The organism is Kocuria sp. HSID17590, from assembly GCF_003989485.1.
In the GTDB taxonomy this organism is placed as follows: domain Bacteria; phylum Actinomycetota; class Actinomycetes; order Actinomycetales; family Micrococcaceae; genus Kocuria; species Kocuria salsicia.
In genome coordinates, this window is record NZ_RBMB01000019.1 from 1 (window position 1) to 57,034 (window position 57,034).

Genomic DNA, 57,034 nt, shown 5'->3' on the forward strand with positions numbered 1-57,034 from the left:
CCCCGGTGGGCGCACCGGCGGTCGTACCGGCGGGTCGACGCCCGCTCGGCCGGACGTGGTGGTCATGGACCCGCCGCGGGCCGGTGCCGCCAAGGACGTGCTCGCCGCGGTGGACCACGCCGCCCCGCGGCGCATCGTCTACGTGGCGTGCGACCCCGCCGCGCTGGGTCGGGACCTCGGCAGGCTGCGCCGCCGGGGCTGGCGCGTGGACGGGGTCGAGGCCTTCGACCTCTATCCCAACACGCACCACGTGGAGGCCGTGGCGCTGCTGCGCCGCGACGGCTGAACTCCGCCCGCGGTGTGAACCCGCGTACATCCAGCATCCGCGGCACGCGCCGCGCTGGCGGTGTCGGCGGTGCCGCACGGGCTACACTGGCAGGGACCGTTCCTCGCGTGCGGTGCACCGTGGTGTGCCGTGGGCCTCGAACGAAACCAACGGTGGCGAGAGGAGTTCCACACCATGACTGTGGACAGCTTTGGAGCCAAGGGCGTACTGAACGTCAAGGGCACCGACTACGAAATTTTCCGACTGAACGCCGTGGAGGGAGCACAGAAGCTCCCCTACAGCCTGAAGGTCCTGCTCGAGAACCTGCTGCGCACCGAGGACGGTGCGAACGTCACGAGCAAGCACATCGAGGCGCTCGGCAACTGGGACCCCAACGCCCAGCCTGACACGGAGATCCAGTTCACCCCTGGTCGCGTGATCATGCAGGACTTCACCGGTGTGCCCTGCATCGTCGACCTCGCCACCATGCGCGAGGCCGTCGCGGACCTCGGCGGCGACGCCTCCCGCGTGAACCCGCTGGCACCTGCCGAGCTGGTCATCGACCACTCCGTGCAGATCGACGCGTTCGGCTCCGCAGATGCGATCGAGCGCAACATGGACATCGAGTACGAGCGCAACGGTGAGCGCTACCAGTTCCTTCGCTGGGGCCAGACCGCGTTCAACGACTTCAAGGTGGTGCCGCCCGGAATGGGCATCGTGCACCAGGTCAACATCGAGAACCTGGCGCGCGTGGTGATGACCCGTGAGGTGGACGGTACCGTGCGCGCGTACCCGGACACCTGCGTGGGCACCGACTCCCACACCACCATGGAGAACGGCATCGGTGTGCTCGGCTGGGGGGTGGGCGGCATCGAGGCCGAGGCGGCCATGCTGGGCCAGCCCATCTCCATGCTGATCCCGCGCGTGGTGGGCTTCAAGCTGACCGGCGAGATTCCCGCGGGGGCCACCGCCACAGACGTGGTGCTGACGATCACCGAGATGCTGCGCGAGCACGGTGTGGTGGGCAAGTTCGTGGAGTTCTACGGCGAGGGCGTCGCGGCCGTGCCGCTGGCCAACCGCGCCACGATCGGCAACATGTCCCCGGAGTTCGGCTCCACGGCCGCGATCTTCCCGATCGATCAGGTCACCCTTGACTACCTCGAGCTCACGGGCCGCTCCGAGGAGCAGATCGCCTTGATCGAGGCGTACACCAAGGAGCAGGGCATGTGGTACGACCCCGCCAAGGAGGTCAGCTACTCCGAGTACCTGGAGCTGGACCTCTCCACCGTGGTGCCCTCCATCTCCGGCCCGAAGCGCCCCCAGGACCGCATTGAGTTGACCCGCTCCAAGGAGCAGTTCCGCGAAGACCTCGTGAACTACGTGGTGCGGGACGAGAACGTGGAGGTGGACGCCAACGTGGTGGAGTCCTTCCCGGCCTCGGACGCCCCCTCGCACGACGCCTCGGAGGAGCAGGATCCGGAGCACGAGCCTCGTTCCACCACCGCCGAGCAGCTGCGCGAGCGCGTGGAGAACCCGGTGCCCGTGTCCATGCCGGACGGCCGCGAGTTCGAGCTGGACCACGGTGCCGTGTCGATCGCCTCGATCACCTCGTGCACCAACACCTCCAACCCCTCCGTGATGATGGCGGCGGCCGTGCTGGCGCGCAACGCCACGGAGAAGGGTCTGAAGGCCAAGCCGTGGGTCAAGACCTCGATCGCCCCCGGCTCCCGCGTGGTCACCGAGTACTACGAGAAGTCCGGTCTGGTTCCCGCTCTGGAGGAGCTGGGCTTCTACATCGTGGGCTACGGCTGCACCACGTGCATCGGCAACTCGGGTCCGCTCGAGTCCGAGATTTCCCAGGCCATCCAGGACAACGACCTCTCGGTCACGTCGGTGCTCTCCGGCAACCGCAACTTCGAGGGCCGCATCAACCCGGACGTGAAGATGAACTACCTGGCGTCCCCGCCGCTGGTCATCGCCTACGCCCTGGCCGGGACCATGGACTTCGACTTCGAGAAGGAGCCCCTGGGACAGGACGCGGATGGCAAGGACGTGTTCCTCAAGGACATCTGGCCGGACCCCACCGAGGTCCAGAAGATCATCGACGCCTCGATCGACACGGAGATGTTCGACCGCGAGTACAGCACGATCTTCGACGGCGACGAACGCTGGCGGAACCTCGACACCCCCACGGGTGACGTGTTCCAGTGGGATCCCGAGTCCACCTACGTGCGCAAGCCACCGTACTTCGAGGGCATGAGCATGGAGCCCACCCCGGTGAAGGACATCGAGGGTGCGCGCGTGCTGCTCAAGCTGGGCGACTCCGTGACCACGGACCACATCTCCCCGGCCGGTTCGTTCAAGAGCGACACCCCCGCGGGCCGCTACCTGATCGAGCACGGCGTGGCGCGCAAGGACTTCAACTCCTACGGCTCCCGCCGTGGCAACCACGAGGTCATGATCCGCGGCACGTTTGCGAACATCCGCATCAAGAACCAGCTCCTGGACGGCGTGGAGGGCGGCTTCACCCGCGACTTCACCCAGGACGGCGGCCCCCAGGCCGCAGTGTACGACGCCGCGATGAACTACCAGGAGGCCGGCGTGCCCCTGGTGGTGCTCGGCGGCAAGGAGTACGGTTCCGGCTCCTCGCGCGACTGGGCGGCAAAGGGCACCTCGCTGCTCGGCGTCCGCGCGGTGATCGCGCAGTCCTACGAGCGCATCCACCGCTCCAACCTGATCGGCATGGGCGTGCTGCCCCTGCAGTTCCCCGAGGGCGAGTCCGCCGACTCGCTGGGCCTGGACGGCACAGAAACCTTCTCGATCGAAGGGGTGACCGCCCTCAACGACGGCACCACCCCCAAGACCCTGAAGGTCACCGCCGCAAAGGAGGACGGCTCCACCGTGGAGTTCGACGCCGTGCTGCGCATCGACACCCCGGGTGAGGCCGACTACTACCGCAACGGCGGCATCCTGCAGTACGTGCTGCGTCAGATCGCCAAGTAGGCGCTGCCAGCACGAGAACGCCGCCGGCCGGTGACCTTCAGGTCACCGGCCGGCGGCGTCTGCCCGTTCACGCACCCGCGGGGCGGGCGAGTAGGATCGGACGGAGCATTTCGGGCCCATGGGTGAGCCCCGGCGGGCCGCTCGCCCGTTCTCCGGGCCCGAGCACCACGAGACACCCACGGAGAGCAGGCCATGACGCTTCTGGAGAGCATCGAGGGACCCGAGGACCTGAAGGGCCTGGACGCCGCGGCCATGGCGCAGCTGGCCGAGGAAATCCGGGCGTTCCTGATCACCCACGTCTCCGCGACGGGCGGGCACCTGGGACCCAACCTGGGCGTTGTCGAGCTCACCCTGGCCGTGCACCGGGTGTTCTCCTCCCCGAAGGACTCGATCGTCTTCGACACCGGGCACCAGTCCTACGTGCACAAGCTGCTCACGGGCCGCCAGGACTTTTCCACGCTGCGCCAGCAGGGCGGGCTGGCGGGCTATCCATCCCGGGTCGAGTCGCAGCACGACATCGTGGAGTCCTCCCACGCGTCGTCGTCCCTGTCCTGGGCGGACGGAATCTCCCGCGGGTACGCGCTCACGGGACAGCAGGACAGACACGCCGTGGCGGTAATCGGCGACGGTGCCCTGACCGGTGGCATGGCGTGGGAGGCGGTCAACAACATCGCCTCCGACCGCCACCGCAAGGTGGTGATCGTAGTCAACGACAACGGCCGCTCCTACGCCCCGACCGTGGGCGGTTTTGCGAACCACCTCAAGGAGCTGCAGGCCAGCGTGCAGCAGGGCGTGGACGCGATGCGAACGGACCGCCGCTACGAGCAGACCCTCGAGAAGGCCCGGCAGCTGCTCTCGGGGTCGGGGCACCTGGGCCAGGCCGTCTACCGCGGGCTGCACGGCATGAAGCAGGGCATCAAGGACGTAGTGGTCCAGCAGGGGATCTTCGAGGACCTCGGCATGAAGTACGTGGGTCCTGTGGACGGCCACGACCAGCAGGCCATGGAGCAGGCGTTGACCAACGCCCGCAACTACGGCGGCCCGGTGATCGTCCACGCCATCACGGAGAAGGGTCACGGCTACCTGCCCGCGCGCCTGGACGAGAACGACCAGTTCCACTCCGTGCCCATCATCGACCCCGCCACGGGCAAGCCCGAGGGCACGTCCACCGCCCGCACCTGGACACATGTCTTCCGGGACGAGATCGCGAGGATCGCGGACGAGCGCGAGGACGTCGTGGGCGTCACCGGTGCCATGCTCATTCCCATGGGCCTGCAGAAGATGCAGGCCGCGCACCCCGAGCGCGTGGTGGACGTGGGGATTGCTGAGCAGCACGCCCTGACGATGGCCGCGGGCATGGCCTTCAGCGGTCTGCACCCGGTGGTGGGCCTCTACGCCACGTTCCTCAACCGCGGCTTCGACCAGCTGCTCATGGACGTCGCGCTGCACCGCGCCGGCGTGACCGTGGTCCTGGACCGCGCGGGCGTCACGGGCCCGGACGGCCCCAGCCACCACGGCATGTGGGATCTCGCGCTGCTGCAGATCGTTCCCGGCCTGCACCTGGCCGCACCCCGGGACGAGGCCACGATGGTTGAGGAGCTGCGAGAGGCGGTGGCTGTCGACGATGCCCCCACTGTCGTGCGCTACCCGAAGGGCGCGGTGGGCCAGCCCCTGCCCGCCCTCGAACGCTTCGACGACGGCGTGGACGTCCTGGCGCGCAACGGGGAGGGCACCGGGGCGGACGGCCGCGACCGGGACGTGCTTCTGGTGGGTGTGGGCGCCATGTGCACCACGGCGCTGGAGGTCTCCGAGCGGCTCGCGGCGCACGGCGTGTCCTCCACGGTGCTCGATCCCCGCTGGGTGCTCCCCGTGGCCGAGTCCGTGGTGGACACCGCGGCGGCACACAGGATCGTGGTGGTCATCGAGGACGGTGTGCGCTCCGGGGGCATTGGTTCCCTGATCCGTCAGAAGATGCGCGCCCGCGGTGTCGACACGGCCCTGAACGAGGTGGGCCTGCCCACGGAGTTCCTCGATCACGCGAGCAGGGACCAGATCCTGCAGCGCACGGGCGTCACCGCCCAGCGGATTGCCCAGGACACTCTCGCGTCCGTGCTGGGCACCAAGGTGCCCTACGCCCGCCCCGTGGCCGACGACGCCGCTGCCGCACCCCGCGGCGCGGCCGCCGAGACGCGCCGCCAGGACTAGGTGCACCGGCCGGGGAGGTCGGTCAAGCGCGGGAAGGGCGGCTGATTGCCGCACGCGGTGTGGGGCCGGTGCCGGTTGAAGTAGTGCAACCATCCGTCGAGCTCGCCTCGAGGCTCGGCTTCGGCAACTTTGAGACGATGGCGTGGAGTCAGCGCGGCGTTCGCGTGTGGCAGCAGACCCCTCTGCTGGAAGTGCGAGTAGGCCATGGAAGACGTTCTCGGGGGCGTGGGACGACGCCTGCGCAGCGTCCGGTCCGCTCGCGGCGTGACTCTGGATCAGCTGTCACGAATGATGGGAATCTCCGTCTCGACCCTGTCCCGGTTGGAATCTGGCGGTCGCAAACCGACTCTGGAACTGCTGCTGCCGCTGGCTCGGACGTTCGGGCTGTCGCTCGACGACCTCGTCGGAGCGCCCCCGCTGGGGGACCCGCGGGTCCACCCCCGGCCGGTCCGCCGCAACGGAATGACGGTGATCCCGTTGACGCACATTCCCGGCCCCCAACAGGCACTCAAAATGATCATCCCCGCCGCGAAGGACACGCCGAAGCCGACGCGGCACGAGGGGCACGAATGGATGCACGTCTTGACTGGCGAACTGCGGCTGATCGTGGGTGACCACGACTCGGTTCTGCTGCCCGGCCAGGCGGCAGAGTTCGACAAGCGCACCGCTCACTGGTTTGGCAGCACCGGACGCGGACCGGTCGAGATCCTCAGCCTGTTGGGCCTTCAAGGGCAGCGCGTCCACGTCGCCTACCCCTCAGCGGGCGATGGCACGCCGTGATGCGCTGCCGGATCTGCTTGAGTGCCTCGCCCGAGAGCCACGGGCCGACCCCGTAGGCGCCGTGGGCCCGCAGACTGCCGAGCCACGCCTGCGACGGGCTGGGAGTCTTCGATGCCGCCACGCCGAAACCGAACGCCGGCTGCACCAGGAACCACGGGGCCGCCACCGTCGCCAGCCCCATTGAGACAGCCAGCACGAACCGCGGATCATCGAGCCATTCCGAGTCGGCGAACGCCAAGGCCAGCGCGAAGCCAGAACCCATTGCGTAGTGGGCACCCCAGCCCAGGGCCCTCTCACCTGGAACAGGTTCGGCGGTCATGATCGACTCATGTCGAAATCGACCAGCGGCCATGTGCCCGAGTCAGCGGCCCACCAAAGCGTAATCCAGCGAGCGAGTGCCACGAGTCCTCCGCAGCACCTCCGCCGTCAGGTCCATCACTGCCGTCGCGCCGACCCCCACGACAACACCCTGAACGACCCGACTCGCTGAACCCTTCATCTTGCACCCCTCCCGACCGACGATGAGCCTCCAGGGAACCAGGACACGTGTGGAACCAGCAAGTGAACTTGCCCCAACGGCAAATCACTCGACGTCTCTGGCCAGGAGAACGAGGGCACCACGTCAGGACAAGAACACCGGCCGGGACTCGAACGCCGCGCTAGGACGGGGGGCCCGCGAGGACTAAGGCACACCGCCAGGACTGGCGCGCACCGCCAGGGTTGACGCCCGGCACCAGGGCTGGCGTGCGGCGCTCAGCCGACGACCACCCGGCCGTTGCGGACCGACACCGGGTAGGACGTCAGCCCGGTGGTGGCCGGTCCGGCGGTGACGTCACCGCTGCTCATGTCGAACACGGAGCTGTGGCACGGGCACACGTAGGTGTCCCCGGAGGGGTTGACCTGGCACCCCTGGTGCGGGCACACGGGGGAGAAAGCCGTGAAGGTCCCCTTGCTGGGCTGGCCGACCACGGCCTGGACGCCGTCCTTGTCCACCTTCACACCCGTGCCGACCGGGATGTCCTCGGTGGCGGCCACGTCCGTGGGGGTGGCCGGAGCCGCGGGAGCGTCCGCGGCGTTCGAGCCGCCGCCGGATCCGGAACCGCACGCACTCAGGGCCGCGGCGCCCACGGCGGCGAGCCCCACCGCGCCGACCACGCGGCGTCGGGAGGCCACGGGAGGAGCCTCCTCCTCGAACTCCTGCTGGTCGCTGCTGTCGTGGTGGTGGTGGGATGCCGTCATGGTGGTGCTCCTCCTGGTGCGCGGACGCGTCCATCCTAGATCTGCACGGCCCGGTGGATTTGCAGCGGCGCGGGGGCCCTTGCGGGGGGAACTGTCAGTACCATGGTGATCAGGATCGGGCCGAGTCCCCTCGACCCGCGTGAACGGAAGGAACGCCCCATGATCAAGCGTCTTGCATTTGTGGCCGGTTTCGGGATCGGCTTCGTGGTCGGCTCCGCGTCCGGGCGGAAGAGCTACGAGTCCCTGCGCGAGAGCGCCCTGAACACCTGGAACGACCCGAAGGTCCAGTCCAAGGTCTCCGAGGGCACGGACTGGGTCAAGTCCGAGGTGCCCGTGGTGGGCGAGAAGCTCGCGGAGAGCGCCCAGAAGGCCGCCGAGACCGTGGGCGCGAAGGCCTCGGACGGTGCCGCCGCGGTCAAGGACAAGGCCCAGGAGGGTGCGGCCACCGTCAAGGACAAGGCCGCCCAGGGTTCTCAGACCGCGCAGCAGAAGGCGCAGGAGGTCAAGGACAAGGCGCAGGAGAAGTCCTCGAAGGACTCCGGCGCCGAGCTGCCCGAGCCCGCGACCACCGAGGACGAGGTGGACATGGAGCCGGCGCACCCCGCTCCGGATGCCAAGGACATGAAGAACTGACCCACCCACCGTGCCGTCCGCGGGCGGCACGGTGAAGGTTCCCGTGCGAGTTCCCGTGAGGGCTCTGGCGGGAGCACAGTGGCCGCGCACCCCTCGGGGTGCGCGGCCACTGCCGTGCCGGGTGCCGTGCCGGGTGCCGTGCCGGGTGCCGTGCCGGGTGCCGTGCCGGGTGCCGTGCCGGGTGCCGTGCCGGTGGTAGCCGTCACCGCGGGACCGGTGTCCGAGGAACCCAGCGTCGGCACTCCGGTTCCGTTCCCCGGTACGGCAGTACGGGCCCCGGTCCGGTCTCGATGACGCGGTACCGACCATGCGGCGCCGACGACGCCGTCGCGTCGGGCTGCGCGCAGCGGGGTCAGTCCTGCGCGTCCACCGACTTCTCGGAGCGCCGCTGTGAGCGCAGGGCCCGCCACTCGGCGCCGATCACGGGTGCCACGTGCCGGATCTGCCACTCGCGGGCGCCGAGCTCGCGCAGCCGCTCCGCCACGGCGTCGTCGGACGTGGAGCGCGGCGGCTGCCAGCAGAAGCGGCGCAGGTGCTCCGGCGTCAGCAGGTTCTCCGTGGGCAGCTCCAGCTCCTCCGCGAGGTGCGCGACGGCCGGCTTGACCACCGCGAGCCGCGCGGCGGCCTCCGGGCGCTTGGTCTCCCACGCCTTGACCGGCGGCAGGGTGTTGGAGGGGACGGTGGCGGGCACGGGCTCCTCGGCCAGCCGCGCCTCCTGGACGGCCGTGAGCCACCGGGTGGCCTCCCGCTCCGCCTGGCGCCCGTGGAAGCCGGGGGTCCCCAGCAGCTGGGGCACCGTGCGGGGCATGGCGTTGGCGGCGGCCACGAGCGCGGAGTCGGGCAGCAGCCGCGTGGGGGCGAGGTCCTTGTGGCGGGCCAGGTTCTCGCGGGCCTGCCACAGATTGCGCAGGGCGGTCAGCTTCCGCCGTCCGCGCACGTTGCCCATGCCGTGCGTGCGGCGCCACGGGTCCTGGCGCGGGGGTGGCGGGGGAGCGGTGCGGACGTGCTCGAACTCCTCAAGCGCCCAGTCCAGCTTCCCGGCCTGGGCCAGCCGCTCCTCGGTGGCCCAGCGCAGCTGCACCAGGACCTCCACGTCCAGGGCCGCGTAGTTCAGCCAGTCCACGGGCAGGGGCCGGCGCGACCAGTCCACCGCGGAGTGCTCCTTGGACAGCGTGAACCCGAGCAGCTCCTCGGTCATCGAGGCCAGGCCCACCTTCCGCAGCCCGAGCAGACGCCCGCCGAGCTCGGTGTCGAAGAGCCGGTCGGGTCGCATGTCCAGCTCGGCGAGGCACGGCATGTCCTGGGTGGCCGCGTGCAGCACCCACTCGACGCCGCGCAGCGACTCGTCCACGCTGGCGAGGGACCCCACGGCCTCGGGGTCGATGAGGATGGTGCCCGCGCCCTCCCGGCGCAGCTGCACGAGGAACGCGCGCTGGCCGTAGCGGAAGCCGGAGGCGCGCTCGGTGTCCACGGCCACGGGCCCGGTGGCCGCCGCGAGCTGCTCGGCGGCGCGGGCGAGGCCACGGGCGGTGTCCACGACGCGCGGCAGGCCCTCCGCGGGTCCGTTGAGGTGCACGGTCGCTGGGATGTCGAAGTCCTCGAACCCGGGCACGATGACGTCGGGCGGGCCCGGCTGGCGGGCGGGTGAGGGATCGTTGGCGTTGCTGCTGATGGGTGTTCCTCGAACGGCGGATCGGGGGACGCGGAGGTTCTCCGCGACCGGGTCGGATGGGGTGCGGGGCGGACCTACAGGTAGGCGACGCCCTCGTGGTGCGGCGGCAGCCCCGCGGCGGTGCACAGCACCTGGGCCCACGCGTTGAGGTGCGTGTGCGCCCAGTGCTGGGGTCCGCCGTGCGGCACGGGTGTCCAGGAGGCCCTGACCTCCACCTGGGCCACGTCCGCCTGGTCGGTCAGGCTGCCGTAGTGGCGTTCGACGGTGCGTGCGGCGGTGCCGCCCTCGGCGGTGAACCGTGCGCCGTGCTCTCCTAGGGTGTCCGTGAGCCAGGACCAGCTCACGTCCGGGAGCAGCTCGTCGCGGCCCATCTCCGCGTCCAGGCGGGAGCGGAACCAGCTCACGATCCGGAACGGTCCCTGCCACGGCTGGGGGCAGGACTCGTCGTAGAGCACCACGAACCGTCCCGAGGCCGGTGCCTCGCGGGCGGTGCGGGGTTCCTCCGGGTGGGTGAGGCGCCGGTGCAGGCCGTGGCCCACCTCGGCGGCGAAGGAGATGGCGTGGGGCGCGAGACCGCGCGGGGGAGCAATCCGGCTGAGCGCGACCTCCGGGCGGAAGCGGGCGCTCTCGAGGGCCTGCACGACCGCGCGGAACACGTCCGGAGTGCTGTTCAACTCGGTTACCGCTCCCACAACGTCACAGTAACCACAGCGTTACGAAACGCGGCGCCTTTGGCGTCGTGTCGCGCCCGCATGTCGGCCGCGCACCGGGCAGCTCCGCTCACGACGGCGTGCTCACACCGTCGCGTCCGAGCCTGCGGCTCCCTCGGCGGGAACCAGGCGCAGCGACACGGAGTTCATGCAGTACCGCAGGTCCGTGGGCGTGCCGTAGCCCTCGCCCTCGAAGACGTGGCCCAGGTGGGAGTCGCACGTGGCGCAGCGGACCTCCACGCGCTTCATGCCCATGGTGGTGTCCTCGATGTAGCGCACCCGGTCCTCGGCCAGCGGGGCGAAGAACGAGGGCCAGCCGCAGTGGGCGGCGAACTTGGTCTCGGAGCGGAACAGCTCCGCGCCGCACGCCCGGCACTCGTACACCCCCTCCGTGGTGGTATCCACGTACTCTCCGGTGTGAGGGCGTTCGGTGCCGGCCTGGCGCAGCACCTGGTACTCCAGGGGGTTGAGCACCTGACGCCACTGCGCGTCGGTGCGCGCGGCGGCGGCCTCGGGGCTCAGGGCCCGGTCCTCGCCTCGGCCGTCGGTGTCCTGCTGCTGGGTCCGGGGATCCACGGTGGTGCCTCCTGCTGCTCGGTCTCGGTTCTTCCCGTGGTGTCCAACGACGACGACGTCGCCGTTATGCCCGCGTGTCACAATGACGCCATGGCTTCCGAGACCTCCCCCCGCCCCGGCACGGACGCGCGCGCGTGGCGCCACGGCGCCCTGGTGGGTGCCGCCGCGAGCGTGGGCGCGGCGTCGGCCACCTTCGCGCTGTCCGGCGGCGTGGCCGCACTCGTCGCCCGCCACGTGGTGACCCCCTCCACCCGTCCCGGCAACGTCACGGTGCTCAAGCTCGAGAAGGACCCGAACTCGGGCCAGGACCTCGTGACCCTGCCGGCCACGCCGGACACCCGCGTCGCGGGGACCTACGCGCTGCGCTTCGACGAGGGCCGGGGCCTGGCCAGGATCGGCTTCGTCGTGCGCCAGACCGGCGGCACCGTGACCCGCCTGGTGGAGCGCGTGTACAGCGGCGAGCTCAGCGTGGGCGCGCGGGGCTGGTGGACCGGCACGGTCTACGCCCGTCCGTCGGACGCGGGTCTGCCGTACGAGGACGTGCAGATCCCCACCCCGCTGGGCGCGGCGCCGGCGTGGTTCGTGCCCGCGGAGGTGGACGACGCCGCCCGCGCCGGCACGTGGGCCGTGATGGTCCACGGCCGCGGGGCCCAGCGCGCGGAGTGCATCCGTGGCGCCCGGGTGGCCCGCCGGCTCGGGCTGCACAGCCTGCTGCTGTCCTACCGCAACGACGGCGAGGCGCCGGCCACCCCGGACCACCGCTACGGGCTCGGGTTCACCGAGTGGGAGGACGTCCAGGCGGGCATCCGCTACGCGCTGGAGCACGGGGCCATGGACGTCGTGCTGTTCGGCTGGTCCATGGGCGGGGCCATCGTGCTGCGCACCGCCGAGCTCACCGAGCACCGCGACCGGCTGCGCGCTCTGGTGCTCACCGGCCCGGTGGTGGACTGGTACGAGCTGCTGGCCCACCAGACGAAGGTGCACCGGGTGCCCCGGCGCGTGGGGCGGATGGCCGCGGATATGATCTCCCACCGGCTGGGCCCGCGCATCACCGGGCTGGCCGCACCCCTGGACCTGCACGCCCTCGACTGGCTCTCCCGCTGGGAGGACATCGCCACGCCCACCCTGATCCTGCACTCCACGGACGACGAGGTGGTGCCCGTGGCCGGGTCCGTGAAGCTTGCGGACAGGAGCTCGCTCGTGGACTTCGTGGGGTTCACCGGCGCGCGGCACACCAAGGAGTGGAACATCGACCGCAAGCGCTACGAGCGGGCCATCGAGAAGTGGCTGCCCCAGCATCTCGGTTCACAGCGCTCCGGCCCGCAGTACCCCGGCCCGCAGTAACCCCGGCGCCCAGCACTCTGGCACCCAGCGCCCCGGCCCGTAGCAACGGGGTTCGAAGGGGCGCAGTTCGACGTGGCTCGACTCACATCCCTGAACCGCCTACATCACTGATCCGCTCACATCGCTGAGCCGCCCCCGGCATGCGAAACGCGCGGTGCTCGGGACCGGAGTCCCGCGCACCGCGCGTGCCGTGTGGTCAGCGCCGCCCGGCTCAGACCGCCTGGCGGGCGGTGATCTGGCGCTTGATGCGCCCGAGCATCGCGGACATCCCGCGCATCCGCAGGGGGGACACGAGCCGGGTCAGCCCGAAGCGCTCCGGGAGGTCGTCCGGGACCTCGAGCACCTGGGCCGCGGGCAGCCCGTTGAGGCCCTCGTGCAGGATCGAGGCGAAGCCCCGGGTGGTGGGGGCCTCGGCCGGTGCCGAGAAGAACAGGCTGACCGGGGCGTCGTCGCCGTCGCCCACCTCGACCGCGAGGAACAGGGGCGACTGGCACTCCGTGACCTGTTCCAGCTCCTCGGGGTGCTCGCCCAGGCGGGCGGGCAGCTCCGGGAGGGAGCGGGAGAACTCGAGCAGCAGCTGCAGCTTGTCCGGCTCGGGGACCTCGTTGAACTCGCTCACGAGCTCCTGGAGCTGCTCCGGAAGGTCCTGCGCGCTCACCGGGCAGACCCCGGGGCTTCGCCGCGCTCCTCGCCCTGGGCCACGGGCACGCGCACGGCATTGCCCCACTCGGTCCAGGAACCGTCGTAGTTGCGGACGTTCTCGTAGCCCAGCAGGTGGGTGAGCACGAACCAGGTGTGGGAGGAGCGCTCGCCGATGCGGCAGTACGCGATCACGTCGTCACCCGGCTGCAGGCCGACCTCGTCGCGGTAGATGGCCTCGAGCTCCTCGCGGGACTTGAACGTGCCGTCCTCGGCGGCGGCGCGGGCCCAGGGGACGGAGGCCGCGGTGGGGATGTGCCCGCCGCGCAGCGTGCCCTCCTGGGGGTAGTCCGGCATGTGGGTGCGCTCGCCCGTGTACTCCTGGGGGGAGCGGACGTCGATCAGGGGAGTCGTGCCGAGCGCGGCCAGGACGTCCTCGCGGTAGGCGCGGATGGGGGCGTCGTCCCGCTCGACCACGGGGTACTCGGCAGGGGTGACCTCGGTGGCGTCCGTGGTCAGCTCGCGGCCCTCGGCGATCCACTTGTCGCGGCCACCGTCCATGAGGCGGACGTCCGGGTGGCCGAAGAGGGTGAAGACCCACAGGGCGTAGGCGGCCCACCAGTTGGACTTGTCCCCGTAGATCACCACGGTGTCGTCGCGGCCGATGCCCTTGCGGGACATCAGCTCGGCGAACTGCTCTCCGTCCACGTAGTCGCGCGTGTCCGGCTCGTTGAGGTCTGTGTGCCAGTCGATCTTCACGGCACCGGGGACGTGCCCGGTCTCGTACAGCAGGACGTCCTCGTCCGACTCGACGACGACGACGCCCGGGGCCCCGACGTTCTCGGCCACCCACTCGGTGGACACCAGCCGCTCGGGGTGCGCGTACTGCGCGAACACCTCGTTCTGCTCTGCTCTTACAGCCATTGAGACCTCTCCTTGTCCTGGTGCTGTCACGGTTGCGGCGCACGGCGGGCCGCGCGTCCTCTCTGCCTCCAGCGTAGTGGTGAGCCCGCGGGCCGTGCATACCGGGCGGTGACTGCCCCGTCACAGCCCGGGCCGTGTTCACCACGGGCTGACCGGTAGCATCGGGGGCAGAAGGGGGTGCGTGCCCGTGCTCCCGCCAGCCGTCTACGCACAGGACCAGCTGCCCGCAGGACCCCGAGCCCGGGGTGCGCGGGGGAGCAGGTCGGGAGGTCCCGGAACGTGAGCACTCAGATCGAACACCTGGTCGACCGCAACCCGCGGGTCTCGGCCGAAGAACTGCTCGACGGCTTCCGGCCCTCTGAGCGCTTCGGTGAAGTCTCCTTCGACACCTACCGCCCGGACCCCTCCCAGCCCACCCAGGCGGAGGCGGTGCAGAAGCTCAAGGCCTTCGCCGCGGGCGTCTCGGGGCGCGGCGGCCAGGGCGGCGGCGGGTTCTTCTCGAAGCTCTTCGGCGGGTCGAAGGCGGCGACGTCCGCACAGGGCATCTACCTGGACGGCGGGTTCGGCGTGGGCAAGACCCACCTGCTCGCGTCCCTGTGGCACGCGGTGCCCGGGCCCAAGGCGTTCGGCACGTTCGTGGAGTACACCAACCTCGTGGGTGCGCTGACGTTCCGCCGCACGGTGGACGCCCTGAAGGAGTACTCGCTCGTGTGCATCGACGAGTTCGAGCTGGACGACCCCGGGGACACCGTGCTGATGTCCCGGCTGATGCGCGAGCTCGCGGATGCCGGTGTGAAGCTCGCCGCGACGTCAAACACGCTGCCGGGATCGCTGGGGGAGGGGCGCTTCGCGGCGCAGGACTTCCAGCGCGAGATCCAGGTGCTCTCCTCGCAGTTCGAGGTGGTCCGGGTGGACGGCGAGGACTACCGCCACCGCGGGCTGCCCCAGGCGCCGTCGCCCCTGGCCGACGACGCCGCGCTCGACGCCGCGATCGAGGAGCACTTCCCGGGCAGGCGGGTGGCGCTGGACGACTTCGACGCGCTGGTGGACCAGCTCTCCCGCGTGCACCCCTCCCGCTACCGGGCGCTGATCCAGGACCTGGACGCCATCGCGTGGCGCGGGGTGCGCACGATCGACCAGCAGGCCGTGGCGCTGCGCTTCGTGGTGCTCGCCGACCGCCTCTACGACCGGGACCTGCCCATCCTCTCCACAGGCGTCCCGTTCGACCAGGTCTTCACCGAGGAGATGATGGCCGGCGGGTACCAGAAGAAGTACTACCGCGCCGTGTCCCGCCTCACCGCCCTGGCCCGCGAGGCGGACGAGGCCTGAGACCCCGGAACTGCCGGTGACCACGACGAACGGCGCCCCGCAGTGGACGGGGCGCCGTCGTGGTCTGTGGGGGGAACGACTACTCGTTGCCGCCCAGGCGGTCGCGCACGGCGTCCTGGCCCTGGTCGACCTGGCCCTCGAACTTGCCGCCGGTCTTGTCGTCGACGGCGTCTCCGGCCTTGTCGATGCCCTCGTTGACCTTGTCCTGGTGGTCTCCGGCCATGTCCTTGGCCTTGTCCGCGAGTCCTCCGAGATCAGGCATGATCTGATTCCTTTCGCTTGAGTCACCAGCCCGGTACCGGGTCGGCATGTGACTCATCCTGCACGGTGGGGGGGGCGCCACGAGGGAAGACGTGCGAGGGGCCGTTCGCCGTCAGAAAACAGCCCTGGCACCGTCGGCGGAAACGCAGCAGGGGCCCGCGCGCGGGTGGAGTACGCTGGGAGATCCCCTGGCACGGCCCCCGCCAACCCCTTGTGGTACGAGACTGCGGGGCGGTCTTCCCACGTGCGCACCGGGGCACAGTCAGCTACGAAGGAGTCTGCGCCGCCATGACCACCGAACAGGTCGAACTGCTCCGCCACCCGGCAGAGGCCATCAACTGGAATCGGGTTCAGGACGAGAAGGACACCGAGGTCTGGGACCGCCTGACCAGCAACTTCTGGCTCCCCGAGAAGGTGCCGCTGTCCAACGACGTCCAGTCCTGGAAGACCCTCACCGCCGAGGAGCAGGACCTGACCATGAAGGTGTTCACGGGCCTGACACTGCTGGACACCATCCAGGGCACCGTGGGCGCCGTCTCGCTCATCCCCGACGCCAAGACGCTGCACGAGGAGGCGGTGTACACCAACATCGCGTTCATGGAGTCGGTGCACGCAAAGTCCTACTCGTCCATCTTCTCCACGCTGTCCTCCATGAAGCAGATCGACGAGGCGTTCCGCTGGTCCCGTGAGAACGAGTACCTGCAGCGCAAGGCCGAGATCGTGCTGAGCTACTACAAGGGGGAGGACCCCCTGAAGAAGAAGGTTGCCTCCACGCTGCTGGAGTCGTTCCTCTTCTACTCGGGCTTCTACCTGCCCATGTACTTCTCCTCGCACGCCAAGCTGACGAACACCGCGGACCTGATCCGCCTGATCATCCGCGACGAGGCCGTGCACGGCTACTACATCGGCTACAAGTACCAGAAGGGCCTGCTGCAGGAGACCCCGGAGCGCCAGCAGGAGCTGAAGGACTACACGTACGACCTGCTGGACGAGCTCTACGACAACGAGGTCGCCTACGCGGAGGCGCTCTACGACTCCGTGGGCTGGACCGAGGACGTCAAGAAGTTCCTGCACTACAACGCCAACAAGGCGCTGAACAACCTGGGCTACGAGGCGCTGTTCCCGCGCGAGATGACGGACGTCTCCCCGGCGATCCTCTCCTCGCTGTCCCCGAACGCGGACGAGAACCACGACTTCTTCTCCGGCTCGGGCTCCTCCTACGTGATCGGCAAGGCCGTGAACACCGAGGACGAGGACTGGGACTTCTGAGCCGTCCCTGAGCCTCTGAGCTGACGCGCGGGCGCCACCGGGCCCGGGATCCGCACAACGCGCGGGTCCCGGGCCTGCCGCGTACCTGAGGTGGCGTGCGGTCCTGGGTGCGGCGCGTCGCCGACGTCGCGCCGCCGTCGCGGTCCGCGCGGCCACGCCACTCCAGACCGGGGGACAGGTGCATCCCCCGTCCCCCAATGTGCGACTGTAACCGCCACGCGCGCAGTCCTAGACTGGCAGCACAAGGGGAGGTTCCCCGTGAACTCGCAGCCGATCCGGGGGGATCGTGAGGTTCATGGGGGCACGATCGACAACCGGGGAGGCGGCGCGCGCCGCCACCGTGGAAGAGATCTTCACAGGGGGCTTGAAGGACATGACTCGTGCTGCAGCAACCGTGAAGGCGGCGGTGTCCGTCGCGGAACTCACGGCATTGAACAGGGTGATGGGCGGCACCGGATCCGTGGAGGCGTTCGAGCGCGAGCTCGTCACCCGCGTGTGCGTGGGCGCCCGCGCCTGGCTCGACGAGCTGGGGGGCCACGAGCTCACCCGGGACCAGCGCAGGCGCTGGAACGCGGCAGTGCGCCGCGTCAACCGTTTCGTCCCGCGCGGAGGCGTGACCATGACGTGTACGGTGCTCGCTTCGCTCAACCAGTCCCGTGACCTGCTCGATGACCCTCACCTGCTGAAGACCGCGCTCGTCGCCGCGGCGGCCCACGGTCCGGCGACCGCGGTTCCGCGCGTGGCGGCCCCGGCCCAGCAGCAGCCCGCCACCCAGGGAACCGGAGCACAGCGGTCCCGGGAGCAGTTGGCTCCGTCCGGCGTCTGAAGCGCTCGGCGTCGTCGCGCCCCGCCGCGTGCGGGAGCGTGTGCGGGATCTGAGTCGTGCGCGAGGTCCGGTGAGAACAACGGTGCGCCGTCCGCGGCGCGCACGGTTGAGCCGGTGCTGGGCGGCCGTGTGGGCGTCGGCGCCCTCGACTAGAGTTGGCGCCAGCATGAAACTCATACGTCAGCGCGAATCCCTGGGCGCGGAGCAGGACTACCGCCGCGCACTCGCCATCCTCGACGCCACCCGCGGGGGCGCCACCGAACCGGTGCTGCGCGTCTACCAGCCGCGCCCCACGGTGGCCTTCGGACGCCGCGACGAGCTCAACCCGGGCTTCGCGCGCGCCCGGCAGGCCGCCGTCGACGCCGCGTTCACCCCGCTCGTGCGCCGCGTGGGTGGACGCGCGGCCGCCTACCACGGGGGCTGCCTGGTGATCGACCACGTGGAGCCGGACCCGGACCCGAGGACCGGCATCCAGGACCGCTACCGGCTGTTCGGGGACATGGTCGTCGCGGCCCTCGAGGAGCTGGAGGTCCCCGCCCAGGTGGGGGAGATCCCGGGGGAGTACTGCGCGGGGGAGTACAGCGTGCACGCGCCGGGCACGGCCGAGGATCCCCGGCGTCCCGTCAAACTCGCCGGCACCGCCCAGCGCGTGGTGGCCGGGGCCTGGTACTTCTCCACGGTGCTCGTGGTCGAGGAGGCCGAACCGCTTCGCGGCGTGCTGGAGGACGTCTACGCGGCACTCGACGTGCCGTGGGAGCCGAGCACCGCCGGGTGCGTGGCTGATGTCCGCCCCGGAACCACCGTGGCCGAGGTCGAGGAGGCGCTGCTCGACGTCTACGGCCGCTACTCCGCCTACATGGGCTACGGGCCGGTCGTCGGGGGCGACGAACGGTGAGCACCCGCCAGGAGAGGAGCACACCGTGTGCGGCCGCTATGTGATTGCCAGGACCCCGGGCCAGCTGGCCCTGCCCTTCGACGCCCGGGTGGACGACTCGGTGGGCGACGCCGTGGGGCCCAACTGGAACGTGGCACCCACCCACACCGTGCCCGTCCTGCTGGAGCGCCTGTCCGAGGACGGGCAGCTGGTCACCGAGCTGCACGCGGCGAGGTGGGGTCTGGTCCCGTCGTGGGCCAAGGAGATCTCGATCGGCTCCAAGATGTTCAACGCCCGCTCCGAGACGGTCACCGAGAAGCCGTCGTTTCGCTCCGCCGTGGCCGCCCGCCGGTGCGCGATCCCCGCGGACGGGTACTACGAGTGGAAAGCCCCGGAGACGGGCAAGGGGCGCAAGCAGCCGTACTTCGTCCACCCGCAGGACGGGTCCGAGATCTGGTTCGCAGGGATCTACGAATGGTGGCGCATCCCGGAAGACGCCTCAGACGCGGTGCGCGAGGGACAGACACGGGCCGGGAAGAACGCCGGGAACGACGGCACCGCGGGACACTGGCTGCTCTCCTGCTCGATCCTCACGCGCGAGGCACCCTCCCCGGGGGACGAGAACCCCCACCTGGCGCAGCTCGGCGCCCTGCACAATCGCCTGCCGATGGGCATGACCACGGACTTCGCTCGCGAGTGGATCGCCCCGGAGAAGGACAAGGCGCTCGCCGCGGCGCTCGTGGAGCGGGCCGTTGCCGAGTCGCTGGAGGTCGCCGCCGAGTGGCGGATGCACCCCGTGACCACGGACGTGGGATCGGTCTCCTCGACGGGGCCCCGACTGGTGAAACCCCTCGAGACCCTGCTCTGACGCCAGGGCACCACTGCCCGGCGCGGCACCCCGTGACGGCTCCGGCGCCCGCCCCTACAGTGGGACGTGGTGGGAGAACCACCGGACACTCACGAGCACCGGGGGACGACGATGGTGGAACTGGGCAACACCCTGACCGAGGACGCACGCTGGTTGGTGGACTTCGTCCGCGGCACCGGCGGGGCGGTGGTCGCGAGCAACAGCGGCACGGGAGCCCCGGAGTCCGCCTACGTGCTCGTCGCGGCCACGGATGCCGGGAAGATCGTCTTCGGCACCAACGCGCAGTCCCGCAAGTTCACCAACATCACCTCGGATCCCCGCGTGTCTATGGTCCTGGTGCAGGACGGAGCCCACGAGGTGCAGCTCGAGGGCGAGGCGCGGGTCCTGGAGGGCTCGGACGCCGCCCCCGCCACCGAGGCGCTCGCCGCGCAGCACCCGGGGTCCACGGACACCCACGATCCGGAGAACCTGCGGGTCGTGGAGGTCACCGTGCGCTGGGCATCCCGCACGGACACCACGCAGCAGCCGCCGCTGGCCGCGGAGCTCGACCTGCGCTGACCGCGATCCGGGCCGGTCGTGGCCCGCGCAGGGCAGGGCACGCGCTGACAGCGACCGGCCTCGGGCTCAGCCTGCGCGGTACCCTACCCGCCCAGGACACGACGACGCCCGGGCCGCCGTCGTGGGCTACGACGTCGCGACCCGGGCGTGTGCCAGGGGTGCTGAGAGCTAGAACTCGTCCTGCTCGGGAGACCAGCGGTTGAAGTCCAGCGTGAGGTACAGGGCGAGCGCGGCGGCGTTGTCCTCCGGTATGCGCACGCAGACCTCCTCGTAGCCGCTCTCGTGCAGCGAGGCCATGACCTGGCGCACGAGCTGCTCCGCGTAGCCGCGGCGGCGGTGGGAGGAAGCAGTGAAGAGCTCGAAGAGGTAGGGGACCTCCGGGAGGGTGCGGTCCTTGCGCCGCTCCAGCACCACGGCGGCGGCCACGGGGGTGCCGTTCTCGTCCTCGATCAGCTGCGACTCCCGGCTCAGGAAGGGGCCGAAGTCCCCCTGGAACGCGCCGCGGATCATGCGCTCGGCGTCCTCGGCGGTGCCGGAGATCTTGGAACCGTAGGCCTCCAGGAACAGGCGGGCGAGCTCGGCGGTGTCCGCCTCCGTCACGGCGCGGCTCGTGGCCGTGACCTCGCGGGAGCTGGGCGCGGTACGGGCGATCAGCGTGATATTTCCAGTCATGACGGCCTTCCACGGGTCAGGGGTGAACACGGGTGCATCCGTCATTCAGAGTAGCGGAGAACCCCTGCAAGTCCACGCGGGGACTACCGTGGAGAGCAGGCCCACCGCGGCGACGAGAGACAGCGACGAGAGACGAGAACCATGAGCGAGAACACCGGAGCACCCTCGGCAGCCAGCACCAGCCCCGCAGGCGATTCCTCTCCCGAGGGGGAGACCGCCCGGATCTGCCGGGAACTGATCCGCTTCGACACCTCCAACTACGCGAGCGGGGAGGCCGAGGGCGAGCGGGCGGCCGCCGAGTACGTGGCCGGGCTGATCGAGGAGGTGGGCCTGGAGGCGCAGTATTTCGAGTCCGCCCCCGGCCGGGCAAACGTCTTCACCCGCATCGAGGGCTCGGACCCCTCGGCGGACGCCCTGATGGTCCACGGCCACCTGGACGTGGTGCCGGCCATGGCGCAGGAGTGGTCCGTGGACCCGTTCGCCGCGGAGGTCAAGGACGGGATGATCTGGGGCCGCGGCGCCGTGGACATGAAGGACATGGACGCCATGATGCTCTCGGTGCTGCGCCACATGCGCCGCACCGGAACGCGGCCGAAGCGTGACATCCTCTTCGGGTTCTTCGCGGACGAGGAGGCCGGGATGCGCTACGGCTCCAAGTACATGGTCCAGGAGCACCCGGAGGTCTTCGAGGGCGTCACGGACGCCCTGAGCGAGGTGGGCGGCTTCTCCGCGGACATCGGGGGCCGCCGGGCGTACCTGCTGCAGACCGCGGAGAAGGGCTTCATGTGGCTGCGGCTGATCGCCGAGGGCCAGGCGGGGCACGGCTCCGGGCTGCACGAGGACAACGCGATCACGAACCTCTCCCGCGCGATGGCGAACATCGGCGAGTACACGTGGCCCGTGGAGCTGACCAAGACCACGCGCGCGTTCCTGGACGAGGTCACCGAGCTCACCGGCGTGGAGTTCGACCCCGAGAACCCCCAGCGGCTGCTGAAGGAGCTCGGGGCGGTCTCGCGGTTCGTGGGGGCCACCCTGCAGAACACGTCCAACCCCACCCGGCTGGACGGCGGCTACAAGACGAACGTGATCCCCGGTTCCGCGCAGGGGTCCCTGGACGTGCGGTTCCTGCCCGAGCAGGAGGAGTTCGTGCGCGCCAAGCTGCAGGAGCTCGCCGGGGAGAAGGTGCGTTTCGAGACCGAGTTCGAGGACATCGCCCTGGAGGTCCCGTTCTCCGGCACGGTCGTGGACGCCATGGTGGACGCGCTCACCGCTGAGGACCCGGAGGCCGTGGTGCTTCCCTACATGCTCGGGGCCGGCACGGACAACAAGTCCCTGTCCCGCCTGGGCATCTCGGGCTACGGCTTCGTCCCCCTGCAGCTGCCCTCGGAGCTGGACTTCACGGGCATGTTCCACGGCGTGGACGAGCGGGTCCCCGTGTCCTCGCTGGAGTTCGGTTCCCGCGTGCTCGACCGGCTGCTGCGCAACTACTGAGCTGCTCCGCAACTACTGAGCCGCGCGGCGTCGTCGTGCCCACACTGTCCGAGCACCCTGTCCCGGACGCACCCCACGGAAGGAACCCGACATGAATGCCGTCACCGAGCTGCTGCCGGACGAGCTGCTCGAGCAGATCCGGGGCCGGGCGGCCACGGTGGACCGCGAGAACCGGTTCTTCGACGAGGACTTCGAGGCCCTACGCGAGGTCGGCTACCTGCGGATGCTCGTGCCCACGGAGTTCGGCGGCCTGGGCTTCACCCTGGAGCAGGCCGTGGCGGCCCAGCGCCGGCTCGCCACCGCGGCGCCCGCCACGGCTCTGGGCATCAACATGCACCACGTCATCGTGGGGATCGGACACACCCTGCACCTGCGCGGGGACGAGCGCGCCCGGCGGATCTTCGAGGACGCGGTGGCCGGGGAGGTCTTCGCGTTCGGCATCTCTGAGGCCGGCAACGACTCCGTGCTCTTCGACGCCACCACCCGCGCGCACGACGCCCCCGAGGGCTGGCGGCTCTACGGCACCAAGATCTTCACGTCCCTGTCCCCGCGGTGGACGCGCCTCCTGGTCCACGCGCGCACGGAGGGGGACGACGACGCCGCGCAGCTCGTCGTCGGCTTCCTCACCCGGGCGGAGCACACCACCGCGGTGCCCGGCGTGGAGGTCCGTCAGGACTGGGACGCCCTGGGCATGCGGGGCTCGCAGTCCTGCACCACCGTGCTGGATGGTGCCCTGCTACGGCGGGAGGACCTGCTGACCACCACGCCGGTGGGCCCCAACCCGGACCCGGTGGTGTGGGGGATCTTCGGGTGCTTCGAGCTGCTGCTGGCGGCCGTCTACACGGGCATTGCGGACCGGGCCATCCAGGTGGCGGTCGAGATCACCACCGCCCGCCGCTCGCTCGCCAAGGGCGCCCCGTACTCGGACGATCCGGACATCCGCCGCCACATCGCCCGGGCCGGGGTGCTGCGGGACGGCGTGGAGCTGCAGCTGCGGCAGCTCGCCGCGGACGTGGACGCCCTGGGCTCCGAGCGGGACCCCGGACACGGACCGCGCTGGTTCATCCTCTTCTCCGGCGTCAAGCACCGTGCCACCGAGTCCGCCCGGGAGGTCGTGGACCTCGCCCTGCGCGCCTCCGGAGGATCCCAGTACCGCAGCGGCTCGGAGCTGGAGCGCCTCTACCGGGACGTGCTCGCGGGGCTGTACCACCCCTCGGACCCGGAGTCGGTGCTCTCCGCCACGGCGACCTCCCTGCTCGGGCCCGTCTCCGGCTGAGCCCCCGCGTCAGAGCGTGCGGTCCACCCGCATGATGCGCCGGCGCAGCACGTAGCGCCGGGCACCCCCGTAGAGCACCGCGGAGCGCATGAGCTCCCACTTGCCGTACTCCGCGTGCTCCTTGACGCGGGTGCGGGCCTCGGCAATCTTCTCGCGGGGCGCCACGGTCAGCGAGAGGTACTCGTAGCGCTCGTCGCGTCCGGTCATGGTGGGGTGGCCGGACACCGAACTGTGCTTCAGACGTTGTTCTTTCATCGCTACCCATTCTGCTCCGATACCGGCTAACGTCTACACCATGAGCACCGATCCCCGCGCCGCCCTGCAAGCTCTCGTCAACGCCCTCGAAGAACACCTCGCCGCCGCGGCCAACCGCCGCTCGGACGACGACCCCTCGGTGGACGGGGCCTACCTGGCCATCGCGAACTCGTTCGAGGCCTACGAGGAGGCGCTCTACGACGCCTACGACGAGGTCACCCCCCTCACCGTCTTCGCGGACGACGACGACTCGGACGACGACTACGACGACGAGGACGACGAGGAGGACGACGAGGAGGACGACCTCCTCGAGGACAACGAGATGCTGGACGAGGACCTCGTGGACGAGGACGACTACGACGAGGACGACGACTCCTCCGCAGACTCCTCCAACGGGTCGCGCGAGCGCCGCTGACGCGCCCGGCACACCGGATCGACGAGGGCCCCCACCGCTGGTGGGGGCCCTCGTGCGTTTCCCCGTGCAGCCGCCCCGGTTTTCCGCCGACGACGCCGCGGCCACGCTCCCGCCTGTGGCCCCCGCCGCCTGTGGCCCCGCCTGTGATCCCCACCTGTGACCTCGGCGGGGATCCAGCGTGCGGATCCGGCGCGCGGTGGGTGCCCAGAGTGCTCTCAGGCCGGGGGGCGGGGGAGGCCCGGAGGGGGTGCCGTACAGTTGTCGCGTGAACTGGATCGAAGCGATAATCCTGGGCCTGGTGCAGGGCCTGACAGAATTCCTCCCCGTCTCCTCCTCCGCGCACCTGCGGATCGTGGGCGAGTTCCTGCCGAACGGCGCGGACCCCGGCGCGACCTTCACCGCGATCACCCAGCTGGGCACGGAGACCGCCGTGATCATCTTCTTCTGGCGGGACATCGTGCGCATCATCAAGCAGTGGGCGCTGTCGCTGACCGGCAGGGTGGACCGCAGCGATCCGGACGCCCGCATGGGGTGGTTCATCATCCTGGGCTCGCTGCCCATCGCGGTGCTCGGGCTGCTGCTGCAGGACTACATCGAGACGCAGTTCCGCTCGCTGTGGATCACGGCCACGATGCTCGTGGTCTTCGGTCTCTTCCTGGCCGTCGCGGACCGGGTGGGCAAGCAGGAGCGCCACCTGGAGGACCTGAACCTCAAGCACGCCGTGGGCTACGGCTTCGCGCAGGCGCTCGCCCTGATCCCGGGGGTCTCCCGCTCCGGCGGCACCATCACCGCCGGTCTGTTGATGGGCTACACGCGTGCCGCAGCCGCGCGCTACGCGTTCCTGCTGGCGATCCCCGCGGTGTTCTCCTCCGGGCTGTACCAGCTCTACAAGGCGGTCAGCGGTGAGGAGGCCGGTGGGGTCTACACCATGGGCCAGACGGCCGTGGCCACCGTGATCGCGTTCGTGGTGGGCTACCTGATCATCGGCTGGTTCATGCACTACATCTCCGAGCGCAGCTACAACCTGTTCGTGTGGTACCGCGTGCTGCTGGGTGCGGTGGTGTTCGTGCTGCTCGGCACGGGCCTGATCAGCGCCTGATCCTCACCCGGGCACCCGCCGCTGCGACCGGGCCCCGCCGAGTGGCTCCCCGTGTCCTGGGGAATAGCGCACCGGCGGGGCCCGTTGCGCTCGTGAGTACCGTCAGCTCCTCCTACCGAAGGTGAACATGAAGTCTTGGCCCAGCCGACCGGTCCCGGAACTGCCCGGGGCGTCCTCCGTCCCGCGGGTGCACGACACCAGCACCGGGCGCCCGGAGGCGATGGCGCCGCTGGGGGACCGTGCGGGGCTCTACGTGTGCGGGATCACCCCGTACGACGCAACCCACATGGGCCACGCCGCCACGTACGTCGCCTTCGACCTGCTCAACCGCGCCTGGCGAGACGCCGGGTACCCGGTGGACTACGTGCAGAACGTCACGGACGTGGACGACCCCCTGCTGGAGCGCGCGAACGCCACGGGCGTGGACTGGCGCGAGCTGGCCGAGTCCCAGACGCAGCTGTTCCGCACGGACATGGAAGCACTGAACGTCCTCGCGCCGGAGCACTACGTGGGTGCCACCGAGGCCGTGGAGTGGATCGTGCCCGCCGTCGAGCGGCTCGTGGAGCGCGGCCTGGCCTACCGGGTGCCCGCGGGCACCGGCCAGGACGGGGAGCCGGCTCCCGCCGGGGACGTCTACTTCGACGTCGACGCCGCCGGGCAGCTGCGCGAGGACGACCCGGACGCATGGGTGGTGGGCAGCACGTGCCGCATGGACCGCGAGCAGATGATGCCCCTGTTCGCCGACCACGGCGGGGACCCGGACCGCACGGGCAAGCGCGATGCCCTGGACCCGCTGCTCTGGCGCGTGGAGCGCCCGGGGGAGCCCTCCTGGGACGGCGGGTCGCTGGACCGCGGCCGCCCGGGGTGGCACATCGAGTGCAGCGTGATCGCCCTGAAGTACCTGCCCACGCCGTTCACGGTGCAGGGCGGCGGCTCGGACCTCGCGTTCCCGCACCACGACATGGGCGCGGGCCACGCCTACGCGCTGTCCAGCGAGCCGATGGCGCAGCACTACGTGCACACCGCCATGGTGGGGCTGGACGGCGAGAAGATGTCCAAGTCCAAGGGCAACCTGGTGCTCGTCTCGACCCTGCGGCAGCAGGGCGTGGACCCTGCCGCCATCCGCGTGGCGATCCTCTCGAACCACTACCGCACGGACTGGTTCTGGACGGACGAGCTGCTGGAGGACTCGCAGCGCCGCCTGGCCCGCTGGCGGGAGGCCGCCGCCAAGCCGGAGACCGCCGGTGCCCAGGCGCTGCTGGAGGCCGTGCGCGCGGCACTGGCCGAGGACCTCAATGCTCCGGCCGCACTGCTCGCCGTGGACGCGTGGGCCGCCCGGAACCTGGGCGGCGCTGCCGCGCGTGGCTCCGAGGCCTCCGCCGAGGACGCACAGCTGGCGCGGAACACGCTCGAGGCGCTGCTCGGCGTCGTCCTCTGAGGACCCGGTAGGAGGAGGGCCCACGGACACCCCGCGCGGGGTGTCCGTGGGCCCTCTTCCGTGCCAGGGGTGGACGGTGCCCCGTGAGGGGCGGGTGACCGGTTGGCGGGCTCAGTCGCGGTCGTCGCGGCGGCGCAGGTAGCGCTCGAACTCGCGGGCGATCGCGTCCCCGGTGGCCTCCGGGAGGTCCACGGTGTCCTTGGCCTCTTCGAGCTGCCGCACGTAGTCGGCGACCTCCGGGTCCTCGGAGGCGAGCTCGTCCACGCCGCGCTCCCACGCCTCGGCGTCCTCGGCCACCGGCTCCAGGGGCAGGGACATGCCCAGCAGGTCCTCCAGCTGGCGCAGCAGCGCGAGCTGGGCCTTCGGGGAGGGCGAGTGCGCCACGTAGTGCGGCACGGCGGCCCACATGCTCAGCGTGGGGAAGCCCGCGAGGGCGGCCATGTGGGAGAGCACGCCCACGATGCCCGTGGGGCCCTCGTACTGGGGCGCCTCGATCTCGAGCTCCTCCCGCAGCTCCTCGGTGTCCGAGGTGAGCGTCACGGGGATGGGGCGCGTGTGGGGGACGTCCGCCAGCAGGGAGCCCAGCATGATCACGAAGTCCACGTCCAGCGCGGTGGCCTGCTCGATGAGCTCCGCCGTGAAGGTCCGCCACCGGTAGGACGGCTCGTAGCCGTGCAGCAGCACCACGTCGAGGTTGGTGCCCGCCACGCTGGCCTTCGTCAGCCGGGTGCTGGGCCAGTGCAGCTTCTGCTCCCCGGTCAGCGAACGCCGGATGACGGGCCGGGAGTACTGGTAGTCGTAGTAGTCGTCGGACTCGACCTCGAAGACCTCCCTGGCTCCGAGGTGGTCGCGGATCAGCTTGAGGGAGTCGGTTGCGGCGTCCCCGGCGTCGTTCCACCCCTCGAACGCGGCGATGAGGACCGTGACGGTCTCCTGCTCCTGGCCGTCACGCACCACCCCGAAGGGACCGGTGCCGGGCTGCTCCGCATTGCTGTCCGTTGTGCTCACCGCTCCACTGTACGGCGCGCGTCCCGGCGGTTCCACGACGGCCACCCAGCCCGGTGCCGGGCGGCCCACCTACCATGTGCACCATGGCCGATCCCCGCTTCCCCGCCCCCGACGACGCCGCCCCCTCACCCGTGGGGCCCCCGCGCCGCTCCCGCGGGGTCCGGCTGGGCCGGGTGCTCGGCGTGGAGGTGCGCCTGGACCGCTCGTGGTTCCTGATCGCGGCCCTGACCGTGGTGATGTACGGCCCGGTGCTCTGGCGGGTGTACCCGGGCCTCGGATGGCTGAACCTCGTGGTGGCATTCGGCTTCGCCGTGGGCCTCGCGGTGAGCGTGCTCGTGCACGAGCTCGCGCACGCGGCCGCCGGGCGACGCGCCGGGTGGCCCGTGGACCGGATCGTGCTCACCCTGATGGGCGGGCACACCTCGTTCGGCACCGTGCGCACCCGGCCACTGCCCACCGCTCTCGTCTCCCTCGCCGGGCCGCTGGCCAACGTGGCGCTCGCGGTCCTCGGCCAGGTGCTGCTCGGCGCCGCCCCGGCCGGTGCCGCCGGGCCCTGGTGGGCACTGGCGCAGCTGCTCGTGATCGCGAACTGGGTGCTCGGACTGTTCAACCTGCTCCCGGGCCTGCCCCTGGACGGCGGCCGGGTGGTCGAGGCCGTGGTGTGGGCGGTGACCGGCACCGAGTGGCGGGGCACGGCGGTGTCCGCGTGGTGCGGGCGGGGGATCGCCGCGCTGCTGGTGCTGTGGCTCGTGTGGACCCAGCAGTGGCGCCAGCCCGCCGTGCTCGTGGTCTCGCTGCTCGTCGTCGCGTTCATCGTCGCGGGGGCCGGCCAGGCCCTGCGGCAGGCGCGGCTGCTGGGCCGGCTCGACGCCGTGCGGGCCGAGGAGATCGCCCGCCCCGCCATGGAGTTCACGCCCACCACCCCGCTCTCGCTCGTGGACGCCACCGTCACCGCGGCCACCGGGGACGACTACCGCGGCTGGACGCCGGACGTGGTCGCCCGGGACACGACCCGGGGCGCCCTCGGCGTGCTCGACCCCGCGCTCGCGGCCCGCGTGCCGCTGCCGGAGCGTTCCCGCGTGGCGCTGGGGGACGTGTGCCTGTGGTACCCGGCGGACGCCGTCGCCGCACCGCGGACCCCCGGTGGCGAGCTGGTGCGGCAGCTGGAGGCCGGGCGGCTGCGGTGGCTGTGGGTGGCCGACGACGCCGCCCCGGTCACGGGGGTCGTGCACCACGAGGACCTCGTGCGCCACGCGCTGCACCGCTGACCCCCGCGGACGGGGTCTCGAGAGGTGGGGTCTCGGCGGTGCCCCCTCTGCACCGCCACCTCTCGACATGCTCCGGCCCGCGACGTGGTGACGGTCGGCTGCGCCCGTGCGCGGGCGGCGTCGTCCCCGGTGGTCGCGGTGTGGGTACGGTGGGAGAATGAGAAGCGGCCCCGGCACGGCAGTGCGGCGGGCCGAAGACGGGCGGCACCCGCCGTCGTCGTCGAGCAGGTGTGAAAGTGAGCAGATGACCCAGCAGCAGCCCCGAGACATCCCCGCGACCCCCGCCCCGGTGCGCGGCGCCGCCAACCGGCGCGGTCCGTTCCGCTCCGGCGAGCGCGTCCAGCTCACGGACGAGAGCGGGAAGATGACCACCATCACCCTGGTGGACGGAGGGGAGCACCACACCCACCGCGGGGTCCTCGGCCACGACCTGCTGATCGGGCGGCCGGAGGGCACGGTGGTGAGCAACACCTCGGGCATCCAGTACCAGGCGCTGCGTCCCCTGCTCAAGGACTTCGTGCTGTCCATGCCGCGCGGCGCGGCCGTGGTCTACCCGAAGGACGCCGGGCAGATCGTGGCCATGGCGGACATCTTCCCCGGTGCGCGCGTGGTCGAGGCCGGCGTGGGCTCCGGTGCCCTTACCATCTCGCTGCTGCGCGCGGTGGGGGACGAGGGCCACGTGCGCTCGTTCGAGCGCCGCGAGGAGTTCGCCGAGATTGCCCGCGGGAACATCGAGACCATGTTCGGCGGCCCGCACCCCGCGTGGCACCTGAGCATGGGCGACCTCGCCGAGGAGCTCGGGGAGAACGAGGAGCCGGGCTCCGTGGACCGCGTGGTCCTGGACATGCTCGCACCGTGGGAGTGCCTGGACGCCGTGGCCACCGCGCTGGCCCCCGGTGGTGTGGTGATCTGCTACGTGGCCACCGTGCCGCAGCTCTCGCGCGTGGCCGAGGCCATGCGCGCGGACGGGCGCTTCACCGAGCCCGAGGCCTCCGAGACCATGGTCCGCGGCTGGCACGTGGAGGGGCTCGCGGTGCGCCCGGACCATCGCATGGTCGCCCACACCGGCTTCCTCATCCAGTCCCGTCGCTTGGCGGACGGCTCGCCCCGGCTCGCGCCCAAGCGGCGCGCGTCCAAGAGCGAGTACACCGAAGAGGACCTGCAGGCCTGGACCCCGGTGGCCCTGGGCGAGCGGGTGGTCTCCGACAAGAAGCTCCGCCGTGCCGGGCGCGACGCCACCTCCCTGGCCCAGCACGCGGCCCGCGCGGACCGCGAGATCTCCGAGGGCCGGGCGGTCTCGGAAGGGCACCCCGCGGTGACCGCCGGCGACGACGCCACGTCGGGCACGGCGTCGTCGTCCCCCGACACCCCGAGCACACAGGACACCCCGAACGCTCCGGACACCCAGGGCGCCTCCGCGGCGCACCCGACCGTGGCCGGTGAGCCGCTGGACGAGGAGCGTCATGACTGAGACACCGCACCCGCAGCAGCGGCCCCAGCGCTCGCCGGAGGAGATCGTGCAGCGGCAGATGGCCATGCTGCGGGACCAGAAGCGCAACCTCGACAAGCAGCTCAGCGCCCTGGGCTCGCAGAACGAGAAGCTGGTGCGGCTGCTCAACGCGTCCCGCCAGGAGATCGTGACGCTGAAGAAGACCCTGGCGGCCGAGGCCGAGCCGCCCGCCACGTTCGCCACGATCCTGCAGGTCAACCACGGCAGGCAGCCGGTGGGCGAGGCCACCGGGGACGGCCCCGTGGTCACCGGACCCACCGTGGACGTGCTCGCCGCCGGACGCCGGATGCGCGTGGCACTGAGCCCCCTCGTGTCCCTGGGCGCGTGCGAACCCGGCCTCGGGGTGCTGCTCAACGAGAACTACGTGGTGGTCGCCCTGCTCGACTACGAGCGCACCGGGGAGGTCGCCACCGTCAAGGAAGTGGTGGACCACGACCGCGTCCTCACCGTGGGCCGCTCCGACGAGGAGCGCGTGCTGCTGCTCTCCGGCAGGCTGCGCCGCGAGCGCCCCAAACCGGGCGACGCCGTCACCGTGGACCACCGCACCGGCTTCGCCCTGGAGCCCGTGGCCCGCACGGACGTCGAGCAGCTCGTGCTGGAGGAGGTCCCGGACGTCAGCTACTCGGACGTCGGCGGACTCGGCCCCCAGATCGAGGCCATCCGCGACGCCGTGGAGCTGCCCCACATCCACCCCGAGATCTTCCGCGAGCACGGCCTGCACCCGCCCAAGGGCATCCTGCTCTACGGGCCCCCGGGCAACGGCAAGACACTGATCGCCAAGGCCGTGGCCCGCTCCCTCGCCGAGCGCAGCGCCGCGAAGGCCGGGCGCTCGCGGGCCGAGGGGTACTTCCTGAACATCAAGGGCCCCGAGCTGCTGGACAAGTACGTGGGGGAGACGGAGCGGCAGATCCGCTCGATCTTCGCCAACGCGCGCGAGCAGGCGGCCCGCGGGGTGCCCGTGGTCGTGTTCTTCGACGAGATGGACTCGCTGTTCCGGGTCCGCGGCTCGGGGCTCTCCTCGGACGTGGAGACCACGATCGTGCCGCAGCTGCTCACGGAGATCGACGGCGTGGAGAAGCTCGACAACGTCATGGTCGTGGGTGCCACCAACCGTGAGGACATGATCGACCCCGCCGTGCTGCGCCCCGGACGCCTGGACGTGAAGATCCGCATCGACCGCCCGGACCGCGAGGGGGCGCGCGAGATCTTCTCGCTCTACGTCACCGAGGACCTGCCGCTGCGGGAGGACGACGTCGCCCGCGCCGGTTCCCGCGCGGCCGCCGCCGAGGAGCTGGTCCGGGCCGCCGTGGAGCGCATGTACGCACGGGAGCCGGACACCGAGTTCCTCACGATCACCCACAAGGACGGTTCGCGGGAGACGCTGTACTTCGCGGACTACGCGTCCGGCGCGGTGATCCGCAACGTGGTGGACCGCGCCAAGAAGCAGGCGATCAAGACCCTGCTGACCACCGGGCGGCGCGGCCTCACCGCCGAGCACCTGGTGCGTGCCGTGGACGAGGAGTTCCACGAGCAGCAGGACCTGCCGAACACGGGGGACGCCGAGGACTGGGCGCGGCTCACGGGACGCCGCGCGGACACGTTCCAGGACGTGCGGATCGTGCGGCACACCCCGGCGCAGGGGGAGGCCACGGAGCAGGACGCTCTTGCCTCCGGTTCGTTCACCGCTTCCCCGTCGGCCTCCTCGGGCGTCTCGGACGCCGGTGCGACCACCGGTTCGGGCGCCCGCTCGGATGCCGGTTCCAGCACCGAGTCCGACCGTCTGCGGGGTGGTGCACGGTGACGGTGCGCAGGATCATGGGCAGCGAGACGGAGTTCGGGGTGCTGGCCCAGGGCGAGCCGGGGGCCAACGCCACGGTGCTCTCCACCCGCGTGGTGACCGGCTACGCCGCGTGGGTCGCACGCCAGCACCGCACGGCCGCCACTCAGCGGAATGCGGAGACAACCCGGCCGGGTGCTGCCGCCGACCAGCAGGACGCCGGGGCGCAGGACGCCCCTCTGGGCACCGCGTGGGACTACGGCTCGGAGGCCCCGCTCACGGACGCCCGCGGCTTCACGGTGGACCGGGAGGCGGCGCACCCGTCGCAGCTCACGGACACCGCCCCGGAGCTCACGGCGGAGGAGATCGCCGCGGAGGCCATCCAGGAGTCCGCGCTGTACGCGGAGGACATGGACTGGCGCCGGGTGGTCATGAACACCGTGGTCCCCAACGGCGCGCGGGTCTACGTGGACCACTCCCACCCGGAGTACTCGTCCCCGGAGGTCACGAACCCGCTCGACGCCCTCACGTGGGATGCCGCCGGTGACGTGGTGGCGCATCGGGCCGTGGAGCTCCTCGCGCAGGGCGCGGGGCAGGGTGCCGCGGTGAACCTCTACAAGAACAACACGGACAACAAGTCCGTCTCCTACGGGGCGCACGAGAACTACACGGTGGCCCGGGACGTCCCGTTCGAGCGAATCACCGCGGCGCTGCTGCCGTTCTTCGCGTCCCGTCAGGTGGTCTGCGGGGCAGGACGCGTGGGGCTCGGCGTGGACGGCTCCCAACCGGGGTTCCAGCTGAGCCAGCGCGCGGACTTCTTTGAGCGCACGGTGGGGCTGGAGACCACGATCCACCGGCCGATGGTCAACACGCGGGACGAGCCCCACGCGGACGACACCCGCTACCGGCGGCTGCATGTGATCATCGGGGACGCCAACCTCTCCCACACGGCCACCCTGCTGAAGTTCGGCACCACCTCGCTCGTGCTGAACCTCGTGGAGCACGACCGTGTCCCGGAGCTGGACCTCGTGGACCCCGTGGCGGCCCTGCAGAGCATCAGCCACGACCCGTCCCTCCGCACCACCGTCGCCCTGCGGGACGGTCGCCAACTCACGGGTGTGCAGCTGCAGCGCGAGTACCACCGGGCCGCCCTGGACCTGGAGACCGAGCTCGCCCCGGACGGCCTGGACCCGGACACCGCGCAGGTGCTCGAGCTGTGGGACGAGGTGCTGACCGACCTCGCCGCGGACCCCGCCCTGCTGGCCGACCGCCTGGACTGGGCGGCCAAGTACGCCCTGCTGCAGGCCTACCGTCGCCGGGACGCGATGTCCTGGGACGACCCCCGGCTGGTCGCCATCGACCTGCAGTACGCGGACGTCCGGCCGGACAAGGGTCTCTACCACCGGCTCGCGGCGGGCGGACGGATCCGCACCCTCGTGGACCACGCCCGGATCGTCGACGCCGCGGACACCCCACCCGCGGACACCCGCGCGTGGTTCCGCGGCACCGCCGTCGCCACCTATCCCGAGGCGATGGCGGGGGTCGGCTGGGACACCGTGAGCGTGAGCTTCCCCGGGGTGCGCCGCGGGGCGCGGATCGCCATGCCCGAGCCGGGGGACCTCACCCGGGAGGTGAGCGGGGACTGGTTCACCGCCCCGGACGCCGAGCAGTGGGTGGCACGGGTTGCGAAGGACCGCCCCGCACTGGTGACGGGCAGCGGCATCGACTGACCGGCACCAGACACACGCAGGAACGAACGGACACGTCCGGGTGAACGAATCCCGGGCACACAGGAGGAGACATGGCACAGGAACGCATCTTCGGCACGGGGTCCCGCCGCGAGGAGGAGCCGGACGCACCCGCGCCGGCCACCCCGCCGTCGTCCGGGGCCGCCCAGGCCCAGCACGACACCCGGGGCACGGACGACCTGCTCGCCGAGATCGACGGCGTGCTCGAGACCAACGCCGAGGCCTTCGTGAAGGGCTTCGTCCAGAAGGGCGGTCAGTGACGGCGTGGAACGGCGCATCTACGGGATCGAGACCGAGTTCGGACTGACCCACAGCGCACCGCAGGGCCGTCCCCTGGGTGCGGACGAGACGGCGCGGCGGCTGTTCGCACCGGTGCTCGCGTGGGGGCGGGCCTCCAACGTGTTCCTGCCTAACGGCGGGCGCCTGTACCTGGACGTGGGCTCCCACCCCGAGTACGCGACGGCAGAGGCTGCGACCCTGCAGGACGTCGTCGCCCAGGACGCCGCCGGCGAACGGATCGTGGACGACCTGCGCGCCCAGCTGCAGGAGAGCCTGGACGCCGAGGGCGTGGGCGGCACGGTGCACCTGTTCAAGAACAACGCGGACTCCGCAGGCAACTCGTTCGGCTCGCACGAGAACTACATGATCGCCCGCCGCACGGAGTTCTCCCGGCTGGTCCAGCACCTGCTGCCGCTGCTGGTCACGCGCCAGATCCTCGTGGGCGCGGGCCGGGTCCACCCGGACGGCCCGCCGCCCTTCGGCTCCCTGGCCCTGGGGGACGGGCGCCCCGGCTACTCGTTCTCGCAGCGGGCGGACCACGTGTGGGAGGGCTCGTCCTCGGCCACCACCCGTTCGCGGCCCATGATCAACACCAGGGACGAGCCCCACGCGGACGCCGAGCGCTACCGCCGGCTGCACGTCATCACCGGGGACTCGTCCATGTCCCAGACCACCACGGCGCTGAAGATCGGCATCTCGGACGCGGTGCTGCGCATGATCGAGGCGGGACAGATCCTGCCGGACCGCACGCTCGCGGACCCGGCCGCCGCCCTGCGGCAGGTCTCCCACGACCTCACCGGCACGGCACCGCTGGAGCTGGCCGCGGGAGGCCACCGCTCGGCGATCGAGCTGCAGCGGGAGTACCTGGAGGAGGTCACCCGGTTCGTGCAGCGCCGCGGCGCGCACCACGACCGCCTCGACTGGGTTCTCGAGCTGTGGGACCGCGGGCTGCGCGCCGTCGAGGAGCAGGACAGCTCGCTGGTGGACCGCGAACTGGACTGGGCCATCAAGAAGAAGCTGCTGGACTCCTACGCGAGCGCCCACGGGATGGACTGGTCCCACCCCCGCATGGCGCAGCTGGACCTCGCCTACCACGACACCTCCGCCCGCCACGGGCTCTTCCACATGCTGGAGCGCCGCGGCGCCGTGGAGACGTTCGTGGCCCCGCAGGACGTCGAGCGCGCCGTCGTCGAAGGCCCTCCCACCCGGGCCCGGATGCGCGGGCGGTTCGTGGCCGCGGCCCGCGACGCCGGGGTCAACACCACCGTGGACTGGGTGCACCTGAAGCTCAACGGGGAGCACCAGCAGAGCACGGTCATGTGCAAGGACCCGTTCGCCACCACCCAGCCGGACGTCGAGGAGCTGATCGCGGAGATCACCGCCGGACGCGCCTGACCCCACCCGCCCGCCGTGTTCCGGGGACTCTCCCAGCCGCGCCCCACACGGGTCCTCTACATTGGTCCCGAGCCAGCACCCCGATGACGAAAGGTCACCCCCTCGTGCGAAAGATCATCCCCGGCGGCGCCGCCGCGCTCACCCTGTCCCTGCTGCTGACCGGCTGCGGCGGAGGCTCGGGCTGGGACTCCGTGGAACTGTCCGCAGACCCCTCGGAGGGCACCGCGCCGTCGGTCTCCTTCGAGACCCCCCTGAAGGTCGACGACGCGCAGACCAAGGTCCTGAAGGAGGGCGACGGCGAGGAGATCCACGCCGGTGACAGCATCATGCTGCAGGCCGCGCTGTACAAGGGCTCCGACGGCTCCTCCCTGGGGGACACCTACAGCCAGGGCGCGGGCCAGGTGCTGACCGTCAACGACGAGCTCAAGGACTCCCTGCCGCAGATGTACGACGCCCTGACGAAGGCCAAGGAGGGGGAGATCATCGCCTACAGCACCCCCGACACCAGTGGTGCGGCGGCCGACGGGGACGACTCCACCTCGGTGGAGGTCTACCAGGTGACGAAGAAGATCATGCCGCCGCTCAACGAGAAGATGAAGACCCCCTCCAAGGGCATGCCCAACGTCACGCAGGACGACAAGGGCACCCCCACGATCGCCAAGCCCTCCGGCAGTGAGCCGAAGGAGCTGAAGACGGACGTGCTGATCGAGGGGGACGGTGACACCGTCAAGGACACCGACACCGTGATCGCGAACTACGTGGGCGTGCGCTGGGCGGACGGGAAGTCCTTCGACTCCTCCTACGAGAAGGGCACCCCGGCGTCCTTCCCCCTCGACGGCGTGATCGCCGGCTGGAAGGAGGGGCTGAAGGGCCAGAAGGTGGGCTCCCGCGTGGAGCTGGTGATCCCCACGGACAAGGCCTACGGCACGGCGAAGGAGCTGGGCGAGGACTCGCAGTACCCCGCGGGTGCACTCGTGTTCGTGGTGGACATCCTCGGCACCACGCCCACCCCCGAGACGGAGACCGCGAGCCCGCAGGCCTCGACGGGCGCCACCCCCGGTGCGTCCACGGCACCGAGCGCGAGCCCGAAGGCCTCTGCCTCCGGCAAGTGAGACACGGCTACACTGTGTCCTCGGCACGGCCCCGCCCGGGGGCCCACGACGAAAGGTAGAGCCCGTGTCATTCGGACAGCGCAAGCTTGATCGTTCCAAGCCGGAGATCGACTTCCCCCAGGACCCGGTTCCCACCGAGCTGCGGATCGTGGACGAGATCCAGGGCACCGGCCGGGAGGCGAAGGTCGGGGACACGGTCTCGTGCCACTACGTGGGTGTCACGTACTCGGGCGGCGAGGAGTTCGACGCCTCCTGGAACCGCGGTGAGCCGCTGGGCTTCACGGTGGGCGTGGGACAGGTCATCCAGGGCTGGGACCAGGGTCTGCTGGGCATGAAGGTGGGTGGTCGGCGTCGGCTGGAGATCCCCTCCGAGCTGGCGTACGGCTCGCGCGGCGCCGGCGCCGCGATCGGCCCGGACGAGTCCCTGATCTTCGTGGTGGACCTGCTCGACGTCCGCTGAATGGCGCCCTCCGCGGGACCCTCGGCGCGCCGTTCCACCACGGCGTCCGCCGAGCGGCTCCTCAACCTGCTGATCGCGCTGCTCGACCGCGAGTCCGGGTACACCCGTGAGCAGCTGCGCGGGATCGTGCCCGGTTACGACCGCGCCGGAAATCAGGACGCGTTCGAGCGCATGTTCGAGCGCGACAAGGCGCACCTGCGCTCACTCGGGTACCCGGTGGAGGAGATCCCGGACGACGACCCCTGGGCCTCGGACGCGCAGCTCACCCCCCGCTACCGCGTGCCCCGGGGCTCGTACCGGTTGCCCCGGGTGCGGTTCAGCGCGGAGGAGTCCGCGGTGCTCGCCGTCGCGGCGGACGCGTGGAACGACGCTGCCCAGGACCGGCTCGCACGCCGCGCCCTCGACAAGCTCGAACCGGCGCTCAGCGGCGAGGCGGCGCCGGGCCGGGACCTGCAGCCCACCGTGGCCGTGGCGGACCCCGCCTTCGAGCCGCTGCTCTCGGCAGTGCTTGCGCACCGCACGGTGCGCTTCGACTACGTGGACCGCACCGGGGCGTTCTCCCAGCGCACGGTGCAGCCGTGGGGCGTGGGCTCCCGCTACGGAGCCTGGTACCTCGCGGGCTGGGACACGGACCGGCGTGCACAGCGCACGTTCCGGCTCTCCCGCATCATCTCCGAGGTGGAGACCACGCGCGAGTCGTTCGAGCCGCCCAGGGACTTCTCCATGGGCGGTCAGCTTGCGCGCATGGTCAGCCAGCCGCCGCAGCTGTGCGTGGTGGTCCACGTCCGCCAGGGCGCGGGCCAGCTGCTGCGCCGCATTGCCGCTCCGTCCGACTCGCCCGCGTGGCGGGCCCCCGAGGGCTACGACGCCGTGCAGCTCGCGGTGCACGACACCGAGTCCGCGGCGGAGCACGTGTGCGCGGCCGGACCGGACGCCGTCGTGCCCCGCGAACCGGCCCCGGGAGCGGACCCGGACGGGACGGTGGGCAAGGACACCCAGGTGGCGGTCGCGGACGCCGTGGCCCGGCGGCTCGAGGACGCGCGCGCGTTCCAGGCGCGGATGTCCGGGGTGCAGGTGCAGTGGGGCAAGCAGCGCCGCCACGGTGCGGCCAAGGCCAGCACGGAGCAGCACCTCGCGCGGCTGCTGCACATCGTGCGCCACGTCTACGCGCACCAGGGTGCGGAGCTGGAGGAGACCGCACGGCACTTCGGCATCACGGACGCGGAGCTGGTCAACGACCTGCAGACCCTGTTCGTGTGCGGACGCCCCGGCCACCTCCCGGATCAGTTGATCGACGCCTCCTGGGACGACGGCCACATCTACCTGGGCAACGCCCAGGAGCTCTCGGAGCCCGTGCGGCTCACCGTGCCCGAGGCGAGCGCGCTGCTCATGGGGCTGCAGACCCTGCAGGCGGTTCCCGGCGGTGACAGCCGCGTGGTGCGCTCTGCCATGCGCAAGGTCGCCACCGCCGCGGACGCCCTGCCGCTCGCGGACGCGCTGGACGTTCCGGACGCCGACGCTGTTTCGGAGCCCCGGGACAGCGAGCTCGTCACCGGGCTGCGGGCCGCCATCGCGGACGGGCGCCGCGTGCGGCTGCGCTACCTCGTGACCTCGCGGGACGAGGTCACCGAGCGGCTCGTGGACCCGGTGCGGATGATCTTCTCGGACGGCCACCAGTACCTGCGCGGGTGGTGCCTGCAGGCCAACGCGCCGCGCACGTTCCGCACGGACCGGATCGTGGGCTGCGAGGACGCCGGGGAGGCAGAGGTGCACCCCCGGATGGAGTCCGAGGTGCGCTCGAGCATCCAGCCGGCCAAGCGCCGCCCCGTGCAGGCCGTGGTGGTCACGGACCGCCGCGGCCGGTGGATCGTGGAGCACTACCACGCCAAGCGGCACGTTGAGGTCGAGGTTCCCGCCCCGGCCACAGGGGGGCCAGGGGCCGGGGGAGCGGACGACGACGCCGCGGCCCACGGCGCGCGCGAGCCCGCCCGTCCGCGCACGGCACGGGGTCCGCGGCCGCTTCCGGAGTTCGTGGCGGCAGAGGTGGACTTCCCCACGCTGGACGCGCTGTGCTCCCTGGTGACACGCCACGCGGGACACGTGGGCGTGGTCTCCCCGCCGGAGGCCGTGGCCGCCGTGGAACAGTGGCTCGACAGCAGCGGCACAGCCCGCACCTAGGCTGACCCGCCTATACTGGCAGCATGCTCTGGTGGATGTGGGTCCTGCTGTGGACCGTGCTGGTCCTGAGCAGCGCGGTGTTCATCGGATGGCTGCTCTATCGGACCCTGCGCGGTCAGGTGCTGCCCGCCCTGGACGACCTCGAACGCACGGCAGAGGACTTCTCCGTCCGCTGGAACGCCGCGGCCCAGGGACAGTCCACGCCGCTGCGCACCCCCGCCCCCTCCGCCCTGTTCACCCCGGTGGACGAGACCCGCGCCGCGTACCGCAGCGGCCGCGACCAACGACAGATCGCTCGGCTCATCCGCAGGATGCAGCGTCGGGAGGCACTGGGACAGCCCCAGAGCTACCGGGACGTGCGCCGGGCAGAAATGAAAGGACTCCACCATGTTCGGTCGTCTGGCTGACAGCCCCATCACCATCATCTTGATCCTCGTGGTCATCCTCCTGCTCTTCGGGGCCCCCAAGCTTCCCGGGATGGCGCGCAGCCTCGGCCAGTCCATGCGCATCTTCAAGTCCGAGGTCAAGGAGATGAAGCACGACGACGACCCCAACGTGACGGTCAACGGCCAGCCCGTGGCCAACGGCCAGCCGGTGGCCGGCGCCACGGCGCAGCAGGGCGCCACCGCCCAGGCCCCGGTGCAGCAGCCCACCGTGGCGCAGCCCGCGGCCCAGCCGACCGTGCAGCAGCCCACGGCCACCCAGCCCGCCCCGGTCCAGTCCGCGGCTCCGGTGCAGCCCGTCCAGGGTGCGCCGGTCGTGGACCAGAACCAGCGGCCCACCGCCTGAGCGCAAGCAGTCCGTCAGCCCTCGCGTGATCCGGGGCCGAGCCCGTCGGCTCGGCCCCGTCCCGTGCGAGGGGCACGCCCGTCAGAGAGGCCAGTGAGCCATGTCCACTCCCGAGACCGGGACCGCGGGTGCCTCCGCACGCCGGGAACGCAGGCAGCGCAGGAAGGCGACGTCGCGGCGTCGCAACCCGCAGGCGGAGATGGCACTGAAGGAGCACCTGCGGGAGCTGCGCAACCGGCTCATCAAGTCCGCCGTGGCCACGGTGCTGTGCGCGGTGCTCGGCTTCATGGCCTACGAGCCGTTCATGCAGTACATCACCGCACCGCTGCAGCGCCTTGCGGAGTCCGGGCGCACGGCGACCATCAACTACTCGTCGGTGGGCGGCTCGTTCAACATCATGGTCGAGGTGGCCCTGGTGCTCGGGCTGATCTTCGCCTCGCCCGTGTGGCTGTACCAGCTGTGGGCGTTCATCACCCCGGCGCTGCACAAGAACGAGCGGCGCTACGCCCTGGGGTTCCTGGCCGCGGCCATCCCACTGTTCCTGGGTGGCTGCGCCATGGCCGTGACCGCGCTGCCTGCGGCCGTCTACGCCCTGACCGCGTTCACCCCGGAGGGCGGCGCGAACTTCGTGGAGGCCAGCGTCTACCTGCGGTTCTTCCTGCAGCTGATCCTGACCTTCGGATTCTCGTGCGTGGTGCCCGTGCTGCTCGTGGGGCTCAACATGATGGGCCTGCTGTCCGGGCGCACGGTGCTCAAGTCCTGGCGCGTGGTGGTGGTGATCGTGCTCGTGATCTCCGCGATGGCCGCCCCCGGGCCGGATCCCATGACCATGCTCTACCTGGCCATCCCGCTGCTCGTCCTGTTCTTCGTGGCGGTGGCGCTGTGCCTCTACCTGGACCGCCGTCGGGCGAAGAAGGCCGCGAAGCAGGCGGCCGCCACCGGCGCGAGCGCGGACCGGGGGACCTCCGCGGAGGCCCTGCGCTCGATGGGCAGCACGGCCGTCGAGGACTGAGCCCGCGAACCGGCGCGGACAGGCGCGGCCGGGGTGTCGGAGGCACCGCGTAGGCTGGCACCATGTCTTCCCCCGCCGATCGGTACATGGCCGCCAAGGCACGCGCGGCCCACGCAGGCACTGAGCTCTCGGCGTTCGAGCAGACCCTCGACTTCGAGCTGGACCCCTTCCAGACGGAGGGCTGCCGCGCGCTCGAACAGGGTCACGGCGTGCTCGTCGCCGCGCCCACGGGCGCGGGCAAGACGGTCGTGGGGGAGTTCGCCATCCACCTCGCCCTGGCCACGGGGCGCAAGGCGTTCTACACCACTCCCATCAAGGCGCTGAGCAACCAGAAGTTCCACGAGTTCTCGCGGCGCTGGGGCCCGGAGCGGGTGGGACTGCTCACCGGGGACACGTCCGTGAACTCGGAGGCGGACGTGGTGGTGATGACCACCGAGGTGTTGCGCAACATGCTCTACGGGGGCTCCTCCACCCTCACCAACCTGGGTTTCGTGGTCATGGACGAGGTGCACTACCTCGCGGACCGCTTCCGGGGCGCGGTGTGGGAGGAGGTCATCATCCACCTCCCTGACTACGTGCAGCTGGCCTCGCTGTCCGCCACGGTCTCCAACGCGGAGGAGTTCGGTGCGTGGCTGGACAACGTCCGGGGCAGCACGGACGTGGTGGTCTCCGAGCACCGCCCCGTGCCGCTGTGGCAGCACGTGCAGGTGGGGCCGCAGCTGATGGACCTCTTCGTTGACGACACGACCGTGGAGGAGGCCGCCCAGCGCCGCTCGGACAAGCACCGGGACGAGCCCGAGGTCAACCCCGAGCTGCTGCGCCTGTTCCGCGCGCAGCACCCGCGCGGTGGTCGTTCCGGCGGTCGCGGGCCGGGCCACCGCAACCGCCGCCGCGGCCGTCCCCAGGACTCGCGCCCCGCGCGCCAGGACCGGGTCTCCCGCCCGCAGCTGCTGCGCCGCCTGGACGCGGAGGCCCTGCTGCCGGCCATCACCTTCATCTTCTCCCGGGCCGGGTGCGACGCCGCCGTGGGCCAGTGCGTGGCCGCGGACCTGTGGCTGACCACCCCGCAGGAGCAGCGCACCATCCGCGCGTTCGCCGCGGAGGCCACCGCGCACATGTCCACCGCGGACCTCGCGGCCCTGAACTACGAGGACTGGTACGAGGGCCTCGTCCGGGGCATCTCCGCCCACCACGCCGGGATGCTGCCGGTCTTCAAGGAGGTGGTCGAGCAGCTCTTCGCGGAGGGGCTCCTCAAGGCGGTCTTCGCCACGGAGACGCTCGCGCTGGGGATCAACATGCCCGCCCGCTCGGTGGTGCTCGAGCGCCTCGACAAGTTCAACGGCGAGGCCCGCGTGGACATCACCCCCGGCGAGTACACCCAGCTCACGGGCCGCGCGGGACGGCGGGGGATCGACGTCGAGGGCCACGCCGTGGTGCTGTGGCGCGACGGCATGAACCCCCAGGCCGTCGCCGGCCTGGCCTCCACGCGCACCTACCCCCTGAACTCGAGCTTCCGGCCCACGTACAACATGTCCACCAACCTGATCGCGCGCTACGGCGCCAAGCGCTCGCGCTCGATCCTCGAGACCTCCTTCGCGCAGTTCCAGGCGGACCGCTCCGTGGTGGGGATCGCCAAGCGGGTGCGCTCGCAGGAGAAGACGCTGGAGGCCTACCGCGAGGCCATGTCCTGCCACCTGGGGGACTTCTCGCAGTACGCCGAGCTGCGGCGTGAGCTCGCCGGGGAGGAGAAGTCCGCGAGCAAGTCCCGCTCGGCGCGCCAGCGCAACGACGCCGCGGCATCCCTGCAGGACCTGCTGCCCGGCGACGTCGTCGAGATCCCGCACGGGCGCAACGCCGGGTGGGCCGTGGTGCTGCGGGAGGACGCGCACCCGTTCGACCCGCGCCCGCACATCCTCACCGTGGACGGCAAGCTGCGCCGCGTGGGCGTGAACGACCTCGACGGCTCCCTGGCGCCGGAGTCCCGGATCAAGATCCCCAAGCACTTCTCCGGCAAGTCGCCCCAGGAGCGCAAGGACCTCGCGGCCACGGTGCGCGCCGCGCTGCGCGAGCACCGGCCGGCGCGCAGCGGCTCGGGCGGGCACACGATCCGCTTCGACCGCGGCACCTCCGCGCGGGACCACCGCATCGAGGAGCTGCGGCGCAGGCTGCGTGCCCACCCGTGCCACGGCTGCTCGGACCGCGAGCAGCACGCCCGCTGGGCGGAGCGCGCGTGGAAGCTGGAGAAGGACACCCAGGGACTGCGCAAGCAGATCGCCGGGCGCACCGGCAGCATCGCGGCCACGTTCGACCGCGTGTGCGCGGTGCTCACCCACTTCGAGTACCTCGAACCGGACGAGTCAGGGCACCTGCGGCCCACCCCCGCCGGCGAGCAGCTGCGGCGGCTCTACGGCGAGCGGGACCTGCTGCTCGCCCTGTCCCTGCGGGAGGGCTTCCTGGACGGGCTGGACGCGCCCGGCCTCGCCGGTGTGATGACCGCGCTCGTCTACCAGCCGCGCCGCGAGGACCAGGGCTCGCGCCCCCACCTGCCCACCGCGCACATGGAGGCCGCCGTCCAGGTCCTGCTGGAGAACTGGTCCGTGCTCAGCGACCAGGAGGCCGAGCACCGGCTGCCGGTCACGGGCGCCCCCGAGCTGGGACTCGTGGAGGCCATGCACCGGTGGGCGCGCGGCGCCACGCTCACGCGGACCCTCACGGGCACGGACCTCGCCGCCGGGGACTTCGTGCGCTGGGCCAAGCAGACCATCGACGTCCTGGACCAGCTGCGCAGCGTCGCGGGAATCGACCCCCAGCTGCGCGAGACCGCCCACGAGGCCATCGAGTCGGTGCGCCGCGGCGTGGTCGAGTACAGCGTCTTCGAACAGTAGGAACAGTCGCGGCGGCACCTGCCGCCGCCACGGAAGGAGTCACGTGAACTCTGCTCAGCCCGGTCAGCGGGTGTGGGTCAACGGGTCGGTCTACTCGCCCGCGGACCCGTTCGCCACCGCCCTGCTCGTGGACGGCCCCACCGTCGCGTGGGTGGGCTCCGACGACGCCGCCCGCGGCATCGCGGGTTCGAATGCCGTCCTCGGGGACCTGCGGGCCGCCGTGGTGACGCCCGCGTTCGTGGCGCACCACCTGCTCGGGGACCTCGCGTCGCCCCGTGGGGAGTCGAGCGTGTCAGGATCCGACGACGGCGACGCCGCGCGGCTGCCACGCGCGCGGGACGGCTACGGCGCCGTCGAGGTGCTGGGAACCGATCCCGGCAAACTCGCGGAGGCGGTGCGGCGGATCCGCGCGGACGGCATGCACGCTCTGCCCGTCCTCGTGCGGAAGGAGGCCCTGACGGGGGACGTCGACCCGGCGTCCCTGCAGTCCCCGTCGCTGGGGCTCGCCGTGCGCGAGGACACGCCCGAGGACGCGGTGCGACGCCACCTCGTCGCCTGCACCCACGCGGGCCTGCAGGCGGTGCTCGTGCTCCCCTCGCCCCTGCCGGACGCCGCATCCACCGCCGAAGCAGCCGCGGACGGTGCCAGTGCCAGTGCCAGTGCCAGTGCCAGTGCGAGTGCCGATGCCGGTGACGCGGCCGTCGCCGTCGCCGTTCCGGCCAGCACCGCAGCCGGCGCCCAGGCGGCCACCCCCGCCGGGTCCACCGGCACGCGGCTCCTGGACCGGGTGCTCTCCGCCGCCGAGGCGGCCCGCGCCGAGGTGGGGGAGCGGCCCTTCCGGGCACGGGGCCACCGCATCGTGGGCGTGGCCGACCTCGACGACGCGCAGTGCGAACGCCTGGCGAGCCTCGCCTGCACCGTCTCGTGCCGTGCCGGGCAGGCGCCGCTTCGAGATCTCGCCCGCGCCGGGGTCCCCGTGACGCTGACGACGGACGCGGAGAACCCCTGGACCGCGGTGAAGGCCGCCCTCGACGCCCCGCAGGAACGGCTGCGGACCTCCGCGCGCGCGGCCTTCCTGGCGCTGACGCGCGGCGCGTGGCGCGCTCAGGCCGGGGGCGCACCGCTGGCGGGCCAGCTCGCACCCGGGGCGGAGGCCACCCTGGCCGTGTGGGACGCCGAGTCGGTCATGGTGCAGCAGGCCCAGGGCACCGGGGCGTCCTGGAGCACGGATCCGCGCGCGAGGACGCCCGTGCTGCCCTCCCTGGACGACTCCCGGCTGCCGCTGTGCGAGGCGACGATGGTTGCGGGCACCCTGGTCAGCGGGGACGAGCCGCGCCCCTGACGGGGTGTTTTCACCTTGGACCTTGCGTCCGCTGAGGTTAGACTGAGTTCTTACTGCCGGGTGGGTCCATCCGTCCTTAGAAAACAGAACGAGGCCGAGTGCCCCGTCTGGTCCGAAGGCGGATGGGCCTGCCCAGTGGTCTGTTCGGGCTCCGTCGCCCGAGCCCCATCGGCATGAAAGGACGCCCGGTGCGAGTTCTCACCATCATCCCCACGTACAACGAGCGCGAGTCGCTGCCCACGGTCATCGCCCGGCTGCGCGCCGCGGTGCCGGACGCCCACGTCCTGATCACGGACGACAACAGCCCGGACGGCACCGGTCGGATGGCCGACGAGTTCGCGGCACAGGACGGAAACATCCACGTGCTGCACCGCACCGCCAAGGAGGGCCTCGGCCCGGCCTACCTCGCGGGCTTCGCATGGGGTCTGGAGCACGGCTACGACGTCCTCGTGGAGATGGACGCGGACTGCTCCCACCAGCCCGAGCAGCTTCCCCTGCTGCTGGACGCCATCGAGCAGGGTGCCGACATGGCCGTCGGCTCCCGCTACGTGCCCGGTGGCCGCACCGAGAACTGGCCCCTGCAGCGCCAGCTCATCTCCCGCGGCGGCAACCTCTACTCGCGCGTGCTGCTCGGCACCGCCATCCACGACATCACCGGCGGCTTCCGTGCCTACCGGGACACCACCCTGCGGGCGCTGGACCTCGACTCCGTGCAGTCCCGCGGCTACTGCTTCCAGATCGACCTCGCGTGGCGGGCCGAGCAGCTCGGCTTCACCATCGTGGAGGTTCCCATCACGTTCGTGGAGCGTGAGGAGGGCGTGTCCAAGATGAGCAACGACGTCACCATCGAGGCCGCCACCAGCGTGGCCAAGTGGGGTCTCACGGCGCGCGCCAAGACCCTGGCGGGAAAGCTCGGCATCGGCCGCTGACCCCCCCGCACACGACAGTGGCCCCCGTCCGAGGACGGGGGCCACTGTCGTGAACGCGGGATTCTCAGAGCGCGTGCTGCTCCTTGTAGAACTCCAGGCGCTGGGCGAGGGTCTCCTCGAGCTCGTCCACGCTGCGCCGCTCCAGCAGCATGTCCCAGTGGGAGCGCTGGTGCTTCTCGTTCGGGTTCTCGGGCTTCTCGCCGTTGACCAGGATGGCTTCCTGACCGGTCTTCGTGGTCCACACCGGGGGGATCTCCGCCTCCGCGGCGAACATCACGGAGACGGACTCGCCGTCCGCCGTGCGGTACTCCACGCGCTGGCGCGGTGCGGGCTCCACACCGGACTCGGTCTCCATGGACTGGGAGCCCAGGCGCATCCCTCGTAGGCTGCGATCACTCACGCAACGATCCTTCCTGCCGTCCGCTCGGCCGGGTCCCGCGGGGCGCACCTCGGCGTCCCGCGTCCGCGCGTGTCACCGCGCGGTCCCGACTCCTCTTCCGTGAGCACAACGGGCCGTCAGCGGTTTTCATTCCCGGGGTTCCCGGGATACTCCGGCTGGCCGGGCTCGTCCCGGTGCTGCGTCTGCCGAGTGCCCGGCTCGCCGTCGCGGGCCGCGTCCGTGGCGCCGTCGACGACGCCCGTGACGTCCACCTCGTCCACGTGCGGATCGGCGGCCTGCTCGGCGATCGGGGACGTGTACGGGGAGTCCGGCATCTCGAAGTCCCTCGGGTCGGTGAGCTTCAGGTCCGGCTCGAGGTCCTTCTCCGTGACCTTCACGGTCTCGTGCGCGACGATCGGCTCGTCCTCGGGGAGGTCGCGGGGGAGCACCGGCTCGTCGTCGGCGTCCGAGTCCGGGGCGTCGGAGCCCCCGGGGTTGAGGTAGGAGCCCACACCGCGCAGCGCACCGGTGAGCTCGGCGGGGATCATCCACACCTTGTTGGCCGAGCCCTCGGCGACCTTGGGCAGCGTCTGGATGTACTGGTACGCGAGCAGCTTCTGGGTGGGCTTGGCGCGGTGGATGGAGTCGAAGACCTTCGCGATGGCCTGGGCCTCGCCGTCCGCGCGCAGGATCGCGGCCTTGGCGTCACCCTCGGCGGAGAGCACCGACGCCTGGCGCGAGCCCTCGGCTGTGAGGATCTGGGACTGCTTCTCGCCCTCGGCGGTCAGGATGGCCGCGCGGCGGTCCCGCTCGGCGCGCATCTGCTTCTCCATGGAGTCCTGGATGGACGGCGGGGGAGTGATCTCCTTGATGTCCACGCGGGAGATCCGGATGCCCCAGCGCCCGGTGGTGGAGTCCAGCACGCCGCGCAGCTCGGCGTTGATCTTGTCGCGCGAGGTCAGCGTCTCCTCGAGGTTCAGCCCGCCCACCACGTTGCGCAGCGTGGCGCTCGTGAGCTCGTCCACGGCCTGGATGTAGTTGGTGATCTCGTAGGTGGCCGCGCGGGGATCGGTGACCTGGAAGTAGACCACGGTGTCGATGCCCACCACCAGGTTGTCCTCCGTGATCACGGACTGCGCCGGGAACGGCACCACCTGTTCACGCAGGTCGATCAGGGGCAGCAGCCGGTCGATGAAGGGGATCAGGAAGTGCAGACCGGGGTTCAGGGTGGCCTGGTACTTGCCCAGGCGCTCGACGATGCCGGCGCGCGACTGCGGGATGATCCGCACCGCCTTGACCAGCGCGATGACCGCGGCGAGCACCACCACGACCAGCAGGATGAGGATGACGACAGACATGGGGACCTTTCATCGGGGGTTTCCGCGCGCGGTGCCGGGCCTGGCCCGTGCCCGCGTGCCGGGATCCGGTGACGACGCCGCACTCGACCCGCGCGGCGTCGTCGCCGTTCAGGGGTGGACGCCGCGGCCGGGGCCTTCCGGGGCCACGGTGGCCGGGGCGGTGGCCGAGACCACGGCGGTGGCGCCGTCGATGCGCTCCACGAACACGCTGCTGCCCTCGGCGAGGGGCGGCTCGGTGTCCGCGCGGGCCGTCCAGATGTCACCCTCCAGCCGCACGAGCCCGCTGTGCCGGCCCACGGGCTCGAGCACCGTGCAGGGCAGTTCGACCAGGCGCTCGGCGTTGGAGCGGGTGGTGGGTGTCGAGCGGTTCAGCCGCCGCAGCGCGAGCGGGCGGATCAGGAAGATCAGCAGCACCGAGACCACCGCGAAGAGCACCACCTGCAGGGTGAAGCTGTCCACGACCAGGCTCACCACGGTGGTGACCAGCGCTGCCAGGGACATCATCAGGAACAGGAAGTCCAGGGTGAGCATCTCGATGGCGGCCAGGGCCAGCATGACGATCAGCCAGAAGATCCAGGGGTTGTTGACCAGTGGTTCCCACACGGTGCGGCTCCGTTCTCGTCGGGGTCGACGTTTCGTGTGAATCACCCGGACGCCCTCCGGGAATCCACACCACTCGGTCCGTCCCATTGTGCCCTACGGCACTCCCGGGGCCGGGGGTGGCGCGCGGAGGAGCGGGTGGGAGCCGCTGGAGGGCGCGTCGTCGACGTCGGCCACGACACTGCGGCGGCGGCGCACGGCAACGGCGCGGCGGTTTCCCCGTGAGAGAAATCGGTGGCGACGTGTTGCCCACGACGTAATATGAGTCACGAAGCCGGACCGCACACCCACTGCGGGGGCGGTGGCCTAACGAAGCGCACAAAACCGTGCGCTGCAAGCAGAGACTTACTGAGGAGTTAATGCGATGACCACGTTCGATGTGAATGCAATTCTGTCCAGCACGGCCTACGGCGCCGACGGCGACAAGATCGGCAAGGTCGAGCAGGTGTTCCTGGACGACAACTCGGGCGAGCCCACGTTCCTGACCGTGAACACCGGTCTGTTCGGGGCCAAGGAGAACTTCGTCCCGGTCAAGGGCGCGAGCCAGGACGGCGACCGCGTGGTGCTCCCCTACACCAAGGACGTCATCAAGGATGCTCCGAAGGTGGACGCGGACCAGCACCTTTCCCCCGCCGAGGAGGAGGAGTTGTACCGCTACTACGAGCTGAACTACGAGGACGGCCGCACCGCCGGCACCGACCGTGACCGCAACGCCGCGGCCGCTGGCACCGCGGGTGTCGCAGGCACCGCCGCTGCGGGCCACGACCGCCGTGACGGCGACGTCGCCGACCGCGACGCCGTTGCCGGCGAGGACGCCTCCGTGGTCCGCCACGAGGAGCGCCTCAACGTCGGCACCCAGGAGCGCGAGGCCGGCCACGCCCGCCTGCGCAAGTACGTGGTGACCGACCACGAGACCGTGGACGTCCCCGTCGAGCGCGAAGAGGTCACCGTGGAGCGCACCCCGCTCAACGGCACCGAGGGCCGCGTGGACAACGGCCGCATCGGCGAGGAAGAGGTGGACGTCACCCTGCACGAGGAGCGCCCCGTCGTCGAGAAGGAAGCCGTGGCCGTCGAGGAGGTCGGGCTGAACAAGCAGACCGTCCGCGAGACCCAGCGCGTCGAGGCCGACGTCCAGAAGGAGCAGGTGGACGTCGAGACGGACGCCGACCGCAAGGCTGCCGGCCGCGACGATCTCGGCCGCGACGGCGACCTGCCCCGCCGCTGAACCGCACCGGGCGTGAGTGACGCGCCCGAGCAGTGAGCACAGGCTGTGCCCCGGACCCCGTGTCCGGGGCACAGCCGTGTCCGGCCCGCTTCGTGCGGGTCGCGGGGGAGCGGTAGCATCGACAGCGTCGTTGGCGGCCCAGAGCGGCCCCGGCGACAGGCACGCCCCAGGTACGGGCGAGCACACATGACATCTGACGAGGAGAATCACCATGACGGACGCCCCTTCACTACGGCTGAGCGTGGACGGCGAGTCCCGCACCGCGGAACCGGGCACCACCGCCGCCGACCTCTACGCGCAGCAGCGCGACGTGGTGGTGGCGCACATCAACGGTGACCTCAAGGACCTGGCCACGCCCCTGCGGGACGGGGACGTCGTGGAGCGGGTGCTCGTCAGCGATCCGGAGGGCCTCGAGGTGCTGCGGCACTCCACCGCGCACGTCATGGCGCAGGCCGTCCAGGAGCTGCGCGCGGACGCCAAGCTGGGGATCGGCCCGTACATCACGGACGGCTTCTACTTCGACTTCGACGTCGCGGAGCCCTTCACGCCCGAGGACCTCAAGAAGCTCGAGAAGTCGATGCTGAAGATCGTCAACAGGAACCAGATCTTCCGCCGCCGCAGCGTCACCGAGGCCGAGGCCCGGGCGGAGATGGCGGACGAGCCGTACAAGCTCGAGCTCATCGACCTGGCCGGCGGGCCCGGGTCCGGTGCGGTGGACGAGTCCGCGGAGGGCGCCTCCGTGGAGGTGGGCGGCGGCGAGCTGACCATCTACGACAACGTGGACCGCAAGAGCGGGGAGACGGTCTGGAAGGACCTGTGCCGCGGCCCGCACCTGCCGGACACCAAGCACATCGGCAACGGCTACGCCCTGATGCGCTCTGCGGCCGCCTACTGGCGCGGCAACGAGAACAACAAGCAGCTGCAGCGCATCTACGGCACGGCCTGGCCCACCAAGGACGAGCTGAAGGCCTACAAGGACCGCCTGGCGGAGGCGGAGCGCCGCGACCACCGCAAGCTCGGCGTGGAGCTGGACCTGTTCTCCTTCCCGGACGAGCTCGGCTCGGGCCTGCCCGTGTTCCACCCCAAGGGCGGGATCATCCGCAAGGAGATGGAGGACTACTCGCGGGAGCGCCACGCGCGCGCCGGCTACGAGTTCGTCTACACGCCGCACATCACCAAGGGCCACCTCTACGAGGTCTCCGGGCACCTGGACTGGTACCGGGACGGCATGTTCCCTCCCATGCACGTGGACGAGGAGCGGGACCCCGAGACCGGCGAGCTGACGAAGCCGGGCCAGGACTACTACCTCAAGCCCATGAACTGCCCCATGCACAACCTGATCTACCGCTCCCGAGGGCGCTCCTACCGTGAGCTTCCCCTGCGGCTCTTCGAGTTCGGGGCGGTCTACCGCTACGAGAAGTCCGGTGTGATCCACGGTCTGACGCGCGTGCGCGGCATGACCCAGGACGACGCCCACATCTACTGCACGCGCGAGCAGATGAAGGGCGAGCTGACCAGCACCCTGAACTTCGTGCTGTCCCTGCTCAAGGACTACGGCATGGAGGACTTCTACCTGGAGCTCTCCACCAAGGACCCGGAGAAGTTCGTGGGCTCGGACGAGATCTGGGAGGAGGCCACCCGCACGCTGCAGGAGGTGGCGGAGGAGTCCGGCCTGGAGCTCGTCCCGGACCCGGCGGGTGCCGCGTTCTACGGCCCCAAGATCTCGGTGCAGGCACGCGACGCGATCGGGCGCACGTGGCAGATGTCCACCATCCAGCTGGACTTCAACCTCCCCGAGCGCTTCGACCTGGAGTACCAGGCCTCGGACGGCACACGCCAGCGCCCCGTGATGATCCACCGCGCGCTCTTCGGCTCCGTGGAGCGCTTCATGGGCGTGCTCACGGAGCACTACGCCGGCGCGTTCCCCGCCTGGCTGTCTCCCGTGCAGGTGCGGGCGATCCCCGTGGCGGACGCGTTCGACGACTACCTGGACGGCTTTGCGCAGAAGCTGCGGGAGAAGGGCGTGCGCGTCGAGGTGGACACCTCCTCGGACCGCTTCCCCAAGAAGATCCGCACCGCCTCGAAGGACAAGATCCCGTTCGTGGTCATTGCCGGCGGGGACGACGCCGAGGCAGGCACCGTCTCCTTCCGCTTCCGCGACGGCTCCCAGTTCAACGGCGTCTCCCAGGACGAGGCGGTCGAGCTGATCTCCGGTCACATCGCACAGCGTGTCAACGCGGACCCCACGGCCCCCGCCCAGCCCGGCGCGGTGGACGACTCCGCAGACGGTTCCGGTGGCGGCGAGGTGCGCGTGACCGAGACGGTTGTCGAGGATCCGGCGGACGCCGCGGCGTCGGCCTCGTCCCGGAAGGCAACCGCACGCGGTGCCGCCGCCGCCGGGACGAGCGCGGAGACCGGCGAGCCGGGCGTCCCGGGACAGTCGTGACCGGGCGGGGCCCGGCGTCGGGCGAGCAGGGCGTGGACCGGGACGACTTCGAGCTCCCGGGCGTGCCGGACGGCTTCCAGCGGCTGTGGACCCCCCACCGCCTCGCGTACGTGCGGGGGGAGGACACCTCCGTGGAGCAGCCGCCGGGCTGCCCGTTCTGCACGGCGCCCGGGCGCCCCGACGACGAGTCCCTCATCGTGCACCGCGGGCAGCACTGCTTCGTCGTGCTGAACCTGTTCCCGTACAACCCGGGGCACGTGCTCGTGTGCCCGTACCGGCACGTCGCGGACCTCGAGGAGCTCACGGACGAGGAGCTGTGGGAGCTGAACACGCTCACCCGCACCGCGGTGCGGGTGATCCGCGACGTCGCCCAGCCGGCCGCGTTCAACGTGGGTCTCAACCTGGGATCCGCGGCCGGTGGTTCGCTGTCCGCGCACCTGCACCAGCACGTGGTGCCGCGCTGGACCGGTGACGCCAACTTCATGCCCGTGATCGCCCACACCAAACCCCTGATCCAGACCCTCGGATCCACCCGCGAGGACATCGCGGCCGCCTGGCCCGAGGACTGACCCACCGGGCCCCCGGGCCCGCACCGCGGGCGAGCGTGCCCGCTCACTAGGATGGAGCCCATGTCCAGACCACTTGTACGTGCCCTCGGCCAGGGCGTCCGCTGGGCCACGAGCCTGCGCGGCGGCGGATCCGCCTTCCCCGGCCTGTTCATGGAGAAGCTGCACCCCCGCTTCGTGGCGGAGGAGCTCGGGAAGCTGCCCCTGGGGGTGGTGGTGGTCAGCGGCACCAACGGCAAGACGACCACCACCAAGATGGCCGTGCAGCTGCTGCGTTCGCAGGGGCTTCGGGTGTTCACGAACCGCACCGGCTCCAACTTCGTGCGCGGCGTGGCCGCCTCCCTGCTCGCGGAGATGGACGCGTTCGGCCGCCTGGACGCGGACGTCGCCGTCCTGGAGCTGGACGAGGCCCACGCGGTGCACTTCGTGAAGCAGGTCCGTCCGCGGATCAGCCTGCTGCTCAACATCATGCGGGACCAGCTGGACCGCTTCGGAGAGATCGACACCACGAGGCGCATGCTGCGGCAGGTGGCGCACGCGACCACAGAGACGGTGGTGCTCAACCGGGAGGACCCCCGGATCGCGTCGCTCGCCGAGGGCCTCCCGGAGGGCACGGGGGTGAGCTGGTTCGGGCTCTCGGACGCGCTGCGCCCCATGTTCCCGTCCGACGACGACATGCGCGACGGGCTGCGCCAGGTGGACCCGGGCGCCGAGGACAGCGCGGTCCCCTCGGCTGAGCGTCCGCGCGCGGACGTGGTGCTCGAGGCCGTCAACGCCCGCAGCGTGGAGCTCGACGTCGCCGGCACGGCCTACGAGGCCACGGTGGACCTCTACGGCGTCTACAACCAGTACAACGCCGCGGGCGCGCTGGCACTCGCCCTCCAGGTGCTGGGCGAGCGCGCGGACACCGCGTCCCTGGTCGCGGAGCTCGGCAAGGTCACCCCCGCGTTCGGGCGCGGGGAGACCATCACGGTGCAGGACAAGCCCCTGCAGCTGCTGCTCGTGAAGAACCCCGCCGGCTTCCGGCTCTCCCTCGCCTCGGCGTCGGCCGAGGACTACGCGACGATGATCGCGATCAACGACCAGTACGCGGACGGCCGCGACGTCTCCTGGCTGTGGGACGTGGACTTCGACCGGCTGCGCGAGGGCGGCGTGGACATGGTCTCGGGTGTGCGCGCGTGGGACATGGCTCTGCGCCTGGACTACGACCTCGTGCCCGTGGGCACCGTGGAGCCGGACCTGGAGACGGCCCTGCGGGACTTCATCGCGGGGTCGGGGGACCGGCCCATGCGCATCTTCTGCACCTACACGGCCATGCTGTCCCTGCGCAAGATCCTGGGCGGCATGACGCACGTGGCCGCGATCTAGGAGGACTCCGTGGCAGAGACCAGCACAGAACCGCTGCGCATCGTGCAGCTCTACCCCCGGGACATGAACATCTACGGGGACTGGGGGAACACCCTGACGCTGAAACGCCGCGCGGAACGCTACGGGCTCGCGGTGGAGGTGCACGACCACAACCCCGGCGACCCCTGGCCGGAGCACGCGGACCTCTTCGTGGGCGGCGGTGGGCAGGACTCGGGCCAGTTCCGCGTGGCGGAGGACCTCGCGGCGGTGGCCGGAAAACTGCACGACGCCGTGGCGCGCGGGGTGCCGATGCTCGCCATCTGCGGGCTGTACCAGCTCTTCGGGAAGAGCTTCCGCACCGGTGGGGGAGAGACCCTGCAGGGGATCGGGATCTTCGACCTGGAGACTGTGGCGGGTCCCGAACGGCTGATCGGCAACATCGTCACGGAGTCCCCGGAGCTGGGAACCATCGTCGGCTACGAGAACCACTCCGGGCTGACCCACCTGGGCGCGGGGCAGCAGCCGCTCGCCACGGTCGTGTCCGGGGCGGGCAACGACGGCCAGGACGGCACCGAGGGTGCGCGCACGGCCAACGTGCTGGGCAGCTACCTGCACGGGTCGATGCTGCCGAAGAACCCGGACGTCGCGGACTTCCTGCTCTCGGCGGCACTCGAGGCGCGGGGCGAGACGCTCCCGGAGAAGACCTTCGAGGACACGCTCGCCGAGCGGGCGCGCGAGGTCGCGAGCTCCCGGCCCCGCTGACGACGACGACCGGCCGGGAGCGCGGCCCGCGGGCCCCGCTCTGCCAGTGGCTTCCGAAGCCTGTGCCCCGGAACCCGGCCGTGCGGCGTCGTCGCCCGGACGTCGGACCGCCCGAGCCCGCGGGGCGGCGTCCTCCGGGACGAGTGCCGCGTGCCCCGGTGTGACAGCGCACGGGGCGCGCTCGGTATCATGGCAGTCAATCCACCACCGCGTCCGGCCCGAGAACGGCCGGACGCACTGTTTCGAGGAGGTCATCCATGTCAGGTCACTCCAAGTGGGCCACGACCAAGCACAAGAAGGCGGCGATCGACGCCAAGCGCGCGAAGGCGTTCGCCAAGTACATCAAGGGGATCGAGGTCGCGGCCCGCATGGGCGGCGCCGACACCTCCGGCAACCCGGCGCTCGAGCTCGCGGTCTCCAAGGCCAAGAAGAACTCGGTGCCCAACGACAACATCGACCGCGCGGTCAAGCGCGGTGCCGGCCTGACCGGCGAGACGATCGACTACACCGAGATCCTCTACGAGGCCCGCGGCCCGCAGGGCACCGCGCTGTACATCGAGTGCCTCACGGACAACAAGAACCGTGCGGCGTCCGAGGTGCGCGTGGCCGTGACCCGCCACGGCGGCTCCATGGCGGACTCCGGTTCGGTGGCGTACCTCTTCGAGCGCAAGGGCGTGGTCGAGGTCGCGAAGACGGACGGGCTGACCGAGGACGACGTCCTGATGGCCGTCCTGGACGCCGGCGCCGACGAGGTGCTCGACGAGTCGGACGTCTTCGAGGTGGTCAGCGAGGCCACGGACCTGCCCGCGATCCGCACGGCGCTGGACGAGGCCGGGCTCGAGTACAACAACGACGACCCCCAGTTCCGGGCCACAATGAAGGTGGACCTGGACGCGGACGGCGCGCGAAAGTTCCTCAAGCTCGCGGACGCCGTCGAGGAGCTCGACGACGTGCAGAACGTCTACTCCAACGCCAACATCCCGGCCGAGGTCATGGCCGAGCTCGAGGACGACGAGTAGGACCGTGCCGCGCACCGGGGACCGCGGGGGGCGACGTGTGCTCGCCGTGGACCCTGGTCTCACACGGTGCGGGTTCGCCGTGGTGGACATGTCCGCGCAGCGCACGGGCACGTTCGTGCACGTGCAGGTCAGCGGCACGAACGCGGACGAGGCGCTGGAGCGGCGCGTGCTGCGCATCATGGAGACCGCCGAGGAGCTGATCGAACGGTTCCGCCCGGACGTCGTGGCGGTGGAGCGCGTGTTCGCGCAGAACAACGCGCCCACGGTCGTCGGCACGGCCCAGGCCACCGGCGTCGTCATCGCGGCGGCCGCCCGACGCGGCATCCCCGTGGCCTGGCACACCCCGTCCGAGGTCAAGGCCGCGGTCACGGGTGACGGGTCCGCGGACAAGGAGTCGGTGAACCGCATGGTCGTGCGGATCCTTCGCCTGGACGCCCCGCCGCGACCCGCGGACGCCGCGGACGCCCTCGCCCTGGCGGTGTGCCACGGCTGGCGCGGCGGCGTCGCCGGGGTCAACGCGGCCGAGCGGACCTCCACCCACTCCGGGTCCAAACCCTCCCGAGCAAGCGCTCCCGGCGCACTGACACCCGCGCAGCAGGCGTGGCGGCGGGCCGAGACGGCCTCCCGCGCGCCGAGCCCGGGAAAGTCGCGGTCCACCGGTCGCCCCGGCGGGGCACGCTCCCGCTGAGCCGTCCCTCAGCGTGGGATCACAATGGCGCTGGGAGACGGCGCCGTGGAAGCCGACGCGCTGGACAACGATGCGTTTGAGAACGACGACGCCGCGCCACCGCGTGTCCCCGGGGCCGGGCGCGTCTTGGTACAGTGACCAGCAGTATTCGCACATGTGTTCGAACGCGCCGCGCGGCCGTTCCCCGGGTGGGGCGGCCGCGGCCGGGCGAGCACCCCGGTGGTTCAACCGCCGGGAGGACCGGCGGTCCCACCGCCACTGAGACGACCGGCCTGACGCCGGAAGAGGGGAGCGGACCGTGATTGCCTCGGTCACCGGTGAGGTGCAGTTC

52 protein-coding genes and 3 pseudogenes (1 of these 55 cut by a window edge) are annotated in these 57,034 nt (G+C 71.3%); 40 read left to right on the top strand and 15 right to left on the bottom strand.

All coding sequences use genetic code 11. The features are described 5' to 3' along the window. The 3 genes and pseudogenes from D8M39_RS07965 to dxs form a co-directional block, all read left to right on the top strand. Positions 1–286: pseudogene (locus D8M39_RS07965) on the top strand (class I SAM-dependent RNA methyltransferase); the annotation flags it as partial. Between the two features lie 174 nt (positions 287–460). Continuing rightward, positions 461–3,268 (top strand): aconitate hydratase AcnA, encoded by a 2,808-nt coding sequence (gene acnA, locus D8M39_RS07970; RefSeq protein WP_055084472.1) that lies wholly within the window; start codon positions 461–463, stop codon positions 3,266–3,268. 192 nt (positions 3,269–3,460) lie between these two features. Next, positions 3,461–5,473 (top strand): 1-deoxy-D-xylulose-5-phosphate synthase, encoded by a 2,013-nt coding sequence (gene dxs / locus D8M39_RS07975; protein ID WP_055084471.1) that lies wholly within the window; start codon positions 3,461–3,463, stop codon positions 5,471–5,473. Here the strand turns inward: dxs and D8M39_RS13215 are convergent. Next, positions 5,470–5,610, bottom strand: a pseudogene (locus tag D8M39_RS13215) (IS481 family transposase); the annotation flags it as partial. The gene dxs and the pseudogene D8M39_RS13215 overlap by 4 nt on opposite strands. Positions 5,611–5,677: 67 nt before the next feature. Here D8M39_RS13215 and D8M39_RS07985 point away from each other — a divergent pair. After that, entirely contained in the window at positions 5,678–6,253 is a 576-nt protein-coding gene (locus tag D8M39_RS07985) for a helix-turn-helix domain-containing protein (RefSeq protein ID WP_055084470.1), read from the top strand. On the opposite strand, the gene D8M39_RS13220 is transcribed toward D8M39_RS07985, so the two are convergent. Both D8M39_RS13220 and D8M39_RS07995 read right to left on the bottom strand, forming a co-directional pair. Further along, positions 6,183–6,605 carry a DUF2938 family protein gene (locus tag D8M39_RS13220; RefSeq protein ID WP_371413770.1) on the bottom strand — a complete coding sequence of 141 codons (423 nt, stop codon included), beginning with the start codon at positions 6,603–6,605 and terminating at the stop codon, positions 6,183–6,185. The two genes, D8M39_RS07985 and D8M39_RS13220, sit on opposite strands and share 71 nt — an antisense overlap. Before the next feature lie 401 nt (positions 6,606–7,006). After that, positions 7,007–7,492, bottom strand: coding sequence for a Rieske (2Fe-2S) protein (locus tag D8M39_RS07995; protein WP_083482439.1), 486 nt, complete (start codon positions 7,490–7,492; stop codon positions 7,007–7,009). 159 nt (positions 7,493–7,651) lie between these two features. On the opposite strand from D8M39_RS07995, the gene D8M39_RS08000 reads away from it, so the two are divergent. Next, a complete protein-coding gene (locus D8M39_RS08000) occupies positions 7,652–8,125 on the top strand; it encodes a hypothetical protein (protein WP_055084468.1) in 474 nt (157 codons plus the stop codon). A 352-nt stretch (positions 8,126–8,477) separates the two neighbouring features. Here the strand turns inward: D8M39_RS08000 and D8M39_RS08010 are convergent, their stop codons facing one another. The 3 genes from D8M39_RS08010 to msrB all read right to left on the bottom strand — a co-directional run bounded on the left by D8M39_RS08010 (position 8,478) and on the right by msrB (position 11,029). Next, positions 8,478–9,737 (bottom strand): HRDC domain-containing protein, encoded by a 1,260-nt coding sequence (locus D8M39_RS08010; protein WP_232300289.1) that lies wholly within the window; start codon positions 9,735–9,737, stop codon positions 8,478–8,480. Positions 9,738–9,871: 134 nt separating this feature from the next. Next, the gene (locus D8M39_RS08015) at positions 9,872–10,489 is read right to left on the bottom strand and encodes a DUF3000 domain-containing protein (RefSeq protein ID WP_055084466.1); all 618 of its coding nucleotides are present in this window, start codon (positions 10,487–10,489) and stop codon (positions 9,872–9,874) included. Between the two features lie 102 nt (positions 10,490–10,591). Further along, on the bottom strand, positions 10,592–11,029 hold the full coding sequence (msrB, locus tag D8M39_RS08020) for a peptide-methionine (R)-S-oxide reductase MsrB (protein WP_083482446.1): 438 nt from the start codon (positions 11,027–11,029) through the stop codon (positions 10,592–10,594). A gap of 144 nt (positions 11,030–11,173) precedes the next feature. Here msrB and D8M39_RS08025 point away from each other — a divergent pair, with 144 nt between their 5' ends. After that, positions 11,174–12,427: an alpha/beta hydrolase gene (locus D8M39_RS08025; protein ID WP_055084462.1), complete on the top strand. Its 1,254-nt coding sequence runs from the start codon at positions 11,174–11,176 to the stop codon at positions 12,425–12,427. 211 nt (positions 12,428–12,638) lie between these two features. Here D8M39_RS08025 and D8M39_RS08030 read toward each other — a convergent pair whose 3' ends face one another. Together D8M39_RS08030 and D8M39_RS08035 are read right to left on the bottom strand one after the other, a co-directional pair. Further along, positions 12,639–13,085, bottom strand: coding sequence for a SufE family protein (locus D8M39_RS08030; RefSeq protein WP_055084460.1), 447 nt, complete (start codon positions 13,083–13,085; stop codon positions 12,639–12,641). Next, on the bottom strand, positions 13,082–13,990 hold the full coding sequence (locus tag D8M39_RS08035; protein ID WP_055084455.1) for a sulfurtransferase: 909 nt from the start codon (positions 13,988–13,990) through the stop codon (positions 13,082–13,084). The genes D8M39_RS08030 and D8M39_RS08035 overlap by 4 nt, the downstream gene beginning before the upstream one ends. Positions 13,991–14,269: 279 nt before the next feature. Between D8M39_RS08035 and zapE the strand changes: the two genes are divergently transcribed. Continuing rightward, entirely contained in the window at positions 14,270–15,319 is a 1,050-nt protein-coding gene (gene zapE, locus D8M39_RS08040; protein WP_094393828.1) for a cell division protein ZapE, read from the top strand. 79 nt (positions 15,320–15,398) lie between these two features. Here the strand turns inward: zapE and D8M39_RS08045 are convergent, their stop codons facing one another. Continuing rightward, positions 15,399–15,581, bottom strand: coding sequence for an antitoxin (locus D8M39_RS08045; protein WP_055084450.1), 183 nt, complete (start codon positions 15,579–15,581; stop codon positions 15,399–15,401). 287 nt (positions 15,582–15,868) lie between these two features. Between D8M39_RS08045 and nrdF the strand changes: the two genes are divergently transcribed. The 5 genes from nrdF (at position 15,869) to D8M39_RS08070 (ending at position 19,975) form a co-directional block, all read left to right on the top strand. Beyond that, entirely contained in the window at positions 15,869–16,849 is a 981-nt protein-coding gene (gene nrdF, locus D8M39_RS08050) for a class 1b ribonucleoside-diphosphate reductase subunit beta (protein WP_126874789.1), read from the top strand. A gap of 295 nt (positions 16,850–17,144) precedes the next feature. Continuing rightward, a complete protein-coding gene (locus tag D8M39_RS08055; RefSeq protein ID WP_238694019.1) occupies positions 17,145–17,675 on the top strand; it encodes a hypothetical protein in 531 nt (176 codons plus the stop codon). A 166-nt stretch (positions 17,676–17,841) separates the two neighbouring features. Next, on the top strand, positions 17,842–18,570 hold the full coding sequence (locus D8M39_RS08060) for a lipoate--protein ligase family protein (protein ID WP_126874790.1): 729 nt from the start codon (positions 17,842–17,844) through the stop codon (positions 18,568–18,570). Positions 18,571–18,595: 25 nt separating this feature from the next. Next, a complete protein-coding gene (locus D8M39_RS08065) occupies positions 18,596–19,417 on the top strand; it encodes an SOS response-associated peptidase (protein WP_055084443.1) in 822 nt (273 codons plus the stop codon). Between the two features lie 69 nt (positions 19,418–19,486). Next, positions 19,487–19,975: a pyridoxamine 5'-phosphate oxidase family protein gene (locus D8M39_RS08070; protein ID WP_238694020.1), complete on the top strand. Its 489-nt coding sequence runs from the start codon at positions 19,487–19,489 to the stop codon at positions 19,973–19,975. Between the two features lie 168 nt (positions 19,976–20,143). On the opposite strand, the gene D8M39_RS08075 is transcribed toward D8M39_RS08070, so the two are convergent. Beyond that, entirely contained in the window at positions 20,144–20,692 is a 549-nt protein-coding gene (locus D8M39_RS08075) for a GNAT family N-acetyltransferase (RefSeq protein WP_238694021.1), read from the bottom strand. Positions 20,693–20,788: 96 nt separating this feature from the next. On the opposite strand from D8M39_RS08075, the gene D8M39_RS08080 reads away from it, so the two are divergent. Next, a complete protein-coding gene (locus tag D8M39_RS08080; protein ID WP_055084439.1) occupies positions 20,789–22,138 on the top strand; it encodes a M20/M25/M40 family metallo-hydrolase in 1,350 nt (449 codons plus the stop codon). Positions 22,139–22,229: 91 nt separating this feature from the next. After that, entirely contained in the window at positions 22,230–23,414 is a 1,185-nt protein-coding gene (locus D8M39_RS08085) for an acyl-CoA dehydrogenase family protein (protein ID WP_055084437.1), read from the top strand. Positions 23,415–23,423: 9 nt separating this feature from the next. Here the strand turns inward: D8M39_RS08085 and D8M39_RS08090 are convergent, their stop codons facing one another. Beyond that, a complete protein-coding gene (locus tag D8M39_RS08090; RefSeq protein ID WP_055084436.1) occupies positions 23,424–23,669 on the bottom strand; it encodes a DUF5703 family protein in 246 nt (81 codons plus the stop codon). Between the two features lie 40 nt (positions 23,670–23,709). Here D8M39_RS08090 and D8M39_RS08095 point away from each other — a divergent pair, with 40 nt between their 5' ends. The 3 genes from D8M39_RS08095 (at position 23,710) to mshC (ending at position 26,621) form a co-directional block, all read left to right on the top strand. Then, on the top strand, positions 23,710–24,084 hold the full coding sequence (locus tag D8M39_RS08095; RefSeq protein WP_126874792.1) for a primosomal protein: 375 nt from the start codon (positions 23,710–23,712) through the stop codon (positions 24,082–24,084). A gap of 265 nt (positions 24,085–24,349) precedes the next feature. Next, positions 24,350–25,183, top strand: coding sequence for an undecaprenyl-diphosphate phosphatase (locus tag D8M39_RS08100; RefSeq protein ID WP_094393839.1), 834 nt, complete (start codon positions 24,350–24,352; stop codon positions 25,181–25,183). A gap of 127 nt (positions 25,184–25,310) precedes the next feature. Next, complete coding sequence (gene mshC, locus D8M39_RS08105) at positions 25,311–26,621, top strand: cysteine--1-D-myo-inosityl 2-amino-2-deoxy-alpha-D-glucopyranoside ligase (protein ID WP_126874793.1); 1,311 nt, start codon at positions 25,311–25,313, stop codon at positions 26,619–26,621. Positions 26,622–26,732: 111 nt separating this feature from the next. On the opposite strand, the gene D8M39_RS08110 is transcribed toward mshC, so the two are convergent. After that, entirely contained in the window at positions 26,733–27,629 is an 897-nt protein-coding gene (locus D8M39_RS08110; RefSeq protein ID WP_055081981.1) for a PAC2 family protein, read from the bottom strand. 83 nt (positions 27,630–27,712) lie between these two features. Between D8M39_RS08110 and D8M39_RS08115 the strand changes: the two genes are divergently transcribed. From D8M39_RS08115 to D8M39_RS08185, 15 genes and pseudogenes are all read left to right on the top strand, one after another. Beyond that, positions 27,713–28,897: a site-2 protease family protein gene (locus D8M39_RS08115; RefSeq protein ID WP_126874794.1), complete on the top strand. Its 1,185-nt coding sequence runs from the start codon at positions 27,713–27,715 to the stop codon at positions 28,895–28,897. A 244-nt stretch (positions 28,898–29,141) separates the two neighbouring features. After that, the gene (locus D8M39_RS08120) at positions 29,142–30,368 is read left to right on the top strand and encodes a tRNA (adenine-N1)-methyltransferase (protein ID WP_238694022.1); all 1,227 of its coding nucleotides are present in this window, start codon (positions 29,142–29,144) and stop codon (positions 30,366–30,368) included. Beyond that, positions 30,361–32,208, top strand: a complete 1,848-nt coding sequence (gene arc / locus D8M39_RS08125) for a proteasome ATPase (RefSeq protein WP_238694023.1) — start codon at positions 30,361–30,363, stop codon at positions 32,206–32,208. Before D8M39_RS08120 ends, arc begins: the two co-directional genes overlap by 8 nt. Continuing rightward, positions 32,205–33,914 (top strand): depupylase/deamidase Dop, encoded by a 1,710-nt coding sequence (dop, locus tag D8M39_RS08130; RefSeq protein WP_238694024.1) that lies wholly within the window; start codon positions 32,205–32,207, stop codon positions 33,912–33,914. The genes arc and dop overlap by 4 nt, the downstream gene beginning before the upstream one ends. Before the next feature lie 71 nt (positions 33,915–33,985). After that, positions 33,986–34,192, top strand: a complete 207-nt coding sequence (locus D8M39_RS08135; protein ID WP_055083727.1) for a ubiquitin-like protein Pup — start codon at positions 33,986–33,988, stop codon at positions 34,190–34,192. A gap of 4 nt (positions 34,193–34,196) precedes the next feature. Further along, a complete protein-coding gene (gene pafA, locus D8M39_RS08140) occupies positions 34,197–35,606 on the top strand; it encodes a Pup--protein ligase (protein ID WP_126874795.1) in 1,410 nt (469 codons plus the stop codon). 104 nt (positions 35,607–35,710) lie between these two features. Beyond that, positions 35,711–36,718 carry an FKBP-type peptidyl-prolyl cis-trans isomerase gene (locus D8M39_RS08145; protein WP_055083732.1) on the top strand — a complete coding sequence of 336 codons (1,008 nt, stop codon included), beginning with the start codon at positions 35,711–35,713 and terminating at the stop codon, positions 36,716–36,718. Between the two features lie 64 nt (positions 36,719–36,782). Continuing rightward, positions 36,783–37,178: an FKBP-type peptidyl-prolyl cis-trans isomerase gene (locus D8M39_RS08150; RefSeq protein WP_126874796.1), complete on the top strand. Its 396-nt coding sequence runs from the start codon at positions 36,783–36,785 to the stop codon at positions 37,176–37,178. After that, the gene (locus tag D8M39_RS08155; RefSeq protein ID WP_126874797.1) at positions 37,179–39,356 is read left to right on the top strand and encodes a WYL domain-containing protein; all 2,178 of its coding nucleotides are present in this window, start codon (positions 37,179–37,181) and stop codon (positions 39,354–39,356) included. 23 nt (positions 39,357–39,379) lie between these two features. Continuing rightward, entirely contained in the window at positions 39,380–39,763 is a 384-nt protein-coding gene (locus D8M39_RS08160; RefSeq protein WP_126874798.1) for a hypothetical protein, read from the top strand. Further along, positions 39,744–39,986: pseudogene (gene tatA / locus D8M39_RS13225) on the top strand (Sec-independent protein translocase subunit TatA); the annotation flags it as partial. The gene D8M39_RS08160 and the pseudogene tatA, both read left to right, overlap by 20 nt. A 358-nt stretch (positions 39,987–40,344) precedes the next feature. Then, entirely contained in the window at positions 40,345–41,157 is an 813-nt protein-coding gene (gene tatC, locus D8M39_RS08170) for a twin-arginine translocase subunit TatC (protein ID WP_055083741.1), read from the top strand. Between the two features lie 62 nt (positions 41,158–41,219). Then, the gene (locus D8M39_RS08175) at positions 41,220–44,042 is read left to right on the top strand and encodes an RNA helicase (protein WP_126874800.1); all 2,823 of its coding nucleotides are present in this window, start codon (positions 41,220–41,222) and stop codon (positions 44,040–44,042) included. 43 nt (positions 44,043–44,085) lie between these two features. After that, positions 44,086–45,384 carry a hypothetical protein gene (locus D8M39_RS08180; protein WP_126874801.1) on the top strand — a complete coding sequence of 433 codons (1,299 nt, stop codon included), beginning with the start codon at positions 44,086–44,088 and terminating at the stop codon, positions 45,382–45,384. 188 nt (positions 45,385–45,572) lie between these two features. Further along, positions 45,573–46,313, top strand: a complete 741-nt coding sequence (locus D8M39_RS08185; RefSeq protein ID WP_094393857.1) for a polyprenol monophosphomannose synthase — start codon at positions 45,573–45,575, stop codon at positions 46,311–46,313. Between the two features lie 64 nt (positions 46,314–46,377). On the opposite strand, the gene D8M39_RS08190 is transcribed toward D8M39_RS08185, so the two are convergent. From D8M39_RS08190 to D8M39_RS08200, 3 genes are all read right to left on the bottom strand, one after another. Continuing rightward, positions 46,378–46,713 (bottom strand): RNA polymerase-binding protein RbpA, encoded by a 336-nt coding sequence (locus tag D8M39_RS08190; RefSeq protein WP_126874802.1) that lies wholly within the window; start codon positions 46,711–46,713, stop codon positions 46,378–46,380. Between the two features lie 116 nt (positions 46,714–46,829). After that, positions 46,830–48,050, bottom strand: coding sequence for an SPFH domain-containing protein (locus D8M39_RS08195; protein WP_238694025.1), 1,221 nt, complete (start codon positions 48,048–48,050; stop codon positions 46,830–46,832). Between the two features lie 108 nt (positions 48,051–48,158). Continuing rightward, entirely contained in the window at positions 48,159–48,653 is a 495-nt protein-coding gene (locus D8M39_RS08200; protein ID WP_126874803.1) for an NfeD family protein, read from the bottom strand. A 361-nt stretch (positions 48,654–49,014) separates the two neighbouring features. On the opposite strand from D8M39_RS08200, the gene D8M39_RS08205 reads away from it, so the two are divergent. The 8 genes from D8M39_RS08205 to ruvA all read left to right on the top strand — a co-directional run. Further along, a complete protein-coding gene (locus tag D8M39_RS08205; RefSeq protein WP_126874804.1) occupies positions 49,015–49,875 on the top strand; it encodes a DUF2382 domain-containing protein in 861 nt (286 codons plus the stop codon). A gap of 211 nt (positions 49,876–50,086) precedes the next feature. Continuing rightward, entirely contained in the window at positions 50,087–52,321 is a 2,235-nt protein-coding gene (thrS, locus tag D8M39_RS08210; RefSeq protein WP_371413771.1) for a threonine--tRNA ligase, read from the top strand. After that, positions 52,318–52,890, top strand: a complete 573-nt coding sequence (locus tag D8M39_RS08215; protein ID WP_126874805.1) for an HIT domain-containing protein — start codon at positions 52,318–52,320, stop codon at positions 52,888–52,890. The genes thrS and D8M39_RS08215 overlap by 4 nt, the downstream gene beginning before the upstream one ends. 51 nt (positions 52,891–52,941) lie before the next feature. After that, positions 52,942–54,255 (top strand): Mur ligase family protein, encoded by a 1,314-nt coding sequence (locus D8M39_RS08220; protein WP_055083757.1) that lies wholly within the window; start codon positions 52,942–52,944, stop codon positions 54,253–54,255. A 9-nt stretch (positions 54,256–54,264) separates the two neighbouring features. Continuing rightward, complete coding sequence (locus D8M39_RS08225; RefSeq protein WP_055083760.1) at positions 54,265–54,996, top strand: type 1 glutamine amidotransferase; 732 nt, start codon at positions 54,265–54,267, stop codon at positions 54,994–54,996. A 257-nt stretch (positions 54,997–55,253) separates the two neighbouring features. Beyond that, positions 55,254–56,015: a YebC/PmpR family DNA-binding transcriptional regulator gene (locus tag D8M39_RS08230; protein ID WP_055083762.1), complete on the top strand. Its 762-nt coding sequence runs from the start codon at positions 55,254–55,256 to the stop codon at positions 56,013–56,015. A gap of 4 nt (positions 56,016–56,019) precedes the next feature. After that, the gene (gene ruvC / locus D8M39_RS08235) at positions 56,020–56,703 is read left to right on the top strand and encodes a crossover junction endodeoxyribonuclease RuvC (RefSeq protein WP_055083764.1); all 684 of its coding nucleotides are present in this window, start codon (positions 56,020–56,022) and stop codon (positions 56,701–56,703) included. 298 nt (positions 56,704–57,001) lie between these two features. Then, positions 57,002–57,034, top strand: the beginning of a protein-coding gene (ruvA, locus tag D8M39_RS08240; RefSeq protein ID WP_055083766.1) for a Holliday junction branch migration protein RuvA. Its footprint extends 609 nt past the window's final position; only the first 33 of its 642 coding nucleotides appear in the window; its start codon is at positions 57,002–57,004; its stop codon lies off the right edge, out of view.

Excerpts from the sequence above, each read along its gene's own strand:
- D8M39_RS08135 (WP_055083727.1), top strand. The coding sequence starts at position 33,986 with ATGGCACAGGAACGCATCTTCGGCACGGGGTCCCGCCGCGAGGAGGAG.
- D8M39_RS08195 (WP_238694025.1), bottom strand. The coding sequence starts at position 48,050 with ATGTCTGTCGTCATCCTCATCCTGCTGGTCGTGGTGGTGCTCGCCGCG.
- D8M39_RS13220 (WP_371413770.1), bottom strand. The coding sequence starts at position 6,605 with ATGGCCGCTGGTCGATTTCGACATGAGTCGATCATGACCGCCGAACCT.
- thrS (WP_371413771.1), top strand. The coding sequence starts at position 50,087 with ATGACGGACGCCCCTTCACTACGGCTGAGCGTGGACGGCGAGTCCCGC.
- D8M39_RS08090 (WP_055084436.1), bottom strand. The coding sequence starts at position 23,669 with ATGAAAGAACAACGTCTGAAGCACAGTTCGGTGTCCGGCCACCCCACC.
- D8M39_RS08000 (WP_055084468.1), top strand. The coding sequence starts at position 7,652 with ATGATCAAGCGTCTTGCATTTGTGGCCGGTTTCGGGATCGGCTTCGTG.
- D8M39_RS08175 (WP_126874800.1), top strand. The coding sequence starts at position 41,220 with ATGTCTTCCCCCGCCGATCGGTACATGGCCGCCAAGGCACGCGCGGCC.
- D8M39_RS08120 (WP_238694022.1), top strand. The coding sequence starts at position 29,142 with ATGACCCAGCAGCAGCCCCGAGACATCCCCGCGACCCCCGCCCCGGTG.
- D8M39_RS08075 (WP_238694021.1), bottom strand. The coding sequence starts at position 20,692 with ATGACGGATGCACCCGTGTTCACCCCTGACCCGTGGAAGGCCGTCATG.
- D8M39_RS08205 (WP_126874804.1), top strand. The coding sequence starts at position 49,015 with ATGACCACGTTCGATGTGAATGCAATTCTGTCCAGCACGGCCTACGGC.
- D8M39_RS08080 (WP_055084439.1), top strand. The coding sequence starts at position 20,789 with ATGAGCGAGAACACCGGAGCACCCTCGGCAGCCAGCACCAGCCCCGCA.
- D8M39_RS07985 (WP_055084470.1), top strand. The coding sequence starts at position 5,678 with ATGGAAGACGTTCTCGGGGGCGTGGGACGACGCCTGCGCAGCGTCCGG.
- D8M39_RS08155 (WP_126874797.1), top strand. The coding sequence starts at position 37,179 with ATGGCGCCCTCCGCGGGACCCTCGGCGCGCCGTTCCACCACGGCGTCC.
- mshC (WP_126874793.1), top strand. The coding sequence starts at position 25,311 with ATGAAGTCTTGGCCCAGCCGACCGGTCCCGGAACTGCCCGGGGCGTCC.
- D8M39_RS08045 (WP_055084450.1), bottom strand. The coding sequence starts at position 15,581 with ATGCCTGATCTCGGAGGACTCGCGGACAAGGCCAAGGACATGGCCGGA.
- D8M39_RS08160 (WP_126874798.1), top strand. The coding sequence starts at position 39,380 with ATGCTCTGGTGGATGTGGGTCCTGCTGTGGACCGTGCTGGTCCTGAGC.
- D8M39_RS08055 (WP_238694019.1), top strand. The coding sequence starts at position 17,145 with ATGGGGGCACGATCGACAACCGGGGAGGCGGCGCGCGCCGCCACCGTG.
- D8M39_RS08035 (WP_055084455.1), bottom strand. The coding sequence starts at position 13,990 with ATGGCTGTAAGAGCAGAGCAGAACGAGGTGTTCGCGCAGTACGCGCAC.
- D8M39_RS08115 (WP_126874794.1), top strand. The coding sequence starts at position 27,713 with ATGGCCGATCCCCGCTTCCCCGCCCCCGACGACGCCGCCCCCTCACCC.
- D8M39_RS07995 (WP_083482439.1), bottom strand. The coding sequence starts at position 7,492 with ATGACGGCATCCCACCACCACCACGACAGCAGCGACCAGCAGGAGTTC.
- D8M39_RS08085 (WP_055084437.1), top strand. The coding sequence starts at position 22,230 with ATGAATGCCGTCACCGAGCTGCTGCCGGACGAGCTGCTCGAGCAGATC.
- tatC (WP_055083741.1), top strand. The coding sequence starts at position 40,345 with ATGGCACTGAAGGAGCACCTGCGGGAGCTGCGCAACCGGCTCATCAAG.
- dxs (WP_055084471.1), top strand. The coding sequence starts at position 3,461 with ATGACGCTTCTGGAGAGCATCGAGGGACCCGAGGACCTGAAGGGCCTG.
- D8M39_RS08095 (WP_126874792.1), top strand. The coding sequence starts at position 23,710 with ATGAGCACCGATCCCCGCGCCGCCCTGCAAGCTCTCGTCAACGCCCTC.
- D8M39_RS08060 (WP_126874790.1), top strand. The coding sequence starts at position 17,842 with ATGAAACTCATACGTCAGCGCGAATCCCTGGGCGCGGAGCAGGACTAC.
- D8M39_RS08230 (WP_055083762.1), top strand. The coding sequence starts at position 55,254 with ATGTCAGGTCACTCCAAGTGGGCCACGACCAAGCACAAGAAGGCGGCG.
- nrdF (WP_126874789.1), top strand. The coding sequence starts at position 15,869 with ATGACCACCGAACAGGTCGAACTGCTCCGCCACCCGGCAGAGGCCATC.
- D8M39_RS08220 (WP_055083757.1), top strand. The coding sequence starts at position 52,942 with ATGGAGCCCATGTCCAGACCACTTGTACGTGCCCTCGGCCAGGGCGTC.
- D8M39_RS08025 (WP_055084462.1), top strand. The coding sequence starts at position 11,174 with ATGGCTTCCGAGACCTCCCCCCGCCCCGGCACGGACGCGCGCGCGTGG.
- arc (WP_238694023.1), top strand. The coding sequence starts at position 30,361 with ATGACTGAGACACCGCACCCGCAGCAGCGGCCCCAGCGCTCGCCGGAG.
- acnA (WP_055084472.1), top strand. The coding sequence starts at position 461 with ATGACTGTGGACAGCTTTGGAGCCAAGGGCGTACTGAACGTCAAGGGC.